The organism is Streptosporangium sp. NPDC001559, from assembly GCF_042893955.1.
Lineage (GTDB): Bacteria > Actinomycetota > Actinomycetes > Streptosporangiales > Streptosporangiaceae > Streptosporangium.
In genome coordinates this window covers 1-55,051 of sequence record NZ_JBIAVG010000014.1, presented here as the reverse complement: position 1 = coordinate 55,051, position 55,051 = coordinate 1, and the positions used below count along the sequence as shown (strand labels likewise).

The 55,051-nt window shown below is 69.3% G+C and carries 55 protein-coding genes; 34 read left to right on the top strand and 21 right to left on the bottom strand.

From position 1 onward, the window contains the following. Positions 1–8: 8 nt before the first annotated feature. The 5 genes from ACFYY8_RS28450 to ACFYY8_RS28430 form a co-directional block, all read right to left on the bottom strand. Positions 9–761 (bottom strand): GntR family transcriptional regulator, encoded by a 753-nt coding sequence (locus tag ACFYY8_RS28450; RefSeq protein WP_390046081.1) that lies wholly within the window; start codon positions 759–761, stop codon positions 9–11. Positions 762–910: 149 nt separating this feature from the next. Continuing rightward, on the bottom strand, positions 911–1,453 hold the full coding sequence (locus ACFYY8_RS28445; RefSeq protein ID WP_390046079.1) for a VanZ family protein: 543 nt from the start codon (positions 1,451–1,453) through the stop codon (positions 911–913). Between the two features lie 51 nt (positions 1,454–1,504). Continuing rightward, complete coding sequence (locus ACFYY8_RS28440; protein WP_390046077.1) at positions 1,505–2,215, bottom strand: dienelactone hydrolase family protein; 711 nt, start codon at positions 2,213–2,215, stop codon at positions 1,505–1,507. A 59-nt stretch (positions 2,216–2,274) separates the two neighbouring features. Continuing rightward, positions 2,275–2,448 (bottom strand): hypothetical protein, encoded by a 174-nt coding sequence (locus tag ACFYY8_RS28435; protein WP_390046075.1) that lies wholly within the window; start codon positions 2,446–2,448, stop codon positions 2,275–2,277. A gap of 160 nt (positions 2,449–2,608) precedes the next feature. After that, positions 2,609–3,367 carry an IclR family transcriptional regulator gene (locus tag ACFYY8_RS28430; protein WP_390046073.1) on the bottom strand — a complete coding sequence of 253 codons (759 nt, stop codon included), beginning with the start codon at positions 3,365–3,367 and terminating at the stop codon, positions 2,609–2,611. 73 nt (positions 3,368–3,440) lie between these two features. Here ACFYY8_RS28430 and ACFYY8_RS28425 point away from each other — a divergent pair, with 73 nt between their 5' ends. From ACFYY8_RS28425 to ACFYY8_RS28390, 8 genes are read left to right on the top strand one after another with little or no spacing between them, the layout of a single operon-like run. After that, positions 3,441–4,895, top strand: coding sequence for a 2-hydroxymuconic semialdehyde dehydrogenase (locus ACFYY8_RS28425; RefSeq protein WP_390046071.1), 1,455 nt, complete (start codon positions 3,441–3,443; stop codon positions 4,893–4,895). Beyond that, positions 4,888–5,685 (top strand): 2-keto-4-pentenoate hydratase, encoded by a 798-nt coding sequence (locus ACFYY8_RS28420; protein ID WP_390046069.1) that lies wholly within the window; start codon positions 4,888–4,890, stop codon positions 5,683–5,685. The genes ACFYY8_RS28425 and ACFYY8_RS28420 overlap by 8 nt, the downstream gene beginning before the upstream one ends. Beyond that, on the top strand, positions 5,682–6,614 hold the full coding sequence (locus ACFYY8_RS28415; protein WP_352014075.1) for an acetaldehyde dehydrogenase (acetylating): 933 nt from the start codon (positions 5,682–5,684) through the stop codon (positions 6,612–6,614). The genes ACFYY8_RS28420 and ACFYY8_RS28415 overlap by 4 nt, the downstream gene beginning before the upstream one ends. Next, on the top strand, positions 6,611–7,624 hold the full coding sequence (gene dmpG, locus ACFYY8_RS28410) for a 4-hydroxy-2-oxovalerate aldolase (protein WP_352014074.1): 1,014 nt from the start codon (positions 6,611–6,613) through the stop codon (positions 7,622–7,624). The genes ACFYY8_RS28415 and dmpG overlap by 4 nt, the downstream gene beginning before the upstream one ends. Continuing rightward, positions 7,621–8,400, top strand: a complete 780-nt coding sequence (locus ACFYY8_RS28405; RefSeq protein ID WP_390046066.1) for a 2-keto-4-pentenoate hydratase — start codon at positions 7,621–7,623, stop codon at positions 8,398–8,400. Before dmpG ends, ACFYY8_RS28405 begins: the two co-directional genes overlap by 4 nt. Beyond that, complete coding sequence (locus ACFYY8_RS28400; protein ID WP_390046064.1) at positions 8,397–8,816, top strand: RidA family protein; 420 nt, start codon at positions 8,397–8,399, stop codon at positions 8,814–8,816. The genes ACFYY8_RS28405 and ACFYY8_RS28400 overlap by 4 nt, the downstream gene beginning before the upstream one ends. After that, positions 8,813–9,328 carry a 3-hydroxyanthranilate 3,4-dioxygenase gene (locus ACFYY8_RS28395; RefSeq protein ID WP_390046062.1) on the top strand — a complete coding sequence of 172 codons (516 nt, stop codon included), beginning with the start codon at positions 8,813–8,815 and terminating at the stop codon, positions 9,326–9,328. Before ACFYY8_RS28400 ends, ACFYY8_RS28395 begins: the two co-directional genes overlap by 4 nt. Positions 9,329–9,331: 3 nt before the next feature. Next, a complete protein-coding gene (locus ACFYY8_RS28390) occupies positions 9,332–10,303 on the top strand; it encodes an amidohydrolase family protein (protein WP_390046060.1) in 972 nt (323 codons plus the stop codon). A gap of 75 nt (positions 10,304–10,378) precedes the next feature. Here the strand turns inward: ACFYY8_RS28390 and ACFYY8_RS28385 are convergent, their stop codons facing one another. Then, positions 10,379–11,092, bottom strand: a complete 714-nt coding sequence (locus ACFYY8_RS28385; protein WP_390046058.1) for a hypothetical protein — start codon at positions 11,090–11,092, stop codon at positions 10,379–10,381. 503 nt (positions 11,093–11,595) lie between these two features. Between ACFYY8_RS28385 and ACFYY8_RS28380 the strand changes: the two genes are divergently transcribed. Continuing rightward, a complete protein-coding gene (locus tag ACFYY8_RS28380; RefSeq protein ID WP_352014068.1) occupies positions 11,596–11,862 on the top strand; it encodes a hypothetical protein in 267 nt (88 codons plus the stop codon). An 8-nt stretch (positions 11,863–11,870) separates the two neighbouring features. Here the strand turns inward: ACFYY8_RS28380 and ACFYY8_RS28375 are convergent, their stop codons facing one another. Genes ACFYY8_RS28375 through ACFYY8_RS28365 form a run of 3 tightly spaced genes read right to left on the bottom strand, consistent with a single transcriptional unit; the run spans position 11,871 to position 15,077 of the window. Continuing rightward, positions 11,871–12,257 carry an MmcQ/YjbR family DNA-binding protein gene (locus tag ACFYY8_RS28375; RefSeq protein ID WP_390046055.1) on the bottom strand — a complete coding sequence of 129 codons (387 nt, stop codon included), beginning with the start codon at positions 12,255–12,257 and terminating at the stop codon, positions 11,871–11,873. Continuing rightward, positions 12,241–13,320 (bottom strand): DUF2293 domain-containing protein, encoded by a 1,080-nt coding sequence (locus ACFYY8_RS28370; protein WP_390046053.1) that lies wholly within the window; start codon positions 13,318–13,320, stop codon positions 12,241–12,243. Before ACFYY8_RS28370 ends, ACFYY8_RS28375 begins: the two co-directional genes overlap by 17 nt. Positions 13,321–13,343: 23 nt before the next feature. Beyond that, a complete protein-coding gene (locus tag ACFYY8_RS28365) occupies positions 13,344–15,077 on the bottom strand; it encodes a pyruvate dehydrogenase (RefSeq protein WP_390046051.1) in 1,734 nt (577 codons plus the stop codon). 88 nt (positions 15,078–15,165) lie between these two features. Between ACFYY8_RS28365 and ACFYY8_RS28360 the strand changes: the two genes are divergently transcribed. The 3 genes from ACFYY8_RS28360 to ACFYY8_RS28350 all read left to right on the top strand — a co-directional run bounded on the left by ACFYY8_RS28360 (position 15,166) and on the right by ACFYY8_RS28350 (position 18,050). After that, on the top strand, positions 15,166–15,870 hold the full coding sequence (locus tag ACFYY8_RS28360; RefSeq protein ID WP_390046049.1) for an NAD-dependent deacetylase: 705 nt from the start codon (positions 15,166–15,168) through the stop codon (positions 15,868–15,870). A 280-nt stretch (positions 15,871–16,150) separates the two neighbouring features. After that, entirely contained in the window at positions 16,151–17,467 is a 1,317-nt protein-coding gene (locus ACFYY8_RS28355; RefSeq protein ID WP_390046047.1) for an ATP/GTP-binding protein, read from the top strand. Then, the gene (locus ACFYY8_RS28350; RefSeq protein ID WP_390046045.1) at positions 17,415–18,050 is read left to right on the top strand and encodes an RloB family protein; all 636 of its coding nucleotides are present in this window, start codon (positions 17,415–17,417) and stop codon (positions 18,048–18,050) included. The genes ACFYY8_RS28355 and ACFYY8_RS28350 overlap by 53 nt, the downstream gene beginning before the upstream one ends. Before the next feature lie 452 nt (positions 18,051–18,502). Here the strand turns inward: ACFYY8_RS28350 and ACFYY8_RS28345 are convergent, their stop codons facing one another. Next, positions 18,503–18,895, bottom strand: a complete 393-nt coding sequence (locus ACFYY8_RS28345; protein WP_390046043.1) for a nuclear transport factor 2 family protein — start codon at positions 18,893–18,895, stop codon at positions 18,503–18,505. 39 nt (positions 18,896–18,934) lie between these two features. After that, positions 18,935–19,714, bottom strand: coding sequence for a MoaF C-terminal domain-containing protein (locus tag ACFYY8_RS28340; RefSeq protein WP_390046041.1), 780 nt, complete (start codon positions 19,712–19,714; stop codon positions 18,935–18,937). Between the two features lie 67 nt (positions 19,715–19,781). On the opposite strand from ACFYY8_RS28340, the gene ACFYY8_RS28335 reads away from it, so the two are divergent. Then, complete coding sequence (locus ACFYY8_RS28335; RefSeq protein ID WP_390046039.1) at positions 19,782–20,570, top strand: SDR family NAD(P)-dependent oxidoreductase; 789 nt, start codon at positions 19,782–19,784, stop codon at positions 20,568–20,570. A gap of 50 nt (positions 20,571–20,620) precedes the next feature. Here the strand turns inward: ACFYY8_RS28335 and ACFYY8_RS28330 are convergent, their stop codons facing one another. Then, a complete protein-coding gene (locus ACFYY8_RS28330) occupies positions 20,621–22,033 on the bottom strand; it encodes an MFS transporter (protein ID WP_390046037.1) in 1,413 nt (470 codons plus the stop codon). Positions 22,034–22,063: 30 nt separating this feature from the next. On the opposite strand from ACFYY8_RS28330, the gene ACFYY8_RS28325 reads away from it, so the two are divergent. Beyond that, positions 22,064–23,056, top strand: coding sequence for a helix-turn-helix transcriptional regulator (locus ACFYY8_RS28325; protein WP_390046035.1), 993 nt, complete (start codon positions 22,064–22,066; stop codon positions 23,054–23,056). Positions 23,057–23,172: 116 nt separating this feature from the next. Here ACFYY8_RS28325 and hpaE read toward each other — a convergent pair whose 3' ends face one another. Genes hpaE through ACFYY8_RS28310 form a run of 3 tightly spaced genes read right to left on the bottom strand, consistent with a single transcriptional unit; the run spans position 23,173 to position 27,020 of the window. Beyond that, positions 23,173–24,639, bottom strand: coding sequence for a 5-carboxymethyl-2-hydroxymuconate semialdehyde dehydrogenase (hpaE, locus tag ACFYY8_RS28320; protein WP_390046033.1), 1,467 nt, complete (start codon positions 24,637–24,639; stop codon positions 23,173–23,175). After that, on the bottom strand, positions 24,639–25,550 hold the full coding sequence (gene dapA / locus ACFYY8_RS28315) for a 4-hydroxy-tetrahydrodipicolinate synthase (RefSeq protein ID WP_390046030.1): 912 nt from the start codon (positions 25,548–25,550) through the stop codon (positions 24,639–24,641). Before dapA ends, hpaE begins: the two co-directional genes overlap by 1 nt. 48 nt (positions 25,551–25,598) lie before the next feature. Next, positions 25,599–27,020, bottom strand: coding sequence for a fumarylacetoacetate hydrolase family protein (locus ACFYY8_RS28310; RefSeq protein ID WP_390046026.1), 1,422 nt, complete (start codon positions 27,018–27,020; stop codon positions 25,599–25,601). 338 nt (positions 27,021–27,358) lie between these two features. Here ACFYY8_RS28310 and ACFYY8_RS28305 point away from each other — a divergent pair, with 338 nt between their 5' ends. From ACFYY8_RS28305 to ACFYY8_RS28265, 9 genes are all read left to right on the top strand, one after another. Next, complete coding sequence (locus ACFYY8_RS28305; RefSeq protein WP_390046024.1) at positions 27,359–27,598, top strand: hypothetical protein; 240 nt, start codon at positions 27,359–27,361, stop codon at positions 27,596–27,598. Beyond that, a complete protein-coding gene (gene hpaD / locus ACFYY8_RS28300; protein ID WP_390046022.1) occupies positions 27,598–28,455 on the top strand; it encodes a 3,4-dihydroxyphenylacetate 2,3-dioxygenase in 858 nt (285 codons plus the stop codon). The genes ACFYY8_RS28305 and hpaD overlap by 1 nt, the downstream gene beginning before the upstream one ends. 93 nt (positions 28,456–28,548) lie before the next feature. Continuing rightward, positions 28,549–29,292, top strand: a complete 744-nt coding sequence (locus tag ACFYY8_RS28295) for an alpha/beta fold hydrolase (protein ID WP_390046020.1) — start codon at positions 28,549–28,551, stop codon at positions 29,290–29,292. Positions 29,293–29,353: 61 nt separating this feature from the next. Further along, positions 29,354–30,031, top strand: a complete 678-nt coding sequence (locus ACFYY8_RS28290; RefSeq protein ID WP_352014052.1) for a GntR family transcriptional regulator — start codon at positions 29,354–29,356, stop codon at positions 30,029–30,031. A 356-nt stretch (positions 30,032–30,387) separates the two neighbouring features. Continuing rightward, positions 30,388–30,951 (top strand): GNAT family N-acetyltransferase, encoded by a 564-nt coding sequence (locus ACFYY8_RS28285; protein ID WP_390046015.1) that lies wholly within the window; start codon positions 30,388–30,390, stop codon positions 30,949–30,951. Positions 30,952–31,419: 468 nt separating this feature from the next. Beyond that, the gene (locus ACFYY8_RS28280; RefSeq protein WP_390046013.1) at positions 31,420–31,767 is read left to right on the top strand and encodes a DoxX family protein; all 348 of its coding nucleotides are present in this window, start codon (positions 31,420–31,422) and stop codon (positions 31,765–31,767) included. Positions 31,768–31,855: 88 nt separating this feature from the next. Beyond that, positions 31,856–32,317: a tetratricopeptide repeat protein gene (locus ACFYY8_RS28275; protein ID WP_390046011.1), complete on the top strand. Its 462-nt coding sequence runs from the start codon at positions 31,856–31,858 to the stop codon at positions 32,315–32,317. A gap of 504 nt (positions 32,318–32,821) precedes the next feature. Further along, on the top strand, positions 32,822–35,647 hold the full coding sequence (locus ACFYY8_RS28270; protein WP_390046009.1) for an ATP-binding cassette domain-containing protein: 2,826 nt from the start codon (positions 32,822–32,824) through the stop codon (positions 35,645–35,647). Continuing rightward, on the top strand, positions 35,644–37,428 hold the full coding sequence (locus tag ACFYY8_RS28265; RefSeq protein WP_390046007.1) for an ABC transporter ATP-binding protein: 1,785 nt from the start codon (positions 35,644–35,646) through the stop codon (positions 37,426–37,428). Before ACFYY8_RS28270 ends, ACFYY8_RS28265 begins: the two co-directional genes overlap by 4 nt. Positions 37,429–37,449: 21 nt before the next feature. Here ACFYY8_RS28265 and ACFYY8_RS28260 read toward each other — a convergent pair whose 3' ends face one another. Continuing rightward, positions 37,450–38,343 carry an NADP-dependent oxidoreductase gene (locus ACFYY8_RS28260; RefSeq protein WP_390046005.1) on the bottom strand — a complete coding sequence of 298 codons (894 nt, stop codon included), beginning with the start codon at positions 38,341–38,343 and terminating at the stop codon, positions 37,450–37,452. A 70-nt stretch (positions 38,344–38,413) separates the two neighbouring features. On the opposite strand from ACFYY8_RS28260, the gene ACFYY8_RS28255 reads away from it, so the two are divergent. Next, on the top strand, positions 38,414–38,989 hold the full coding sequence (locus ACFYY8_RS28255) for a TetR/AcrR family transcriptional regulator (protein WP_390046003.1): 576 nt from the start codon (positions 38,414–38,416) through the stop codon (positions 38,987–38,989). Positions 38,990–39,390: 401 nt separating this feature from the next. On the opposite strand, the gene ACFYY8_RS28250 is transcribed toward ACFYY8_RS28255, so the two are convergent. Together ACFYY8_RS28250 and ACFYY8_RS28245 are read right to left on the bottom strand one after the other, a co-directional pair. Continuing rightward, positions 39,391–40,134 (bottom strand): SDR family NAD(P)-dependent oxidoreductase, encoded by a 744-nt coding sequence (locus ACFYY8_RS28250; protein ID WP_390046001.1) that lies wholly within the window; start codon positions 40,132–40,134, stop codon positions 39,391–39,393. Then, positions 40,131–41,132, bottom strand: coding sequence for a methyltransferase dimerization domain-containing protein (locus ACFYY8_RS28245; protein ID WP_362911222.1), 1,002 nt, complete (start codon positions 41,130–41,132; stop codon positions 40,131–40,133). The genes ACFYY8_RS28250 and ACFYY8_RS28245 overlap by 4 nt, the downstream gene beginning before the upstream one ends. A gap of 94 nt (positions 41,133–41,226) precedes the next feature. Between ACFYY8_RS28245 and ACFYY8_RS28240 the strand changes: the two genes are divergently transcribed. Then, on the top strand, positions 41,227–42,219 hold the full coding sequence (locus ACFYY8_RS28240; RefSeq protein ID WP_390045998.1) for an aldo/keto reductase: 993 nt from the start codon (positions 41,227–41,229) through the stop codon (positions 42,217–42,219). A gap of 247 nt (positions 42,220–42,466) precedes the next feature. On the opposite strand, the gene ACFYY8_RS28235 is transcribed toward ACFYY8_RS28240, so the two are convergent. Continuing rightward, the gene (locus tag ACFYY8_RS28235; RefSeq protein WP_390045996.1) at positions 42,467–43,855 is read right to left on the bottom strand and encodes an amidohydrolase; all 1,389 of its coding nucleotides are present in this window, start codon (positions 43,853–43,855) and stop codon (positions 42,467–42,469) included. A gap of 116 nt (positions 43,856–43,971) precedes the next feature. Between ACFYY8_RS28235 and ACFYY8_RS28230 the strand changes: the two genes are divergently transcribed. From ACFYY8_RS28230 to ACFYY8_RS28200, 7 genes are all read left to right on the top strand, one after another. Then, a complete protein-coding gene (locus ACFYY8_RS28230; RefSeq protein WP_390045994.1) occupies positions 43,972–44,919 on the top strand; it encodes an alpha/beta hydrolase in 948 nt (315 codons plus the stop codon). Beyond that, positions 44,916–45,656: an ABC transporter ATP-binding protein gene (locus ACFYY8_RS28225; RefSeq protein WP_352014039.1), complete on the top strand. Its 741-nt coding sequence runs from the start codon at positions 44,916–44,918 to the stop codon at positions 45,654–45,656. The genes ACFYY8_RS28230 and ACFYY8_RS28225 overlap by 4 nt, the downstream gene beginning before the upstream one ends. Before the next feature lie 2 nt (positions 45,657–45,658). Next, complete coding sequence (locus ACFYY8_RS28220; protein ID WP_390045991.1) at positions 45,659–47,410, top strand: ATP-binding cassette domain-containing protein; 1,752 nt, start codon at positions 45,659–45,661, stop codon at positions 47,408–47,410. A 77-nt stretch (positions 47,411–47,487) separates the two neighbouring features. Next, positions 47,488–48,642, top strand: a complete 1,155-nt coding sequence (locus ACFYY8_RS28215) for an ABC transporter substrate-binding protein (RefSeq protein ID WP_390045989.1) — start codon at positions 47,488–47,490, stop codon at positions 48,640–48,642. 40 nt (positions 48,643–48,682) lie between these two features. Then, complete coding sequence (locus tag ACFYY8_RS28210; RefSeq protein WP_390045987.1) at positions 48,683–49,555, top strand: branched-chain amino acid ABC transporter permease; 873 nt, start codon at positions 48,683–48,685, stop codon at positions 49,553–49,555. A gap of 19 nt (positions 49,556–49,574) precedes the next feature. Continuing rightward, on the top strand, positions 49,575–50,684 hold the full coding sequence (locus tag ACFYY8_RS28205) for a zinc-binding dehydrogenase (protein ID WP_390045985.1): 1,110 nt from the start codon (positions 49,575–49,577) through the stop codon (positions 50,682–50,684). Between the two features lie 172 nt (positions 50,685–50,856). Next, positions 50,857–51,825: an aldo/keto reductase gene (locus ACFYY8_RS28200; protein ID WP_352014034.1), complete on the top strand. Its 969-nt coding sequence runs from the start codon at positions 50,857–50,859 to the stop codon at positions 51,823–51,825. Positions 51,826–52,115: 290 nt separating this feature from the next. Here ACFYY8_RS28200 and ACFYY8_RS28195 read toward each other — a convergent pair whose 3' ends face one another. After that, a complete protein-coding gene (locus tag ACFYY8_RS28195; RefSeq protein ID WP_390045983.1) occupies positions 52,116–52,937 on the bottom strand; it encodes a nitroreductase/quinone reductase family protein in 822 nt (273 codons plus the stop codon). A 323-nt stretch (positions 52,938–53,260) separates the two neighbouring features. Here ACFYY8_RS28195 and ACFYY8_RS28190 point away from each other — a divergent pair, with 323 nt between their 5' ends. Then, positions 53,261–54,007, top strand: a complete 747-nt coding sequence (locus ACFYY8_RS28190) for a phosphotransferase family protein (RefSeq protein ID WP_390045981.1) — start codon at positions 53,261–53,263, stop codon at positions 54,005–54,007. 35 nt (positions 54,008–54,042) lie between these two features. Further along, complete coding sequence (locus ACFYY8_RS28185; RefSeq protein ID WP_390045979.1) at positions 54,043–54,213, top strand: hypothetical protein; 171 nt, start codon at positions 54,043–54,045, stop codon at positions 54,211–54,213. A 21-nt stretch (positions 54,214–54,234) separates the two neighbouring features. Here the strand turns inward: ACFYY8_RS28185 and ACFYY8_RS28180 are convergent, their stop codons facing one another. Further along, positions 54,235–54,945: a hypothetical protein gene (locus ACFYY8_RS28180; protein WP_390045977.1), complete on the bottom strand. Its 711-nt coding sequence runs from the start codon at positions 54,943–54,945 to the stop codon at positions 54,235–54,237. Positions 54,946–55,051 lie beyond the last annotated feature (106 nt).

The window sequence follows — 55,051 nt, the reverse complement described above, 5'->3', positions numbered from 1 at the left end:
GCCTTGATCTATGCGTCGAAGTCGTACTGGAGTACATAGGACGCGGCGTCCAGCACCATCTCGTTGACCTCGACGGCCGTCCCGTCCGCCGTGTAGGCGACACGGCCGATCGCGATGACCGGGGTCCCCGCGGGCAGGTCGAGCTGGACGGTCTCGTGGGGGTGGGGCATGCGGGCCCGTACCTCCTCGGTGAAGTGGGCGGGGGCGTGACCGAGGTCGCCCAGACGCGCGTAGACGCCGCCGGGGCCGGTGTCCCGCAGGGTGATCGGTGTGCCCTCGACGAGAGCCGCGGGGAAGCAGGAGACCGACAACTGCACGGGTCTGCCGTCGACCGAGTAGCGTCTGCGCCGTACCCACACCTCGGAGCTGCCCAGGACACGTGAGACCTCCTCCTCGGCGGTCTCCCTGCCGATCTCCACCTCGTCGACGGCGTAGGGGCGTCCCGAGGTGTCCGAGTCCCAGATCGCCTGGCCCTGCCCCCACTGCCGTTGTGCGAGCCTGCGTGAGCCGTGCCGTCTGATCGGCCGGAACAGCCGCACGTAGACTCCCGAACCGCGTTTCGGTACGGCCAGGCCCTCGTTGATCAACACGGACAGGGCCTGTCTGGCGGTCGCGCGGGCTATGCCGTGCTCGGCCATCAGGGCGTTCTCGCCCGGAAGCCGGTCCCCGTCTCTGAGCGCGCCGGACAGGATCGCTTCGCGAAGCCCGTCGGCGATGCGCCGGTAGATCGGGGGCTCGGGAGGAACCGGGGATTGCTGCACGTTATATCACCCTCTGTCACCAACCGGGTTTGGCGTCTCCAGAGAACTTGCCCCGTCTTGTCCACGATCGCACAGATGCAGACGATGGTCCCGTGCTTCTTTTGAGCGGATCGTACCCGTGTGACGAATGACGGCAATTACCCGGTCCGTTACCGGACACCCGTCTCGGCCGCCGTCCGTGACGTCCACCACCTCCGCGTGACCGTCGCGGCCAGTACGGCGCCCGCCGTGTTGACCAGTACGTCGTCGACGGAACTCACCCGGCCCAGGCGCAGGCCGTACTGGAGGAGTTCGACCGTGCACGACGCGGCGGCGGCCACGGCGGCGACCCCGGGGAGGGAGGCCAGGCGTACGACGCGTGTCGGCAGCAGGGCGCCCAGCGCGGCGAAGACCAGGATATTGCCTCCGACCTGCACGAACACGGTGACGGCCGGGCCGTTGAACAGTTCGGCGAGGTCGCGGAAGGGGACCAGGCTGACGGTGCTCGGGGCCTGTCGCGGGGTGAGGATCATCCAGATCCAGGGGGCGGTCCCGGCCGCCATGGCGACGTCGGCGGCGGCCGTACGGGTGGGGTGGGGGTGGCCGGCGCGGGCGCGGCGGCGGGCCAGGAGGCGGACGGCGAGCAGAACGAGCGGGACCGCCAGGGCGCTCACGACGATGACATTTCCCCATAAAGCCCATACCTGTCGCATGGGGTAATGATGCAGGGGTACAGGAAGATGACCTTCAGGTAAGGTCCGGGCTCAACGCAGGTGGCGGCCGAGGAATCCCAGGGCGAGCGCCCAGACGGCGGGTGCCTCCTGCGGATCGTGGAACTGCGGGGCCTCGTGGTTGAGGAAGGCGTGCCCGGCCCGTTCCGCCACGTGGACCTCCACGTTCGGCCACCCCGCCGCGGCCCGCTCGACCAGGGCGACCCGGTCACGGGGGATGTAGGGGTCGGAGCCGCCGAAGACGAGCAGCAGCGGGCAGGTGATCCGCTCCATCAACCCCGTCACGTCCGGTACGGCGGAGCCGTAGAACGACAGCACCGCGTCCGTCCGCGCGTCCGCCTCCAGGGAGGCGGCCAGCAGGTAGGCGACCGAGCCGCCCAGGCAGAACCCGACGATCCCGGCACGGCCGTCCGCCTCGGGCAGCTCGCGCAGCAGGGACAGCGCCGCCGCCGCGTCCGCGACCCCCTGGGGGACGTCGAACCGGGCGCCGACCTGTATCGACTCCGCGGTCCCGGCCTCGTCGTGGGCGGCGACCCAACCGGGCTGGATCCGCCAGAACAGGTCCGGCGCGCCGACCACGTACCCCAGTCCCGCGAGCTCCTCGGCGACCTCCCTGATGTACGGCCCGACCCCGTAGATCTCCTGGATCAGCAGGACGACCGGGCCGCGACCGCTCTCGGGCACCCACAGATGCAGGTCGAACGACCCGCCCGCCACGGCCACCTTCTCGACACGGGTCTCCACACGATCCTCCTGAGCCGTCCGACACCTCAGCCCAGTGAACCGCATCTCCCCCTGGGGGCTCACGCCAGGAGCGACAGTCCGGGGAAGTCGGTGAAGTGGCGCCGGTTCCCGGTGAGCGGGGGAGCGTCGTGGTACATCTCCAGAGTCATCCGCAGGCCGCCCGCGATGCGGGCGAGCTCTGCCGGCGGCAGCCGTCCGTCCTCGGAGGCGGGTCCACCGATCCGGACGCTCATCGAGAGATCCGGCGAGGCATCGCCATGTCGTGCCGTCATGGTCGCACCGACCCCCTCTCGATCTCACGTAACCCCGCCTTCCCTTCGGCGCCGAGCGGCGTCGCGGGGAGCCGATGACATTTCCTCACTGTCGGTGATCGAAAATATCTGAAAAGTTACCTCAGATGCCCCGGGTGAGGGCTCGGGAGATTCCGAGGGCGGCGGCTTTCACGGCGGGGGCCAGGCGGGTTGGCTGGAAGCGGGCCAGCGGGACGGAGACCGACAGGGCGGCGACCGCCATGCCGTCGCCGAAGACCGGGGCCGCGATGCAGGCGCCGCCGAGCTGGGACTCCTCACGCTCGTAGGCCAGGCCCGCCGCCTGGATCTGGCCGAGTGCCTCCTCAAGCCGCTTGGGGTCCACGATGGAGTGCTGGGTCAGGCGGCGCAGGGGGCGGCCGAGGACCTCCTCGATGAGGCCGGGCCCCGAGTAGGCCAGCAGCGCCTTGCCGATGCCGGTGCAGGTCAGCGGGAGACGGCCGCCGACACGTGAGGGCAGGGCGAAGGACTCCTGACCGCGGATCTTCTCGACGTAGACCACGTCGAGGCCGTCGCGCACCCCCAGGTGCACGGTCTCGTGGGTGGCCTCGTACAGGTCGTGCATGAAGGGCAGCGCGGCGTGTCTCAGGTCGCGTTCGAGGGGCACGATGCTACCGAGTTCGAACAGCCGGCGGCCGAGGTAGTAGCCGTCGTCCCGGCGGGAGACCGCCCCGATCTCGGTCAGCTCGGTGAGCAGCCGGAAGGCGGTGGTCTTGGGGAGATGGCAGCGCGCCGCGACCTCGGTGAGCCGCAGCGGGCCTCCCGTGGGGCGGAACGCGTCGAGCACGAGCCAGGACTTCTCCAGCATCGAGAGCCGGTCGGTGTTCCGTTTCACGGAACTCATTCTTGCTCAACGGAGCCCCCGCGCCTATACCCGTACGTAGTGACCAGGTGTGGTCCTTTCGTGAGGAGAAGACTTGTCTGACCAGGTGACCCACTTCATCGGTGGGGTACAGGTCGCCGAGGGGGCGACGTTCGAGACGCACGACCCCGTGACCGGCGGGGTGGTCCGCCTGGTCCACGAGGCGGACCGGACCGTCGTCGACAAGGCGGTCGCCGCCGCCCGCGCGGCACAGCCCGGCTGGGCGGCGCTGCCGATCGCGGAGCGGGCAGGGTGGATGCGCCGCCTCGCCGACGCGATCGAGGCCAGGTTCGGGGAACTCGTCGCCGCGGAGATCGCGGACACCGGTAAGTCGATCACACAGACCCGCACGCTGGACATTCCGCGTGGCGCGGCCAACTTCCGTTCCTTCGCCGAGATAGCCGCCCAGCGCCCCGACGAGGCCTTCCATCTGAAGGACGTGCTGAGCTACACGGTGCGCAGGCCGCTCGGCGTGGTCGCGGTGATCGTGCCGTGGAACCTGCCGTTCCTGCTGGCCACCTGGAAGATCGGTCCCTCGCTCGTCGCGGGCAACACCATCGTGGTCAAGCCGTCGGAGCACACGCCGGGCTCGATGGCCGTGCTCGCCGACATCGCCGCGGAGGTCGGCCTGCCGCCGGGCGTCCTGAACGTGGTGCACGGCTTCGGCGGCGGCTCGACCGGCCAGTTCCTCGTGGAGCACCCGGGGGTGGACGCGGTCACCTTCACCGGCGAGAGCCGTACCGGGTCGACGATCATGAAGAACGTGGCGGACCGGGTCAAGCCGGTCTCGTTCGAGCTGGGCGGCAAGAACGCCGGGCTGGTCTTCGCGGACGTCGATCTGGACGCGGCCGTCGAGGGCAGTGTGCGTTCGGTGTTCACCAACGGCGGGCAGGTCTGCCTGTGCACCGAGCGGCTCTACGTCGAGCGGCCGATCTTCGAGGAGTTCGTCACGCGCCTGGCCAAGCGGGCCGGGGAGCTGCGGTTCGGGCGTCCCGAGGACGAGGACACCACGATGATGCCGATGATCTCCGCCGAGCACCGGGACAAGGTGCTGTCCTACTACCGGCTCGCCGAGCGGGAGGGCGCGGAGTTCAGGGCGGGCGGCGGCGTGCCGCGCTTCGGCGACGAACGGGACGGGGGGTACTACGTCGAACCGACCGTGCTGACCGGTCTGCCGCCGACCTCCAGGGTGAACCGGGAGGAGATCTTCGGCCCCGTCTGTCACGTCACGCCGTTCGACACCGAGGCCGAGGCGATCGCGCTGGCCAACGACAGCGAGTACGGCCTGGCCGCGACGGTGTGGACCTCGCGGCTCAGCCGGGCGCACCGGGTCGCCCAGTCCCTTGAGGCGGGCCTGGTGTGGGTCAACACCTGGTACCTGCGCGACCTGCGCACCCCGTTCGGCGGGGTGAAGCTGTCGGGCATCGGCAGGGAGGGCGGCACCGACTCCCTGGACTTCTACTCGGAACCCACCACGATCACGATCAAGCTGGAGCCGGAACATGAGTGAGTGGAGCGAGGCGACCGACGCGCTCGCCGAGGCGGCCGACCAGCTGCTCGACGCGGCGCGCCACGGCAAGCCGTGTCCCCCGGTACGGCAGACGCTGCCGAGCGGGACGGCCGAGGTCGGCTACGCCGTACAGGAGATCAACACCAGGAGGGCGCTGCACGAGGGGCGGCGGCTGGTCGGGCGGAAGATCGGCCTGACCTCGGCCGTGGTCCAGCGCCAGCTGGGCGTCGACCAGCCCGACTTCGGGATGCTCTTCGCCGACATGGCCTGCCTGGACGGGCTGCCCGTGCCCGCCTCCCGGTTCCTGCAGCCGAAGGCCGAGGCGGAGATCGCGGTCGTCCTCAAGAGCGACCTGGTCGGCGGGCCGTTCACGGTCGCGGACGTCATCAGGGCGGTCGACTTCGTGCTCCCGGCCATCGAGATCGTGGACAGCCGGATCGCCGGATGGGACATCTCGCTGGTGGACACCATCGCCGACAACGCCTCAAGCGGGGCGTTCGTGCTCGGCAACACCCCGGTCGACCTGCGCGGTCTCGACCTGAGGCTGGCCGGGATGACGATGACGAGGAACGGCCAGGAGGCCTCGACCGGCGCCGGCGCGGCCTGCCTGGGGCACCCGCTCAACGCGGCCGTGTGGCTGGCCGACGCGCTCGGCGGCAAGGACTTCCCGCTGCTGGCGGGGGACGTGGTGTTGACCGGCGCGCTCGGGCCGATGGTGCCCGTAGAGGCCGGGGACGTGTTCGAGGCGCACATCGACGGCGTCGGTTCGGTAAGGGCGGTGTTCTCATGACGACGGTGACCACAGGTGGGCCGGTGAAGATCGCGATCATCGGGTCGGGCAACATCGGCACCGACCTGATGTTCAAGGCGCTGCTGTCCAGGCGGGTGGAGGTCGTCGCGATGGCGGGCATCGACCCCGACTCCGACGGTCTGGCCCGCGCCAGACGGCGCGGGGTGGCCACCACCCACGAGGGTGTCGAGGGCCTGGTCAAGCTGCCCGGCTTCGACGAGGTGGACATCGTCCTGGACGCGACCTCGGCCGGGGCGCACGTGCACAACGACCGGGTGCTGCGCGAGCACGGCAAGCGGGTCATCGACCTGACCCCGGCCGCGATCGGACCGTACGTGGTGCCTCCGGTGAACCTGGACGCCCACCTCGGTGAGCGCAACCTCAACATGGTGACCTGCGGCGGCCAGGCGACGATCCCGATCGTGGCGGCGGTGGCCTCGCGGGTCCCGGTGCGATACGCCGAGATCGTCGCCTCGATCTCCTCCAGGTCGGCCGGTCCCGGCACCCGCGCCAACATCGACGAGTTCACCGAGACGACCTCACGGGCGATCGAGCAGGTCGGCGGGGCCGCGCGGGGCAAGGCGATCATCATCCTCAACCCGGCGGAACCGCCGTTGATCATGCGGGACACGGTCTACTGCCTCGTCGACGACTGTGACGAGGCCGAGGTGGAGCTGGCCGTACGGGAGATGGTCGAGCGGGTCGCCGGGTATGTGCCCGGTTACCGGCTCAAGCAGGACGTGCAGTTCGAGCGCGTCCCGGCGGGTGAGCCGCTGCCGACCGGGGAGCGCTCCGGCGGCGTCAAGGTGAGCGTCTTCCTCGAAGTCGAGGGGGCCGCCCACTACCTTCCCGCGTACGCGGGCAATCTGGACATCATGACCTCGGCCGCGTTGCGCACCGCCGAGCGGCTGGCGGAGGTGGGCGCATGAGGCTCTACGTCCAGGACGTGACGCTGCGGGACGGCATGCACGCCATCAGGCACCGTTACAGCACGGAGCAGGCGGCTCAGATCGCCGCCGCGCTGGACGCCGCGGGCGTCGCGGCCATCGAGGTCGCCCACGGCGACGGCCTCGCCGGGGGCAGCTTCAACTACGGCGCGGGCGCGCACACCGACGACGAGTGGATCGAGGCGGTCGCGGGGGCCGTACGGCAGGCGAAGCTGACGACCCTGCTGCTGCCCGGGATCGGCACCATCCACGACCTCAGGCGGGCCCACGCGCTCGGTGTGACCTCGGTCAGGATCGCCACCCACTGCACCGAGGCCGACATCTCCGCCCAGCACATCGCGACCGCCCGCGAACTGGGCATGGACGTGGCCGGGTTCCTGATGATGTCCCACATGGCGCCGCCGGAGGAACTGGCCAGGCAGGCCAAGCTCATGGAGTCGTACGGCGCGCACTGCGTCTACGTGACCGACTCCGGTGGCGGGCTGACCATGGACGGGGTGCGTGACCGGGTCAGGGCCTACCGCGAGGTGCTCGACGAGGCGACGGAGATCGGCGTCCACGCCCACCACAACCTGGGCCTCGGCGTGGCCAACTCGGTCGTCGCCGTGGAGAACGGCACCTTCCGGGTCGACGCCTCCCTGGCCGGGATGGGCGCGGGCGCGGGCAACTGCCCGATCGAGGTGTTCGTCGCGGTGGCCGACCTGATGGGCTGGGAGCACGGCTGTGACCTCAACGCCCTGATGGACGCGGCCGACGACCTGATCAGGCCGTTGCAGGACCGGCCGGTCCGGGTGGACAGGGAGACGCTGACGCTCGGCTACGCCGGGGTCTACTCCAGCTTCCTGCGTCACGCGGAGGCGGCCTCCGAGCGCTACGGGATCGACACCCGGGCCATCCTGACGGAGGCGGGCAGGCGGCGGATGGTCGGCGGCCAGGAGGACATGATCGTGGACATCGCGCTGGACCTGGCGCGCGCGAAGGAGAACGCGTGACCGACATCCACAAGCTCGCCGCGGTGCTCGACGAGGCCGCCCGTACGGCTCGCGCCGTACGGCAGCCGGAGCAGGACTACGACGTGGCGACCGCCTACCGGGTGCAGGAGGAGCTGCTGCGGCTGCGCCTGGACCGGGGCGACCGGCTGGCCGGGGTGAAGCTGGGCTTCACCAGCGAGGGCAAGCGCCGCCAGATGGGCGTGCACGACGTGATCTTCGGCAGGGTCCCGGAGTCGTCGGCGGTTTTGGACGGCTCACACGCTGATATTTCCGGCTATATCCACCCACGTATCGAGCCGGAGGTCGTCTACCTCGTCGGCAGGCGCATCGCCACCGTCGCCGACGCCCTCGCCCCCGATGCCGTGGTGGCCATGGCGCCCGGCATCGAGATCATCGACTCCCGCTACGAGAACTTCCGCTTCTCGCTGCCGGACGTGATCGCCGACAACACCTCGGCCGCGGGCTACGTCGTCGGCCCGTGGCGGCCGTACGACCCGGCGCTGTGGAACCTCGGCGTGCTGCTGGAGATCGACGGCCGGGTCGTCCAGGCCGGATCGACCGGCGCCATCCTCGGCGACCCGCGCCGGGCCGTGGTCGAGGCCGCGCGGCTGGCCGTACAGGCCGGGGTGGTCATCGAGCCCGGCTGGATCCTGCTGGCGGGCGCCGCGACCCCGGCCGAGCCGCTCCCGGCGGGCGCGCACGTCAGGGTGCAAGCCCAGCACCTGGGGTCGGTCTCCTTCACCGCCGGAGGCGCCGTGAACGGGGAGGCGCCGTGAACGAGGGTGTGGTCGTCGGCGGGAAGGCCACGCCGCGTGGCAGGTTCCCGCACGTCAAGCGGGCCGGTGACCTCATCTACGTGTCCGGGACCAGCTCCCGCAGGCCGGACAACACGATCGCCGGGGCACGGGCCGACGAGTTCGGCACGGTCAGCCTCGACATCGCCGAGCAGACCAGGGCGGTGATCGAGAACATCCGCGACATCCTCCAGGCCGTGGGAGCCGACCTCTCCGACCTGGTCCAGGTGACCGCCTACCTGGTGAACATGAACGACTTCGGCGGTTACAACGCGGTCTACGCGGAGTACTTCGACGAGACCGGACCGACCAGGACGACGGTCGCGGTCCACCAGCTGCCCCACCCACATCTGTTGATCGAGATCCAGGCAGTCGCCTACAAGGAGGAGAGTCAGTGATTCCGCCCATCGACTTCACCAAGTGGATCGACGAGCACGCCCACCTGCTCAAGCCCCCGGTGGGCAACAAGGTGATCTTCGAGGGGGCGAACGACCTCATCGTCATGGTCGTCGGCGGCCCGAACGCGCGGACCGACTTCCACGTCGACCCGTACGAGGAGCTGTTCTACCAGGTCCGCGGCAACATGCACATCAACGTCATGACCGAGGACGGGCCGGAGACCGTGCACGTCAAGGAGGGCCAGATGTGGCTGCTCCCGCCGAACCTGCCGCACTCGCCGCAGCGCCCCGAGGAGGGGTCGGTCGGCTTCCTGGTCGAGCGGATCAGGCCGGAGGGCGTGCTGGAGAAGTTCCGGTGGTACTGCCAGGACTGCGACGCCGTCGTGCACGAGGTCGAGCTCCAGGTGCGTGACATCGTGTCCGACCTGCCGCCGATCTTCCAGGCGTTCTACGACGACGAGAAGGCCCGTACCTGCGGTAACTGCGGGGCCCTCCACCCGGGCAAGGGATAGCCGTTGATCATCGACGTCCACACCCATCACGTCCCCCGGGGCTGGCCCGACCTGGGCTGGCCGGAGGCGCCCAGGCTCAGGGTCGAGTCGGAGCGGGAGGCCATGATCCTGCTCGGCGACCGGGAGTTCCGCAGGATCCAGGACGACTGCTGGAACCCCCGGGTCCGCCTCGACCGGATGGACGCCGACGGGGTCAACGTCCAGGTCGTCTCCCCGACGCCGGTCTTCTTCTCCTACGAGCGTCCGGCGGCGCAGGCGGCCGGGGTGGCGCGGATCCTCAACGACCTGGCCCTGGAGATCTGCGACTCCGAGCGGCTCGTGCCGTTCTGCCAGGTGCCGCTGCAGGACCCCGACCTGGCCTGCGCGGAGCTGGACCGGTGCCTGGCGGCGGGGCACGCGGGCGTCGAGATCGGCAACCACGTCGGTGACCTCGACCTCGACGACGCGGGGATCGTCCAGTTCCTCCAGCACTGCGCGGCCGTCGGCGCGCCCGTCTTCGTCCACCCGTGGGACATGGCCGACAGCCCCCGGTTGCGGCGCTGGATGGCCCAGTGGCTGGTCGGCATGCCCGCGGAGACCCACCTGTCGGTGCTCGCCCTGATCCTGGGCGGCGTCTTCGACAGGGTCCCCGACAGCCTGCGGATCTGCTTCGCGCACGGCGGTGGCTCGTTCGCCTTCTGGCTCGGCCGGTTCGAGAACGCCTGGCACCGCCGCAACGACGTGGTCGGGACCTCGCTGCTGCCGCCCTCGGCCTACCTGGAGCGCTTCAGCGTCGACTCGGTGGTCTTCGACGAGCGGGCGCTGCGGCTGCTGGTGGACACCATGGGGCAGGAGCGGGTCATGCTCGGCTCCGACTTCCCCTACCCGCTGGGGGAGACGCCGGTCGGCTCGCTGATCAGGGGCGCCGGGTTCCTGACCGAGGAGGCGCGGGCGCTGCTGCTCGGCGGCAACGCCGTACGCTTCCTCGGCCGCTGACCCCCTGTCCTGGGCGTACGGCGACGCCCGGGTGACCCGGCACGGTGGTCACCCGGGCGTCGTACGGCCCGTGTCCTACTTCTCGGACAGCTTGCGGCCGTGGTACATCGGGTGGTCGGTCTCCCAGTAGCGCCAGCCCTCGACCCGGGCGGGGACGTTGGCGATGCCGGTGGCGATGTGGTTGACGCTGCAGTCCTCAAGCTGCTTCCAGGTCGACCAGCCGACCCGGTAGCCGAACACGCGGTACCAGAGGTTGCCGTACTTGCCGGGGGTGACGTCCCTGGCGTACAGGTGACCCGCCTCGACGACGTGCTCCTCGGCGAGCAGCGGGTTGACGTTGTTGCGCAGCCTGCGCAGGATCCCCTCATGCAGGGCGTTGCGGTCGATGTCGTGCTTGATCTCGCTCTGCTTCTCGCGCTCGATCTCCACCTCGAAGTACACGCGGTACTGCCGCCTGACGCTCGCCGTGATCGTGCCGCCGGGACCGTCGATGAAGCGGGTCCTGGGGAGGAAGAAGTTGATCGGCTTGAAGTGGTGGAACCTGAAGAAGTTGTGGGGCCTGCACTTGCGGCGGGCCTCTTCCTTGAGCGTGGGGATGGTCGGCGTCGGGTTCGGGACGGCGACCGAGTCACCCTGGCTACCGAGGGCGGCGGGCGCGGTGACGGCCGCGCACACGGAGGCAGCGAGCGCGAGGGAGGCGGACCCGGCCAGAATCGCCGTCGTCAGCCCCCTGGACCTGGTCCTGGCGCGGGCTACGACGGCATCCGTGCGGGGAATGGGCGTGAACATAGGAAGATACCGTTCTCTCCGGAACGCGGCCCGTGGCCGCGACCAACCATCTGACCGAAATACGGCCTGTGCCCGTTACGTTGGTTGACTCAACGTAACGATAAGGATGCTTACAGTTGCCAATGGTTGTCGTGTGACGCCACGCCGTCGCGAAGTCTCTTTAAAAGGGAAAGGCCGGGTGAAAGGCGTCTAGGCAGGTGGTGGCGTCGCTCTTCCGTCAACGGTCGTATTGCTCGCGAAGCGACTGGCGCATTGCGGTTCGCGGACATTCTCCTGACCCGTGGGGCTCGGCGGAATCAGGGGATGAAAGATGATCTGTCGCTAAATGTGTTGGCGTAATCGCTTTTAGTGGCGGAATGGTAATCCGGGGGGCTTGAGGCCTTGGGGTTCTCTGGGGTGCCCTCGGGGCCTCGCCGCCATACCGTGGAAGTCTCCGGTTCGACGCCGTGCCGTCATCTCGGTGGCGGCACGGCGTTCCGTCTGAGATTCACGTGGAGTCATCCATGATGACCAGGATCAGGAACGCTCTCGCGGCCGGTGCGATGGGGGCCTGCGCCCTCGCCGTACCCGCCATGACACCGGCCCAGGCGGCCCAGGTGGACGCGCCGGGCGTCACAGAGAACGTGAAGCCCTGCAAACACGGCAAGTGTCACCGCCACCGCCACCACCGTCAGAACCCCGAGCGCATCCCCGGCGGAATCCTCAACGACGACCTCAGCGACAACAGGACGCCGGGCGGTAGCAGAGGAAGCGGGGGCATCATCAACTGAGGGAGCCTTCAGCTCACGTCATCGGGAGACGAGGTGTCCAGCACGGCGACGAGCCGCTTGGGCGCCACGGCCCGGTAGCTCTCCTCGACCCAGTCGAGCAGCACCTCGGTCTCCGGCAGCGGACCCGTCAACGGGATCGTCACCCACCCCGCCCTGCCGAGGCCGTACCCCGAGGGCTTGGCGCCGTCGAGGGACAGGGCGTGGCCGCTCGACTCGGGGAGCTTGACACCCACGTGCGGGCTCCACCTGTCGGTCGGCTCCTCGACGCCGAGGAAGACGAAGATCTTCTTGTTGACCTTGACGACGCTCTCACCCCAGGGGTGGTCCTCGTACGCCTCGGGAAGGCTCAGCGCGAACCCGCGCATCGTCTCCCGCACCTCACGCCAGCTGTCCATGGCGCCCATTGTGACCAGCGGCACCGACAATCTCGCCCCGCCAGCGGGCGAGCACCCGGTCGATGCCGGCCCTGATGCGCTCTCTGGCCTCGGCCCGGGGGACCCCGGCCATCAGCAGCCGGTCGTAGTCGGTGTCGAGGTGCCGCACCGAGGCGATCACGGCCAGCGTGACGGCGTTCTCGTCGAGGACTCTGGCGGCCGCGGTACGGCCGACCCGGCCGCTGCCCCGCTGACCGGCGTGCCGGGCGATCTCCTCGGCCCGCTCGGGCGGGCAGCCGGGGAACAGCCTGACGATCTCCGCGGCCATCCGCGCCTGGAACTCGACGTCCTCGCCCGCGCGCCGTTCCCGGTCGCGTTCACGGCGGCGCAGCCGCACCTCCTCGTCGGCCAGGCACTGTTCCTCGGCCAGCGCGAGCGCGGACTCCTCGACCAGGATGCCGAGGCGTTCGTACCGTTTGCGCCGTGGGTTGAACCTGACCACCAGGGCGGCCAGCCCGCTCTCCTTCTTCGCCCTGCGGCTCAGCGCCGCGTTCCCCGCCGGCAGCAGGACCAGGTGGTCCAGGTCGGCGCAGGTCAGGCAGTACGGCTCGGCGCCCTCCATGATCAGGTACGGCCCCGTCCCGCCGCAGCCCGCGCACCTCCACTCCCGTTGCGGTTCGACCGCGACCAGGTCGGGGGCCTTGGTCTGCCGTTCGGCCAGCCGCTTCCTCCTGGTCTCGCTCATGTCGGGGGAGACCCAGTGGACACGGAAGACGGACTCCTCGCCCCCGGCCAGGAAACGCAGCTCGCCCCGGTCCCTGCCACTCGACAGGTAGGCGCTCTCGCCCTCGGTCAGCCCCCGTTCGAGCGCCCAGCGCCTGAGCAGGAGGGCCGCCTCGGTCATCCTGGCGCCGTCGACCGCGGTCAGCTCCTCAAGTGTGGGCGCCCTGCCCTGCCGCCAGGTGTCCACCTGACCGGCGCGCAGCCAGCGCAGGCCCGTCAGCACGTCGATCACGGTGACGAACCCACGCTGGGCGAGCGCGGCCTCGGCCGCCTCGTTGATCCGCCGCTGCAGTCTGCTCACCCCGACAGCCTGCCGTACGGGAATCAGGGACGGGGAATGTTGCGCAGGTTCGCCCTCGCCATGTCGATCATGCGCCCGACGCCGCCGCTCAGCACCACCTTGCTCGCGGCCTTGGCGAACCCCTTGACCTGCTCACCGGTGATGCGGGGCGGGATGGACAGCACGTTCGGGTCGGTGACGACGTCCACCAGGTACGGACCGGGGGCCGTCAGGGCGGTGCCGAGCGCCTCGCGGACCTCGGAGGGGCTGCGCACGGTCACGGCCTCGACGCCCATCGCCGTGGCGATCGCCGCGTAGTCGGTGAAGGGGTAGTCGGTGCCGAAGTCGAGAAGGCCGTCGACCAGCATCTCCAGCTTCACCATGCCGAGCGAGGAGTTGTTGAACACCACGATCTTCACCGGAAGGTCGTGATCCCGTACGGTGAGCAGCTCGCCGAGCAGCATGCTGAGCCCGCCGTCGCCGGACAGCGAGACCACCTGCCTGCCGGGGGCCGCGAACTGGGCGCCGATGGCGTGCGGCAGGGCGTTGGCCATGCTTCCGTGCCTGAAGGAGCCGATGACACGCCTGCGGCCGTTCGGCGTCAGGTAGCGGGCGGCCCAGACGTTGCACATCCCGGTGTCCACGGTGAAGACCGTGTCGTCGCCAGCCAGCTCGTCCAGCACGTCGGCGACGTACTCAGGATGGATCGGGACATGGTGCTCGATGTCCCGGGTGTAGGCGTCCACCACGTTGTCCAGGGCCTTCAGGTGCCGTTCGAGCATCCTGTCCAGGTAACGGCGGTCCTGCTTCTGGCGCACGTCGGGCAGTACGGCCCGCAGCGTCTCCCCGACGTCGCCGTGCACGGCCAGTTCGAGCGGCGTCCTGCGGCCCAGGCTGCCCGCGTCGTGGTCCACCTGGACGGTCCGCGCGCCGGGCAGGAACTCGTCGTAGGGGAAGTCCGTGCCCAGCAGCACCAGCAGGTCGGCCTCCCGCGTGGCCTCGTAGCACGCGCCGTACCCGAGCAGGCCGCTCATCCCCACGTCGTAGGGGTTGTCGTACTGGATCCACTCCTTGCCCCGCAGCGCGTGCCCGACCGGGGCGAGCGTGCGGGCGGCCAGCGACATGACCTCCTCGTGCGCGTCGCGCACCCCGGCGCCGCAGAACAGCATCACCTTCTCGGCGGCGTTCAGCGCGACGGCCAGTTCGGAGACCTGGTCGGCCGGAGGGTGGAGCGTGCCCGGCCGGGTGAGGAAGTCGTGCGGCCCCGCCTCCTGGGACACCCGCAGCTGCGCCACGTCGCCGGGCAGGACGACCACGGAGACGCCCGGGCCGCCGATCGCCCGCTGTACGGCCACGCGCAGTACCCTGGGCATCTGTTCCGCCGTGCCGATCACCTCGCAGAAGCCGGCGCACTCGGCGAACAGCCGTTCCGGGTGGGTCTCCTGGAAGAAGTCCGTCCCGATCTGCGGGCTGGGGATCTGCGAGGCCAGCGCGAGCACGGGGGCACGGCTGCGGTGGGCGTCGTACAGGCCCTGCACCAGGTGGGTGTTGCCGGGCCCGCAGCTGCCCGCGCACACCGCGAGCCGCCCGGTGACCTGCGCCTCCGCGGCGGCGGCGAAGGCCCCGGCCTCCTCGTTGCGAACCTGGACCCAGTCGATGCCCCCGGTCTTGCGCACCGCGTCGACCACCGGGTTGAGGCTGTCGCCCACGACCCCGTAGATCCGTTCGACTCCGGCCTGCCGCAACACCTGGACGAACTGCTCGGCGACGGTCCCCATGGCGCTCCCCCTCGTTTCGCGTCATGGGGTACCTCACCGGTTTTTTCCGAATCACTCCGGACCGAGTAGGGCTGACTACGATTGGGCGATGACGGTGACCGTACTGACGGGGGCGGGCATCTCCACCGAATCCGGCATTCCCGACTATCGAGGCCCGAACGGCCTGTGGCGCGCGGACCCGGAGCAGGAGAGGCTCGTCACCTACCACCACTACATGGGCAGCGCCGAGATCAGACGGCGGTCATGGCTGTTCCGCCGCGACAGTCCCGCCTGGGACGCCGAGCCGAACGCCGCCCACCGCGCCCTGGCCACGCTGCCGGACGCCTGGATCATCACGCAGAACGTCGACGGCCTGCACCGGCGCGCCGGATCGCCGCAGGACCGGGTGCTCGAACTGCACGGCAACATGTTCGGCGCGGTATGCACCTCGTGCGGGGCGGACTCGACGACGCTTGAGGCGGTCGAACGGATCATGGCGGGGGAGGACGACCCGGCCTGCCGTGCGTGCGGCGGCATCCTGAAGACCGCGACCGTGATGTTCGGTCAGTCCCTTGACCAGGGCGTCCTGTCCAGGGCGGTCGAGGCGGCCGGGAACTGCGAGGTGTTCGTCGCCGTGGGCACCTCCCTGCAGGTACGGCCCGCGGCCACGCTGGTCTCGATCGCGGCGGAGGCGGGGGCCAGGGTGGTCATCGTCAACGGGGAGCCGACCGCCTACGACCACATGGCCGACGAGGTCATCCACGACCCGATCGGCGTGGCCGTACCCCGGCTGTGCGCCGCGCTCACGGCCTGACGTCCCCGGCGCGCCGACCGTCGATCCGTTGGGCGACTTGTTTGCGCACAATCGTGAGGCTAGGTCGATTCCGTATCTCTGATGGATTCTGCTGTTCCGTGGCGGTGGAATACATGACGGTTTCATAGCTCCTTGACGAGGTTTCCAGGTCCGTGAAGAGTCCGGGCCATGAGATGGACAGCGTTCGCGGTGTCGTCCCCGATACGGTGTTTGAACATGGCCTGTGATCACCTGTGCGGTTGTTCTGCGGCATGTAGGCTGTGAGTCCACCCAGAAGGCGGTGACAGTCGAGATGTTGCTGAGTTTTCGCACGGCCAACCATCGATCGTTGCGCGAGGAACAGCATCTGCTGCTGACGCCCGTCTACGAGAAGCAGGACGCGCCCGACATCGAGTGGCACGCGGTTCCGGTCGCGGCGATCTTCGGACCGAACGCCTCCGGCAAGTCCAACGTGATCGACGCGATCAAATACATGTCCTATCTCGTCAGATGGTCCTTCAGGGAGAATGAGCCTGGAGAGGGGATGCGGCGTAATCCGTTCGCGCTCAACGGTGATGAACCGTCCACCTATGTGGTGGATCTATGGATCGACGGTGTGCGCTACACGTACGGGTTCGCGGTCGATGACGCGGCTGTCGTCGAGGAGTGGCTGTACAGCTACCCGCACAAGAAAGAACGGAAAATCTTCGAACGCGACGCCAACGGTTTCGAGTACGGGGTGGACACCCCCAAGTCCGTGCGAGCTCTGGCGAACCTCGTGGAGCCGAACGTCCTCCTCCTGTCCGTGGGAGCGCGTGCCCGCCAGGAGATTCTGCAACCCGTCTACGGCTGGTTCGCCGCCCAGCGCTTCCGGTCTCCGACGGCCAGCGTGCACAGGGAGATGCTCGCGAACAGGTTGGGACGCATGGGAACACCTGAGCTTCAGGGACGTATCGCGAACCTCATGCGTGCCGCGGACACGGGCATCACCGACTTCAAGATCGTCGAGGAGACCGACGAGGAGATGGCCGTACGGACCGCTCGAACTCGGAGGCTCGGGGATGGTTTCCCGGCGCGTCGTCAGACAAGACTGCTGCTCCGGCACATGTGTGGTGCGGGCGAGTTCACCCTCCCCCTACACGCGGAGTCCGAGGGAACCCAGCAGATGTTCCATCTCGCCGTTTCGATACTCCCTGTTCTGGAAGATGGAGGCGTCCTTCTCGCGGACGAGTTGGACGCCAGTCTGCACACCTACCTCAGCGCGAAACTGATCCAGCTCTTCCAGGATCCGGCCACCAATCCACGCGGCGCGCAACTTATCTTCGCCAGTCATGACTCTGCGCTGCTCGGTCGGGTCCAAGGCCGAGACGTGCTCAAGCGTGACCAGATCTGGTTCACCGAGAAAGGCGAGGACGGCGGCACCCAGCTTTTCCCGCTGACCGACTTTAAGCCACGCAAAGAGGACAACAGGGAGCGTCGTTACCTTACTGGCCGATATGGTGCCGTTCCTAATGTGGACGACGAACTCTTCATGGCGGCGCTCGCCACACGTGTAGATTCTGCGCATGTCTCCCCGGCAGCCCAAGGGCAACAACGTCACCCGTCGGCCGTTGATTGAGAGAAGGTCCTCCCTCGAACGCCGATCATCTGGAACGCGGACCGAGCGGAAGCGTCTTCTCATCCTTTGTGAAGGAGAAACCGAGGAACGTTACTTTCTAGGAATGCGCACGCGCGGCGGGCCGGTGCTTGAAGTGGTCAATCCCAGGGTTGACCACCTCAACGTCGTGGTGGAGGCCCAGCGACGCTGGCGGGTCGATGGCTATGACGACGGTGACGAGGTGTGGTGTGTCCTCGACACGGAACTCGACCGTAGGCTTGCCGAGCAGATGCAGGCGAAGGCGAGGGGAAATGTGCGCCTCGCGCTTTCTACCCCGTGTTTCGACTACTGGCTCCTGCTGCACCACAAGGACCACCGTGCCCCTTTTCAGGCGGCCGGTGAGGTTGAACGGGTGCTGAAAGTCGTACTGCCGGGGTGGAGCAAGGGAAGTACCAGGTTCGCGGATTTCAAGGACGGAGTCGGTGATGCCTGCTGGCGTGCGAAGGCCATTGGCTCCGAAGGAGAGGACCACATGCGAAACCCCTCCACGTCGGTGTGGAGACTTGTGGAGTCAATCACCACAGGGTCCCCCAACACCCGCTGACGGTGGCGACGAGGTTCGAGGCGGCGCGGTGCCGTACACCACCTGGAGCCCGGCGCTCACCGCGTCACCGGGACCGCCGCTCGCCCCCAGGCACCCTCGACACCTTCCGCGCCCTGATCGCCGAGCTGAACCTGTAGTTGATCGCCGTGTCGGAACCGCTCGCGTCGGTTTTCGGCGCGACGACGGTCACCTCGTGGCCCGCGCCGCTGAGCATCTTCGTCTCACGGGAGGTTCTGCGCGCCCTACTGGCCGCGCAGAACCTCCTCGCCCATCCCGAACCGGCTACGGCACCGTGTGGGTGCCGTATCTGGAAGACTCGGGCCGCTCGGACACGTGGCCCTCCTGGGAGGACCGTTCCTGGGAGGGCGAACTGACAGAGATCTCCTACATGCCCGCCGGTACCGACATGACCTTAGGTGTCAACGGAAGCACGCCCCACGGGCCGCACCGTGTCACGGGCGCAGGGCCTCCTGGACCCGCGCGGTGTCGGTGAACTGCTCGAACTTCGTGGCGACGCCGTCCTTGACGTGCCACACGTGCGTGAAGCGAACGTCCATGTACTTGCCGGTGGCGAGGTAGGTGCCCCGGTAGTTGCCGATCACGACGATCGTGTCGCCGCCGTCGACGTACTCCTCGGGAACCGCCTGGTAGTCGTCCCACTCGCCGCCGAGCCTGGCGAAGACCTTGTCGCGCACCTCGTCGGGGCCGATGTAGGTGCCCGCGTACGGGAAACCGGCCATCTCGGTCCACGCGGCGTCGGGGCCGAGCAGGCCCAGGATGCCGTTGATGTCACCCGCCGCCGAAGCCTCGTATGACGCGCGGACCGCGTCGAGGTTCTTGCTCATTGCCTCTCCTTACTTCGCTTCGCTGAACAGCGCTTGTCCTCAGACGGGCTCTCCGCCGTCCGGGTAGGTCACCTGGCCGAGCGGCTGGATGTAGGCGCCGCCGCCGGAGTTCCTGATGTCCCCCTCGCCGGAGACGCCGAGGAAGGAGCCGACCGAGCGCAGCGCGGCCCAGTCGTACAGCCAGGTCGCGGCCACCGGGATGAGGAACTCCCTGAAGGTGAAGACGTAGACGTCCTCGGCGATCTTCCAGGTGCTCGCCATGTCCACGTCACCGTGGCCGCGCTGCTCGCCGACGAGGCACTGCCAGGCGTAGCGTTCGGAACTGAGGTAGACGTGTTCGTAGAGGTGGTTCGGGCTGTAACGGTACAGCGCCCGCCTGCCGATCAGGTCACGAGTGGGTGCGGGCGCCTCGCCCGTGACCTCACGACCGTCGATGGTTCCGGGGGTGAAGGTCTGGGAGACCTGAGGCTCGCCGGGGGTCCGCTCCTCAGCGACGATGGAGACGATGCGCAGGGCGTGTCCGGTCGCGGTGTGCAGGACGACGACGTACGCCTCACGGGGCTGCGAGGCCTGGGTCCAGTGAACGAAGAAGAGATCGTCGCGTACGGCGATCGCCTCGTACCAGTCGGCGGCGCCGCCGTCGACGCTCACGCTGTGCGCGTCCTTGAAGGAAAGGGTGGTCGTGGTCCCGTCGTCGAACGTCAGGCTCACCTCGGTACCGGCGAGGACGTCGGAGACCGGGATTCGGTTGGTGTCGATCCCGGCGGCGAAGTCGTCCATGTTCTTCCAGCCGTCTGGCCGGTCTACTTCGGCGGTCACTACGACTCCTTCCTACGCGAAGTTATCTATGAAATCATATAGCTTCTAGCTGCAAAGGAGTAGGCCGATGAGGCTAAAAGGTAAGGTCGCCCTGGTCACCGGGGCCGGTACGGGAATCGGCGCGGCTGTCACCCGAAGGTACGTGGAAGAGGGCGCCAGAGTCGTTCTGACCGGTCGGAGAGAGGCGCTCCTTACCGAGGTCGCCGCTCCGCTCGGAGACGCGGCCGTGGCCTTCGCCGCCGACGCGACGGACGCCGCCCAGATGCGGGCGGCGGCGGACCTGGCGCGTGAGCGCTTCGGCTCGCTCGACATCGTCGTCGCGAACGCCGGTGGACACGGGGGTTCCGGGGTCGCGGACACCGACGACGAGTCGTGGGGGCTCAGCCTCGACGCCAACCTCAACAGCTGCTTCGTGACCTGCCGGGAGACGCTGCCCGCGCTGATCGAGAGCCAGGGAAGCATCGTGATCGTCTCCTCGATCGCGGGTCTGGCCGCCGGACCAAACGTATGCGGATATGTCACGACCAAGCACGCGCTGGTGGGGCTGACCAAGTCGCTGGCCCGCGACTACGGCCCCAAGGGCGTGCGGGTGAACTGCCTGTGCCCCGGTTGGGTGCGTACCCCGATGGCCGACCACCAGATGGACGAGCTCGCCGCCCGCGACGCCATCAGCCGTGACGAGGCCTACGACCTGGTCACCAAGGACGTCCCGCTGCGCCGCCCGGCCACCTCCGAGGAGATCGCCGACATCTGCCTGTTCCTCGGCTCCGCCGAGTCGGCCATCATGACCGGTTCCGTGATCGTCGCCGACGGCGGCGCCATGGCCGTCGACCTGCCGACCCTGGCGTTCGGCTGATCCTCGACGCCCGTACGGTGCCCGGCGGCTCACGCCGGGCACCGTACGGGTCAGGAGGCCGGTCGCCGCTGAGCGCGTAGGAAGAGGGCGACCACCACCGCCGTGACCAGGCAGAGGACGGCGTTGACGACGATCGCGACGCTCACCCCGCCGAGCACGTTCCTGACGCTCTCCCCACCCTGGGCGTGGACGTAGGCCGCGACGACGGCGCTCATGACCGGGATGCCCATGGTGATCCCGACCTGCTGGCTCATCGTGGCCAGGCCCGTCGCCAGCCCCTGCTCCCCGTCGGGAAGCCCGGAGGTCGCGGTGACCATGAACCCGACGATCGCGACCAGGTTGGCCACCCCACCGGCGAAGGTCGCCACGAGAAGCAGGGCGATCCAGCCGGGCTCCGGCCCGAGCAGGGCGAGCGGAAGGGTCGAGGCCGCCTGGACGACGAGTCCCACGACGACCGCCCTGGCGCTGCCGATCCTGCCGATGACCTTCGGGCCGACGATCCCGCCCAGTACGGTGCCCACACCGAGGACGGCGAAGGCCAGACCGGCGCCCAGCGGGGAGTAGCCGAGGACCTTCTGCAGGTAGAGGGTGAGCAGGAAGACCAGGGAGGTCTCCGTCGCGAAGGCCAGCAGCCCGGCGACGTTGCCCAGGCCGACACTGCGCCGCTTCAGGATCGCGACCGGCACCAGCGGCGCGGCGACACGCTTCTCGATCACCCAGAAGGCGGCCAGGAGCAGCACGCCGGCGCCCAGGGCGCCCAGCACGGCCGGGTCGGTCCAGGAACGCTCGCCCGCCGTGGTGAGTCCGTAGATCAGGGCCAGCAGGCCCGAGGTGACCGCGACGGCCCCCAGCGGGTCGAGTTTGGGCCGCTCGGCGGGCCGGGTCTCGGTGAGCGTGGACGGAGCCAGGACGAGCACGACGACCGCGACCGGCACGTTGACGAAGAACGCCCACCGCCAGCTGAGCAGGTCGGTGAGGACGCCGCCCAGGATCGCCCCGGTGGTGAAGCCCGCGGCCATGAGAGCCCCGTTCAGGCCGAGCGCCCGCTCCCGCAGCGGCCCTTCGGGGAAGGCGGTCGTCAGCAGGGAGAGCGCCGCCGGAGTGACGGCTGCGGTGGCCAGACCCTGGGCGACACGGGCGATCAGCAGCGGTTCGGGAGAGGTCGCCAGGCCACCGGCCAGGGACGCGACGCCGAGCAGCGCCATGCCGGACAGGAAGAGCCTGCGCCGTCCGAAAAGGTCGGCGAAGCGCCCGAACAGCAGGGTGAACCCCGCGGCGCAGAGCGCGAAGGCGGTGGCGATCCACTGCAGGTTCCGCAGGGAGAAACCGACGCTCTCCCCGATCTCCGGCAGGGCGACGTTGAGAATCGAGAAGTCGACCGCGAGGGTGAAGCTCGCGCTCAGCAGCAGGACCAGAGTGAGCCGCTGCTTGGTCGTCATCCTGGGCCGGGTCCGTTGATCCACGCTTGACACGTCGAGGGTCCGTTCTCGCTGGTGGCTTTCCGCTGTCGGTTCACCACCATCGATCGGACCGGGATCGGCAACCAGGCCTCAGGACCTCCTACCCACCGGTTGCCTGGCACCGGCAGGGACAGGCACGACCCGGAGAAACCGGGCACCATGGACTTCATGCAGGACATCACGGCACTCGGGGAGTTTCTCCGCACGAGACGAAGCAGGCTCAAGCCCGAGGACGTGGGCGTCGCCTCCTACGGCAGGCGCCGCGTGCCGGGCCTTCGCCGGGAGGAGCTGGCCCAGCTCGCCGGTGTCAGCGCCACCTACTACACCCGGCTGGAGCAGGGGCAGAGCGCCAACGCCTCGGAGGCCGTCATCGACTCCCTGGCCCGCGCGCTCGACCTGAACGAGGACGAACGCGCCCACCTGCACGACCTCGCCAGGCCCGTCCCCGCGAAACGCCGCAGACCCGCCAAGCCCGCCATGGTACGGCCCGGCACCCGCCAGCTCATCGACGCCATGGGTGAGGTTCCCGCCGTGGTGCTGGGGCGGCGCAACGAGGTGCTCGCCTGGAACAGGCTCGGACACCTGCTTCTCGCCGGGCACCACGCCTTCGACGCCCCCGACCGGATCGCGGACCGGCCGAACCTGGCCCGGATGCTCTTCCTCGACCCGCACCACCGCAATCTCCACGTCCACTGGGAGGAGGAGGCGATCCGCGCGGTGGCCTCGCTCAGGGTCGTGGCCGGCCGCTACCAGGACGACCGCGAACTGGCGGAGCTGATCGGCGAGCTGTCCATGAAGAGCCCGGAGTTCGCCGTCATGTGGTCCCGGCATCCGGTGGCGACCTGCGCCTCCGGCACCAAGAGCTTCCAGCACCCGGAGGTCGGCGACCTCACCCTGGAGTTCGAGGTCCTGCACCTGCCGGACGACTCGGGCCACCGCGTGCTGATGTACAGCGCCAAGCCCGGCGGTTCCTCGGAGGCCGCGCTGAAACTCCTGCGGAGCAGGGTGGGATCCGCCGGTTTCTGACGACGGAACAGGTCGTGGCCCTCCCGGCCGGCAGGAGGCCGGAAGGACCACGACCCGCCGGACCGGGTACGGCCCGGCGGGAACGGTCCGGGCCAGGGGCGCCGGACCGGAGAGGGTCAGGAGGCGCCGAACCGGGGGATCGGCAGGTCCTCGGTCGCCACGTGCACGATGTGCGACTCGGTGTAGACGTCGATGCTGTGCTTGCCGCCCTCACGGCCGAGGCCACTGGCCTTGACGCCGCCGAACGGGGTGCGCAGGTCACGGACGTTCTGGGAGTTGACCCAGAGCATGCCCGACTCGATCTGCTGGGCGAGCCTGTGCGTGCGGCGCAGGTTGTTCGTCCACAGGTAGGCGGCCAGGCCGTACCGGGTGTCGTTGGCCAGCTCCAGCGCCTCCTCCTCGGTGGAGAACGGCGTGACGCACACGACCGGGCCGAAGATCTCCTCCTGGAAGATCCGCATCTTCGGCGAGACGTCCGCGAACACCGTGGCCGACAGGAAGTTGCCGACCGGCAGGCTGTCGGGGCGCGAGCCACCGGCGACCAGACGGGCGCCCTCGTCGATGCCGATCTGGACGTACTCCATGACCCGGGCGTAGTGCTCGGGGTGGACCAGCGCGCCCAGCTCGGTCGCCGGGTCGTCCGGGGCGCCGACCTTCACGCGGGAGGCGCGCTCGGCGAAGCGCTGGACGAACTCCTCGTAGATGGTGTCCTGGACCAGAACGCGGGAGCTGGCCGTGCAGCGCTCGCCGTTCAGGGAGAAGACACCGAAGACGGCGGCGTCGAGCGCGCGGTCGATGTCGGCGTCGTCGAACACGATCAGCGGGGACTTGCCGCCGAGCTCCATCGACAGCGTCTTCAGGTTGTCCGCGGCGTTGCGCATGATGATCTGGCCGGTGGTGGTCTCACCGGTGAAGGAGATGATCGGCACGTCGGGGTGCGCGACCAGGGCGGCGCCCGCCTCCTCACCGATGCCGTGCACGATGTTGAACACACCGGCGGGCACGCCCGCCTCCTCCATGATGGCCGGAAGGAGGCTGGCCGAGAGCGGGGACCACTCGGCGGGCTTCAGGATGACCGGGCAGCCGGCCGCGAGCGCGGGCGCCAGCTTCCAGGTCTCCAGCATGAACGGGGTGTTCCACGGGGTGATCAGGCCCGCGACGCCGATGGGCTTGCGGATCACGTAGTTCAGCTGGGCGGAGGCGACGCGGTAGACGTCCTCACCGAGGGTGGTGATGACGTCGGCGAAGAACCGGAAGTTCTGCGCGGCGCGGTGGGCCTGGCCACGGGCCTGGGTGATCGGCAGACCGGTGTCCCGGCACTCCAGGGAGGCGATCTCGTCGTCCCGCTTCTCGATCGCGTCGGCGATCTTGCGCAGGACGTTGGCACGCTGCTGGGCGGGCATCTTCGGCCACGGGCCCTCGGTGAAGGCCTTGCGGGCCGCGGCGACCGCGGCCTCGATGTCCTCGGCCTGACCGGCGGAGACCGTCAGGTACTCCTCGTTGCTCGCGGGCTCAAGGGCGGTGAACGTCGCGCCGGAGACGCTGGGAACGTGTTCCCCGCCGATGTAGTGCTGCAGGTTCATCAAGCCACTCCCTCACTCTGGGCCAGCAGTTCGTTGATCCGCTTGATCCCCGCGTCGGTGGGCGTGATCAGAGGCGGGCGGACATGACCGGAGGCGATCAGACCGCGTTGTTCCAAGACCCACTTGGCAGGGGCGGGGTTCGTTTCGACGAACAGCAGCTCGACCAGGGGGTGCAGGGCGTAGTGCAGGTCGAGGGCGGTCTTGTGGTCGCCCTCGACATAGGCGGTGTACATCTTCGCGACGGCGGCCGGAGCCAGGTTGGCGACCGCGCTGACGAAGCCGACGCCGCCGATGGCGAGCAGCGGCAGGCAGAGCAGCTCGATGCCCGACCACATCAGGAAGTCACGGCCGCACTTGTGGAGCACCTGGGAGAAGTGCTCGAAGTCCTTGGTGGTCTCCTTGATGCCCACGACGTTGTCGTGGTCGCGGCGGAGCCTGGCCACCGTCTCGGGGGCGATGTCGACCGCGGTCCGCGACGGGACGTTGTAGATGACGATCGGCAGGCTGGGGAACTCCTTGGCGACCGTGGAGTACCAGGTGTAGAGCGCCTCCTGGGTGGGACGCGCGTAGTACGGGGTGATGACGAGGGCGGCGTCGGCGCCGAGACGCTCGGCCTCCGCGGTCAGGCGCAGGGTCTCGTCGAGCTTGGCGGAGCCGGTGCCCGGCAGGAACGGCACGCGGTCGGCGGTCTCCTCGGCGACGGCGGCCATCGCGGCGATCCGCTCGTCGATGCTCTGCGCGCCGGGCTCACCGGTCGAGCCGCCGATCGAGATGCCGTGGGAGCCCTGTTCGAGCTGCCAGCGGACCAGGGCACGCAGCGAGTCGAGGTCGAGCTCGCCCGTCGCGGTGAACGGGGTCACCACGGGGGCGAGGGACCCGCGAATGCTCGCGGGATCCGAACGGAACTTCATGTGATCACTCCTTGTGCAGCTACAGGTCGGTCTTCGCGGGGGTCAGGGTCACTCGGCGCTTGCCTGCTCCTCGTAGACCTGGCGCCAGGCCTTGTTCATCGGGTAGAGACCGTCGACAGAGGCGCCCTCGTCGACTCGCTCGTAGATGAAGCGCTCCTCCTTCTCCTGCTTGACGGAGTCGCGCGCGACCTCGGCGACCAGCCGGGGCGGGATCACGACAACGCCCTCCGCGTCACCGACCAGGACGTCGCCCGGCATGACCAGCACGCCGCCGCAGTCCACCGGGATCTGCGAGTCCATCGGGACGTGCCTGCGCCCGAGCACGGCCGCGTGCGCGACGCCGTAGTAGGAGGGCATGTCCAGGCTGGAGAAGGAGGGGCTGTCCCGCAGACCGCCGTCGGTGATCACGCCGACGGCGCCGCGGCGCAGGGCGCGCAGCGCGAGGATGTCGCCCAGCGTGCCCGCGCCGTGGTTGCCCCTGGCGCTGATGACCAGGACCTCGCCCGGTTGGATCTCCTCGACGGTGCGCTTCTGCGCGTTCATGCCGTTGCCGATCTCGGCGAAGACGTCCTCGCGCAGCGGGAGGTAGCGAAGCGTCCTGGCGATACCCACCATGCGCAGGTCGGGCCTGGCGGGCTTGACGCCCTCGATGAAGTGGTGGTCGATGCCCCGCTTGCGCAGCTGGGAGGAGATCGTCGCGGTGGAGACGGACTTCAGGGCCGCGATGAGGTCCTCGTCGAGGACGCCCGTCTTCTCGGCGCCGGGAACGGGGGTCGAGCCGTACGCGGCGGCCTTGAGCTGGTCGGTGACCTTGGGCTGCACGCCGTAGGAGGGCAGGGGGCCCTCGTCGGCGACGACCTCGTTGCGGAGCCTGCCGGTGTCCTCAAGCTCGACCTCGACCACGTCGCCGGGCTGTACGACGGTCGATCCGGCGGGGGTGCCGGCCAGGATGATGTCGCCGGGTTCGAGCGTCATCAGCCGGGACAGGTCGGCGATCAGCAGGTCGAAGCCGAACAGCAGCTCGTCGGCGCACGCCTCCTGGACCAGGTCCCCGTTGACGTAGGTGCGCAGCCACAGCTTCGACGGGTCGTCCGTCTTGAGGATGGCCGGGCCGATCGGCGTGTAGCCGTCCTGGCCCTTGGCGCGGAGGTTGGAGCCGAGGTCGGCGTGCTTGAAGTCGTAGACCCCGAAGTCGTTGGCGGCGGCGTAACCGGCCACGTGGCCGAGCGCCTCCTCGGGGGAGACCTGGTGGGCCCGGGTGCCGATGATGATGGCGATCTCGCCCTCGAAGGCCATCAGCTCACAGCCCGCGGGCCGGACGACGGGCCGGCCCGACCAGGACAGCGAGGAGGCGGGCTTGAGAAAGTAGGAGGGGACCGCCGGGGTGCGCCCACGCTCGGCCGCTCGGCTGCGGTAGTTGAGATGGACCGCGATGATCTTTCCTGGCGTCAGGCCGAGCGGGTGATCCACGGCCACCTCCCTGAGTTAAATCGTATACGACATCATGCATGATACGCGATGAGGTCACGTCGGGCTATAGACAAAGATATTTGAATTCGTACATGATTTGGAGGTGTTCGGGCTTGTGAGACCCACCGCGGGGGAACACGAGCACCGAACGGACCCGAGGAGATCGACATATGACGGACCTGGCCAGCGGAGACGGGCGCGTTCCCGTGTCCCGCACGGCCGCCGGCGGCCTCTTCGCAGCGGGTACGGCCCGCGTTCGGGCGGTGACGCCCCGGAGGACACACCGGCCGATCGTCCGGATACTGTCTGAGAACGACCCCGGTGCCCCCCACGACATCGTGGATCGTGCCAACACCTCGGAGTACGGCCCCGCGACCTTCGCCACGGCCTTCGTCCGAACCAGGGACCTGTCCACCCCCCACCGCACGACGGCCGGGGACAGGGCCGGAGCCGTCCTCATCGACATGATCCATGTCCCGGATGCCGCGACCAGCGGCCAGGACCGGGGGATGGGACCGTACGCCATCGTCGCCTATACAGAAGTCAAGGGCGTCTGGACACACCTGGGAGGGTCGTGATGGGAGAGCTCGTCATGGCGGCCAAGATCACGCATGTGCCGTCGATCTGGCTGTCGATTCAGCCCGGTAAGCACTTCGGCATCCGGAGGAACGCCGAGCTGGCACTCACGGAGATCGGCAGGCGGGCCCACGAGCGTGGGGCCGACACCTTCCTGGTCTCCGACACCCACTGGCTGAACAGCATCGGCTTCCACCTCAACGGCAAGGAACGCCACCGGGCCACCTACGTCAGCCACGAACTGCCGCACTTCATCCACGACCTGGCCTACGACTACCAGGGCGACCCCGAGCTGGCCGAGCTGGTCCGTGAGGAGATCGTCGCGGGCGGGCAGAAGGCGCGCGTCCACGACTACAACGACCTCGGCCTTGAGTACGCCACCCTCGTGCCGATGTACTTCATGAACAAGGACTCCTCGATCCGGGTGCTGCCGATCGGCTGCAACATGTACTCCACGATCGAGGAGAACCGCAGGATCGGCGAGGCGCTGATGCGGGCCATCCGCCGCAGTGACAGGAAAGTGGCCTTCCTGGCCAGTGGCTCGTTGTCGCACGCCTTCCCGGCCAACGAGATCGCCGAGTCGATGCTCGACGACGTGAGCAGCGAGATCAACCGGCAGGTGGACATCAGCGTCCTCGACATGTGGACGCAGGGCCGTACGGCCGAGTTCCTGGAGATGCTGCCCGACTACAACAAGCGCTGCACGGGAGAGGGTGCCATGGCCGACACGGCCATGCTCTTCGGTCTGCTGGGCTGGGAGAATTACACCGGCAACGGCGAGCAGCTCTGTCCGTACTTCGGCAGCAGCGGCACCGGCCAGGTGGTCGTCGACTTCCCCCTGCCCGCCGAGGTCTCCTGATTCCCAGGGTACGGACGTCTTCCGGCGGAGATCGGGGACGTGCAGTACGATAAGAAATCGTATGTGAAAGACTCTTCGAGGAGTACGCGACCAATGCAGGATCGACAGGGCTTGGCCTCCCGTGTTTTCCCCTCTGACCACCCCGTCGACCTGCCCCCCGTGCTCCTCCTGCACGGCATCGCCTCCGACGGCGAGACCGACTGGGTCACGCCGGGCACCGTCGCCGCGCTGAACGACGCCGGGCGCACCGCCGTCGTGGTCGACCTGCGCGCCCACGGCGCCAGCCCCGCCTCCGACTCCGCCGAGGAGGCGGGCGCCCCGGCGCAGGCGCGCGACATCCTGGCCGTGCTGGACGAGGCGGGCGTCGAGACGTTCGACATCGCGGGCTACTCGCTGGGCGCCAGGCTCAGCTGGGCGGTCGCCGAGGCGGCTCCGGAGCGTGTGCGCCGGGCCGTACTCGGCGGGCTCAGCCCCGTCGAGCCCTTCACCATGGTGGACATCGCCGCCCTCCACAAGGCCGTCGCCGAGGGCGTGCAGCCCGAGGACCCCTTCACCGGGATGATCGCCGGGATGGTCGGCTCCCGTGGCCCCGAGCGGGCGCCGGGCCTCGCGCTCGTCGTCGAAGGCCTGGCCGGGAGCCCGTTCGACCCGAAGGGATGGCCCGGCCAGACCCCGCCGGTCTTCGTCGTCGGCCAAGACGACATGATGACGAACGGAATCGAGCGTATCGTCGGTCTGGTAGACGGAGCGGAGCTGCTCACCGTCCCGGGCGACCACTTCGGCGCGCTCACCGGTGCCGAGTTCCGCGGCATCGTCGTGAGGGCGCTGAGCCGGTGATCACCAACGGGGCGGGCGCCCACCAGGGCAGCGGCCCAGGGTTAAAGATGAGGGGACACCGGTGAGAGTGGTCAAGAAGACCGCCAAGGCCAAGGAGTCGAAGGCGGAGATCAGCTACGGGCTGCTCCGTTCACGAATCCTCGACGGAACGTACGGCCCCGGCTACCGGCTGGTCATGGACCAGCTCGCCAGGGAGACCGGAGTCAGCACGATCCCGCTGCGCGAAGCCGTACGGCGACTGCAGTCGGAAGGACTCGTCGAGGTCGTGCGCAACATCGGCGCACGCGTGGCCGTCTTCGACTCGACCCAGGTCGAGCACACGCTCAACGTCCTGGCCCGGCTTGAGGGATACGCCACGGCGATCTCCGCCCCGCTCATGTCGCCCGAGCAGATCGAGGAGTCGCGGGAGATCAACGCCCGCATGGTCGAGGCCCTTGAGGAGTTCGACCCGACCTCCTTCACGGCCCTCAACCGGCAGTTCCACTTCTCGATCTACCAGTACTGTCCGGACGACCACCTGGCCAACCTGCTTGAGTCGGAGTGGGCCCGGCTGGACCACATGCGGCGTTCGAGCTTCACCTACGTTCCTGGGCGGGCCCGGCGCTCGGTGGTCGAGCACGAGCACATGCTCGACCTGATCTCGATGGGCGCCCCGGCGGAGGAGATCGAACGGGTGGCCTGCGCCCACAAGATCGCCACGGCCGAGGCGTTGCACAACGCCCATGTGACGGCTGTGTGATCTAGCGCCGCCTTCGGCGGCGCGGGGCTGTGTCTCTTTGCGCCGCCTTCGGCGGCGCGGGCTTGGGCGCTTTCGGGTCGGTGTCTTCCCTCGTCTCTCCGTCGCTTCGCTCCTGCGTTCCTCAGTCCAGACACCGACGCGCCCAAGCCGACACTCCTCACGCTTGGCGCCGGTACCCCGAACTCCGGTACCCCGAACTCCTCACGCTTGGCGTCGGGAAAGGGTGAGCCGGTACCTCTCTGGGCTGGCGGCGTCCGAGGGGGGCGAGTAGGGGCGCGGCGGCCTTCTGGGGTGGGCAAGTGCGGAGGCCTTCGGCGGCTCCGGAGGAGGGGTTCGTGTTCTAGGGTCGTGGGCCTATGAGCGAATTGCCTGCGCTTTCCGCCCCGGAGATCTCCTCGGAGCGACTCCTGCTTCGCAGGGCGTTGCACGACGGCGACCGTGAGGGGCTCATCGAGCTCTCGACCGATCCCGAGGTCCAGGCGTACATCGGTGGCCCTCGGCCTCTGGGTGAGGTCGAGCGACACTTCGACGAGGTCATGGCCGCCGGTGCGACGACCAGGCCGGGTAACTATGTCATCGCGGACAACACGACGAACCAGGTCATCGGGACGTTGATGCTCGCCCGCTGGTGGACCGACCACCCGCAGCGGGTCACCGAGGACGGCGAGGAACTGGTTCTCGGCTATGTCCTGCGGCGCGGCGCGTGGGGCGCGGGGTACGCGTTCGAGGCCGCGACGGCCGCGTTGCGCGCGGCGGCCGAGGAGTTCCCCGACCAGCCGGTCGTCCTCGTGACCCAGACCGCGAACGAACGCTCCCTGAAACTCGCCGAACGCCTCGGCTTCCACCTCACCACCACGTTCGAGGAATTCGACGCCGAACAGGCCCTCTGCGTCACACGCCTGTCCACGTTCAAGGCCTGATCACCGCTGTGGGCGCGGGGCTTGCGGACGTGCCTCCGCTGGCCGGGCCGTAAAGGCCGTGACCGGCCTGCTCATCACCCTGAAGGGTTCGCAACCGGGTGAGCACGATCCGGCCCGGGTGGTCTGGGGCGGCGGGTCCCTCATCGCCCTGAAGGGTTCGCGACGTGACCATGGGGGTGCTCCCGCCGTGCCGTGCTGGTCCCCCATCACCTTGAAGGGTTCGCGACGCTAGGCGATCCTGGCCGGCTTGGATACGGTCGGCCGTTCCTCATCGCCCTGAAGGATTCGTGGCGGTGCGAAAGCGTGGGGGCGGGGCGCTCGTTGAGTGAGTTTCGGCTCTTGGGCGGAACGGGGTGTCGCGTGGGCCGGGCCGGTCGGGAGGCTGTGCATCGTCGGCGCATCGCGGAACCATCAACCGGGGCCCACAGGATCGGTGCCACAAGGAAGCACCGAACAGGGAGTGTCCCCATGTCCACCACCGCCACCGTCGTCACCGTCCTGGCCGCCCTCTGGGTGGGTTTCTCCGCCTTCTCCCTCCTGCGCCGCGCCGAATGGGTCGTGAAGCCGCTGGTGGACTACGGTGTCCCCCGCTCGTGGTGGACCTGGCTCGGCGCGGCCAAGGCCGCCGGGGCCGTAGGTCTGTTGGCCGGCCTGTTCGTGCCGGTCGTCGGCGTGGCGGCCGGGATCGGCCTGGTGCTGTACTTCGCCGGGGCCGTCGTCACCGTGCTCAGGGCGCGCTCGTACTCGACCGTGGTCTTCCCCCTGCTGTACATGGGGCCGGTGGTCGCGGCCTTGGCGCTGGGATACCTCCTCTGACAGCGGCACGTGTCCGCTCGGCCCTCACGGGGGTGGTGAGGGTCGAAATAGGCTGACCGCGGTTGTCCGTGATGGCGAAGGAGTAACTGTGACCACAGACCCGACGATGACCCGGATCGGCCAGGGGATGGAGTTGCATCACAAGGGCCAACGTGAAGCCGCTCGCGACATGTTCGCGCGGATCTGGGACGACATCGGCGGTGAACAGGGCGACCCGCTGCATGTCTGCGTCCTCGCCCATTCGATGGCCGACGTCCAGGACGACGTGCGGCAGGAGCTGACGTGGGATCTGCAGGCGCTCGCCGCCGCCGATCTCCTCACCGACGAGCGGGTGGCCCAGGCCGGGTCGCCCCTTTCGGCGGCCGGTCTGTATCCGTCGTTGCATCTGAACCTGAGCGAGTGCTACCGCAAGCTAGGAGATTTCGACCGCGCTCGTGAGCATCTCCAGCAGGGGCGGGCGGGGGTCGGAGCACTCGACGACGACGGGTACGGGCGGCTCATCAGAGGGGGCCTGGAGCGGTTGGCCGAACAGTTGGGCGAGACCACCTGACCGTGCGGCTGAAGCCGAGATTCGAGAGAGCACCTTGTTGCCGGCGCCGCCGGTGGCGAGGTGCCCTCCGTGCTGGTGCGTGTGTCACGCCGTCACTTTCGACTTATGGCGGGATTGGCAGGAAAGGTAGATGTAAGTGGTGGATTCTCCGTTTTGGGGGTGGTTGGGAGGTCTTGCTGCTGTTAGGTTATGCCCCTAACGAAGGTTAGCCTTACCTTAGGGGGCGCGGTGGTGTCGCAACGGCGAGTTGTCGGGCGTCCCGGGCGGACCACCGTGCGCGACATCGAGAGGACCGGGGCCGGAGGGGGATCACCTCGCCGCCGCGCCGGGGATGCGAGCCGGACATGACGGCGGTGGTCCACGGAACGGTCACCGAGAACACGGCGAGACCGACGGCCACGGCGAACCTGATGTCTCCGGCCCCGAAGGCCATGACGGCCCCGAAGCCATGACGGCCACGGAGGGGGCGCGGTGATGGCCGCGCGAGGGTTCCAGGGAGCCGTCATGCGCGGCTTCGGGGCTCGTGACCATGTGGCGACCGTGGTGCGGACTTCCATGGTCACACCGCATATGGTGCGGATCCGCATGTCGGCGCCGACCCTGTTCGAGAACGTCACCGTCGGCCCCACCGCGTGGCTGCGGTTCTGGTTCCCCGACCCCACCGGGTCCGACAGGGAACACCAGCGCGCCTACACCCTCGTCTCGTGCGAGCCGGAGACCGGTGAGTTCGCCGTGGACGTGGTGCTGCACGAGCCCGCGGGGCCGGCGACCGTGTGGGCGGGGAAGGCCGAGCCCGGCGACGAGGTCCAGGTGATGTCGTTCGGCTCCTCGCGCTTCGCCGTACCGGACGAGCCGCCTGCGGGGTATCTGCTGGTCGGTGACCCCGCGTCGGTGCCCGCGATCAACGGCATCGTCGCCGCGCTGCCCGACGACGCCGAGATCGCGCTCTACCTGGAGAGACAGCACGAGGAGGACGAGCTGATCCCGCTCGCCTCCCACCCGGGGCTGCGGGTGCGGTGGGTGCCCAGGGACGGCGAGACCTCGCTGGCCGCCGCGATCGACGAGCGTGACTGGTCCAACTGGTACGCCTGGGCGGCGACCGAGGCGGGCTCCCTCAAACACCTGCGCAAGACCCTGCGTGACAGGTTCGGCTTCCCCAAGGCCGACACCTACGCCCAGGCCTACTGGACGTACGGCAGGGCCATGGGTTCGCTGCGCCGTACCGGCGAGGAGAAGGCCACCGAGCAGGCACCCGCCGAACGGGAAGTCACGGCGTCGGCCGTACGGCCTGCTGAGGAGAAGGCCGCCGGGCGGGAGGCGGCCGTACGACCTGCCGAGAAGGAGGATGCCGGGCCGACGTCGGCCGTGCGCTCCGATGAGCAGGAGGCCGCCGGGCAGCGGCCTGATGGGCGGGAGGCCGTACGGTCTGGTGGGGTGGCTTCCGCGGTGCGGGATGTGCGAACCGGGCAGCGACTCGCCGGGCAGGCGTCGGCCGTAAGGCCTGATGAGCAGGAGGGCGCCGGGTCGGCGTCGGGCGTGAAGCCTGGTGGGGCGGTTTCCGCCGCGCGGGCCGCTCGGGAGAGGCAGGGGCGGTGGCGGTCGCAGGCGGCCAAGGAGCTGCTCGCGCCGGTGAAGACCGCGATGATCGTCGCCGGGGTGGTGCAGGGGGTCGTCACGCTGGTGCAGCTCGCGCCGTTCGTGCTGCTGGCCGAGCTGGCGCGGCTGCTGCTCGCGGGGGCCGACGGGGACCGGCTGCGCGGTACCGCCGTGGCCTTCCTGGTCGTCTTCGGCGCCGGAGCGCTGCTGGGCAGCGCGCTGATGGTGTGGCTGCACGTCCTGGACGCGCGGTTCGGCGCGCGGGTCCGCCACCGGCTGCTCGGCAAGCTCGTACGGCTGCCGCTCGGCTGGTTCACCCGGCGTGGCTCCGGGGCGGTCAAGAAGCTCGTGCAGGACGACACGCTGGAGCTGCACGGTCTGGTCACGCACGCCGTCCCCGACGGGGTCGCGGCCGTCGTCGCCCCGGTCGCGGTGCTGGTCTACCTGTTCGCGACCGACTGGAGGCTGGCGCTCGTCCTGTTCGTCCCGATCATCGTGTATCTCTTCGCCTTCGCCGCGATGATGTTCCAGAGCGGCCCGAAGATCGCCGAGGCGTCCCGGTGGGCGGAGCGGATGGGCAACGAGTCGGCCGCCTTCTTCGCGGGACAACCGGTGATCCGGATGTTCGGCGGCGTCGCGGCCTCCTCCTTCCGGCGTGAGCTTGAGTCCTACATCGGCTTCCTGGACGGCTGGCAGCGGCCGTTCATCGGCAAGAAGACGTTCATCGACCTGGTCACCCGCCCGATGACCTTCCTGTGGTTGATCATGGTCGTCGGCACGCCCATGGTCGTCTCCGGGGCCATGGAGGCGGCGACGCTGCTGCCGTTCCTGCTGCTCGGCACCACCTTCGGCGCGCGGCTGCTGGGCATCGGCCTCGGGATGGGCGGCGTCCGCGCGGGCGTCCTGGCGGCCCGCCGTATCGCCGTCGTCCTCGGTGAGAAGGAGCTGACCACCCGTCCTGAGACGGTGGAACCGGAGGGGGAGCGGGGGGTCGTCCGCTTCGAGCGGGTGAGCTTCGGCTACCGGCCCGGCAAACCCGTCATCCACGACGTCTCGCTGGCCCTGCGGCCGGGTACGGTCACCGCGCTCGTCGGCCCCTCGGGGTCGGGCAAGTCGACGCTCGCCGGACTGCTGGCCCGCTTCCACGACGTGGACTCCGGCGCCGTCACCGTCGGGGGACGCGACATCCGCGCGATGTCCGGTGACGAGCTCTACACCCGTGTCGGGTTCGTCTTCCAGGACGCGCAGCTCGTGCACGGAACCGTACGGGAGAACATCGCCCTGGCCAGGCCGGAGGCGACCACGGCCGAGATCGAGACGGCGGCGCGGGACGCGCGGATCCACGAGCGGATCCTGCGGTTGCCCGACGGCTACGAGACCGTGCTGGACGGCGACGGCGGACTCTCCGGCGGGGAACGGCAGCGCCTCACCATCGCGCGTGCCCTGCTCGCCGACACCCCGGTGCTGGTCCTCGACGAGGCGACGGCGTTCGCCGATCCCGAGTCCGAACACCTCGTACAGCAGGCCCTGACCCGGCTCACCCGAGGCCGTACGGTGCTCGTCGTCGCGCATCGCCTGCACACCGTCGTCGACGCCGACCGGATCGTCGTCCTCGACCACGGCCGCGTCGCGGAGACCGGCACCCACACCGAGCTGATCGCGTCCGGCGGCCGTTACCGCAGGCTGTGGGACAGCCGGGGAAGCGTACCCGCCAAGGCGGAGGTGTCCCGATGATCCGTACCCTCGTCCGGCTCGTCCCCGCGGCCGACCGGGGCAAGGTGGTCGGGTACGCCCTGCTCACCGTGGTCTCCGCGATCCTGCGGGGAGTCGGCTGCCTACTGCTCGCCCTCCTGCTCGGCGCGTTGTTCTCCACGGTTCCGGCCGACGCGCTGCCGTGGCTGGGCGCGCTCACCGTGAGCGTCGTGCTCGTGTGGGCCGTGGACACGGTTGTCTCCCGCATCGGCTTCGACATCGGGTTCACGCTGCTCGGCACCGTGCAGCGCGACCTCACCGACCGGCTCACCCGTATCCCGCTCGGCTGGTTCACCGCCGAACGCACCGCGACCGCCAGGCAGGCCGTCGCCGCCTGCGGCCCTGAGCTGGTCGGGCTCGTCGCCAACCTGCTCACCCCGTTGCTGAGCGCCGTCCTGCTGCCCGTCGTGATCGCGATCGGCCTGACGGGCTTCGCCTGGCAGCTCGGGGCCGCCGCCTGGGTCGCCGTCGTGGGACTGCTGGTCGCGCTGTGGGCGACCACCGGGATCACCCGCGCGGCCGACGCCGCCGACACGGCCGCGCACAGCGCGCTGACCGAGCGCGTCCTGGAGTTCGCCCGCACCCAGCAGGCACTGCGCGCCGCCCGCAGGGTCGAACCGGCCCGCAACGGAGCGGGTGCCGCCGCCGTCGCGCAGCGCGGTACGGCGCTGCGCCTGGTGCTGCTGCAGATCCCGGGACAACTGCTGTTCGGCCTGGCCGGTCAGGTGGCGCTGGTCGCGCTCGCCGGAGCCGTCACCCTGCTCCACCTCGAAGGAGGTCTCGGAGCGCCGCAGGCCGTGGCGCTCGTCGTGGTGGCCGTACGGTTCCTCGAACCCTTCACCGTGATCAGCGAGCTGGCACCCGCGATCGAGTCCGTCCGGGGCACCCTCGACACCCTGCGCGCCATCCTCGACGCCCCGGCTCCCCCTGTTTCAGCCGCTGCCTCGGCCACCGCCCCGGCCCCCGGCCGGGACGCGCCGCGCGTCGAGTTCCAGGGGGTGGGCTTCGGCTACGGTGACGACGAGGTGCTCAAGGACCTGTCCTTCACCCTCGAACCGGGGACGACCACGGCCGTCGTCGGCCCTTCCGGCTCGGGGAAGAGCACGATCCTGTCGCTCGTCGCGGGCTTCCACGAGGCCGCGCGGGGACGCGTCCTCATCGACGGCCAGGACGTCTCCGGGCTGGACCCGGCCACCAGGCAGCGGCTGTCCAGCATGGTCTTCCAGCATCCGTACCTGTTCGGCGGCACCATCCGCGACAACGTCCTCGCGGGTGACCCGGACGCGGAACCGGCACAGGTCGCGGAAGTCATGCGGCTCGCCCAGATGGACGAGATCGTCGGGCGGCTGCCCGACGGGGAGCGTACGGATGTCGGCGAGGCCGGGGCCGCCCTCTCCGGCGGTGAGCGGCAGCGCGTCAGCATCGCCCGCGCCCTGCTCAAACCGGCGCCGATCCTGCTGATCGACGAGGCGACCAGCGCCCTGGACACCGAGAACGAGGCCGCCGTGGCCCAGGCCCTGAGCAAGGACGTACGGCGACGCACCCGCGTCATCGTCGCCCACCGCCTGGGCGGCATCCATCACGCGGACCGGGTGCTCTTCGTCGAGGACGGCGCGATCGTCGAACAGGGAACCCCGGCGGAACTACGCGCGGCCGGCGGCCGCTTCGCCGAGTTCTGCCGCCATCAGGAGCAAGGAGAGGACTGGCGCCTGCGCTCGGCCGCCCCCGACCACGACCTGGTCCTCTCCACAGACCAGGACTGAACCGACTCCCGGGGAGAGGGTTCAGACGACGATGACCCGGCGGCCTCGGGTGTGACCGGCCTGGCTGTCGGTGTGCGCCGCCGCCGCTTCGGCGAGGGTGTACGACTTCTCGACGGGGATGTGGAGTCGCCCCCGAGAGATGAGGTCGGCGGCCTCGGCGAGCGCGTCCGGCACGCTTCCGGCCACGCCGGAGAACCGGACACCGAACTCCGGAGCGCCGAGATCGGCGATGGAGATCACCTTCCGCGGATCCCCGGTCAGTTCGACGAGTTCGCGGATCACGCCGGAGCCTGCCAGGTCGAGGGCCGCGTCGACACGGCCGAGCCGTCGCACCCGCTCGACCCAGCCCTCGCCGTACGTCGTGGCGACGGCGCCCAGGCCGCGTAGGTAGTCCTGGTTCGCGGGCCCGGCCGTGCCGATCACCGTGATGCCGCGGTCGCGGGCGATCTGCAGCACCGCCGATCCGACTCCGCCGGAGGCGCCGCTGACCAGCAGCGTCTGACCGGGCCGTACACCGACCTGGTCGATGACGCGCAGCGCGGTCTCCACCACGGAGGGGTATCCGGCCGCCTCCTCGAACGTCAGCCCCTCGGGCATCAGGGCCCAGGCCGACAGCACGGCGAACTCGGCGTAGGTGCTCGAACCCTCGCCGAACACGTGGTCGCCGACCTTGACCCCTTCGACGCCCGCGCCGACCTCGTCCACCACCCCGGAGGCGTCCAGCCCGACCCCGGCGGGCAACTCGATCGGACGGGCCTTCTGGAACTGGCCTTCGCGGATCCTCCAGTCGACGGGGTTCACCCCCGCCGCCCGTACGGCGATGCGTATCTTCCCGGGTCCCGCGTGGGGCTCCTCGGCGTCCACGAGTCGCAGGACGTCCGGGCCGCCGAACGCGGCGAAGCTCACTTTCCTCATGCCGCCGACCGTAGCACTAACGGTTAGTGTTTCGAAACCGTTGTGTTTTCATATCTGATAGCATCACGGCATGACCGTGCCGTCCGGGCGCCGGGAGCGCAAGAAGGCCGCGACCCGCCAGAAGATCGCCGAAACCGCCCTGCGTCTCTTCCTGGAGCGCGGCTACGACGCGGTGGGCATCCGGGACGTGGCGGCCGAGGCCGACGTGGCCGTCACCACGGTCTTCTCGCACTTCGCCTCGAAAGAGGCCCTGGTGTTCGGGCAGGACGAGGACTTCGAGCGGCGTCTCAGGCAGGCGGTCACCGACCGGGCGCCGCAGGAGCCGCTCATCCCCGCGCTGCGCCGCGAGATCCGGGCCATGGTGCGCCACTGCGTGTCGGGCGGCGGCACCCCGATCTGGGACATGATCGACAAGACCCCCGCCCTGCGGGAGTACGAGGAATCGATGAGACTGCGCCACGCGGAGTCACTGGCGACGGCCATCGCCGCCGATCCCGACCTGTCGCGGACCACGACGGCCTGCCGGACGATCGCGAGATTCGTGGTCGACGCCCACTCCCTGGCCCGCGAGTCCCCCGACCCGGAGGCCGCAGTCGACGAGATCTTCCAAATGATCGAAGCCGCCTGGTCAGCGACCGAGGGGTAAGGCACCTGACTCTCGGTCTGGATCCCGCCGCCCCGGCCTGTCCACCCCCGGCTCCACGGACGAAAGGTCTCAGCTCAGGCGCCGACGCCGTACACGAGAAGTTTCGGCCCGCGCCTTACCAACCCCCACGCGCAAGAAGTTTCGGTCCATACGCGCCAACCCCAAACGCGAAGAGCTCGGGTACCGGCGCCATGCGTGAGGAGTTTGGCCTTACCGGCGCCAGGTGTGGAGAGTGTCCGGCTTGGGCGCGTCGGTGCTTGGACTGAGGAACGCAGGAGCGCAGCGACGGAGTGACGAGGGAAAGCACCGACTCAGGGCGCCCAAGCCCGCGACGCCGAAGGCGGAGCAAAGAAACACAGCCCGGCGCCCCCCCACGGTGCGCCGGGCTGTGTTGTTCTGGGTCACACCAGGAGCTGGCCGCCGTCCACCTGGACCACGGTGCCGGTGATGTGACCGGCGTTCGCGGAGGCCAGGAACAGCACCAGCGGTGTGATGTCCTCGGTGGTCGCGATCTTGCGGAGCGGGATGCGCGACTCCCATGCCTCCCGGGCCTCCGCGTTCTCCATCAGACCGGCGGTCATCGGGGTGTGCACGGGACCGGGGGCCACGCCGTTGACGCGGATGCCGTGACCGGCCAGCTCGACGGCGCCGGTGCGGGTCAGCGCGTCCACGGCGGCCTTGGTGGCCTCGTAGTGACCCATGCCGGGGGTCGGCTGGCGGGCGCCGATGGAGCTGATGTTGACGATGCAGCCGCCCTTGCCCGCCTTGATCATCTGCGCGGCGACCGTCTTGGTGACGGTGAAGGTGCCGCGGAAGTTGACCGAGACGACCGTGTCGAAGACCTCGAAGGGGAGGTCGACGAGGAAGCCGCCACCGGCGACGAGGCCGGCGTTGTTGACGAGGACGTCGACGGTGCCGAGCTTCTCGGCGACCTCCTCGACGGCCGCGTTGACGCTCTCGGGGTCGGTGACGTCGAGGGTGACGGCGTGGCCGCCGATCTCGGCGGCGACCTCGTCGGCGCCCGCACGGTTGACGTCGGCGACGACGACACGGTCACCGGCGGCGGCGAACGCCTCCGCCACGGCCCTGCCGATGCCGCTCGCGGCGCCCGTGACGAGGACGACGCGTCCTTCGGCGCCGCTCACCGGGCTTCCGCGACGATCACGCGGGGGCTGCCGGGCAGTGCGAGGGTCTCGACGGGGGTCCAGCCGGCCTCGGTCAGCCAGCCGTGGACCTGGTCCTCGGGGTAGACGATGGTGCCGTCGATGGTGAGGTACTCACCGGCGTGCAGCGCGTCGATGCTGCGCTGCTTGTCGTCGTTGTCGAGGAAGAAGTCGAGCAGGAGGAGCTTGGCGCCGGGGACGGCCGCCTCGCGGGCGCGCTTGACGATGGCCCTGTTCTGCTCGTCGTCGTAGCGGTGCGCGACGTGCTCAAGGAAGACCAGGTCGAAGCCGGTGGGGATGTCGCCCTGCAGCGGGTCGCCCTCGACGATCTCGACGCGCTCGTTCAGGCCGGCCTCGGCCAGCACGCCCCTGGCGGCCTCGACGAGGGGGCCGCCGGAGAAGAAGGTGCCGTTGAGCGCGGAGTTGGCGGTCAGGGCCTCGACGAGGAAGGAGACGGACAGGCCGCCGTAGTCGAGGACCTTGGTGTAGGGGGAGAAGTCGAAGTTGTCGGCGAGCATCTTGGCGTGCAGCGCGTTGTAGGTCATGACGCCGCCCATGAAGATGTCCATGCGGTCGCCGGACATGTCCAGGTCGCCGGGCTTGCCGGTGCGGACGGTGTTGATGAAGCCGAGCCAGTGGCCGTAGCTGACGGCGTCGAGGAAGGCGAGGAACTTACGCAGGTCGAGGTCGCCGGCGGAGCCCGCGAGGTACCGCGCGGTGGCGGGGGTGTTGGCGTACACCCCGTCGGTGCGGGTGAGGAGGTCGAGGCTCGACATCGCGTCGGCGAGAATCCTGGCGACGTTCGCGGGGATCCCGGCGCGCTCGGCGATTTCGGCGGCGGTCGCGGGACCGTCGGCCAGCGCCGCGAACACTCCGGCCTCACTGGCGGCGAAGAGCTGCTTGGCGGCCATGTAGCCGATGGCCACGTCCACGATCTTCGAGGGGCTCGCGGACGAGGTGCTGTCGGGGAGAGACGACATGCGATGCGCTCCTTTGATTCCAAACAATATTGGGAATACTATACGATTCACCAGGCAGCGACCAGGGGTCGCACATCGACATCGGAGGTTCTCGGTGGAGTACTCAGGTCAGGTCCCCCGGCGTCGGCTCGGTGAGCGTGGTCCCCTGGTTCCGGTGTTCGGTCTCGGCTCCTGGAACACCTGGGACAGGATGGAGCGGGACGACGCCGTCGCCCTGATCCGTTACGCCGTCGACCGTGGCGTGAACCTCTTCGACGTCGCCCACTACAACTTCGGTCCGCACGCCGAGAACGCGGTCACCGACATCATCTTCGGTGAGGCCGTCGTCGAGGCCGGGGTGGCCAGGGACGACTACCTCCTGTGCGGCAAGCTCTGGCTGTGGGAGTACCCCAAGTCCTCCTTCGCCGAGCAGATCGACACCTCGCTGTCCCGGATCGGGACCGACAGGGCCGACTCCGTCGTGGTCGGCGACTTCTTCGGCGACCTGGACATCCGCGCCGTGGTCACCGACGTGGCCGAGCTGGTGCGGGCCGGGCGCTTCCAGACCTGGGGCGTGAACAACTGGTCGGCCGACGACCTGTGGTTCGCGCGTGACTTCGCCATCGCCGAGGGCATGGAGCCGCCGTCCTTCGCGCAGCTCAAGTACAGCCTCGCCCGCCGCTCGGTGCCGGACGGCACGCCGTACGGCAGGCTGTTCGCCGAGGGCGGCCTGGGGCTGCAGGCCTCGGACGTCTTCGAGGGCGGCATCCTGGCGGGCAAGCTGAACCCGCAGCGCAAGATCGGCGCGGACCCGGGCGGCATCCGCGACCGGATCCGTGACTCCTACCCCGAGGTCAAGCGGATCGCCGAGGGCTTCGGCGCGACCCCGGCCCAGCTGGCCATCGCCTTCACCCTGACCCACCCGGCCGCGGCGAACGTGCTCTTCGGCGCCAGCAGCAGGACGCAGCTCGACGAGAACCTGGGAGCTCTCGAACTGCTCGAACGGCACGGCGACGAGCTGCGTTCCGCGGTCGGGTCGCTGTGGATCGACAAGGGCGTGGTCGCCCCCGACGCCTCCTGGGGCACCGACGCCCCGAACAAGGCCTGACGACTCCGTTCCGCGTCCCGGCCGCCCTTTCCCGGCGGCGCCGGGACGCGTTCGGCTCGTGCCCGTGCCGTACGGCGGGGCAACGTCCGGAACAAGGCCCGGAACCGGGCCGGAAAACGCGGCCGGGTCCGTAACCGGGTTTCGGGCGGGACCATACGGCAGGGTGACGTGACGAGGGACCGGCTCGCGTGTTCGCGGGCCGGTCCCTCGTGGCTTTTCCGTGCGACTGGGCGTGGTGTCCTCCGGATCAGCTCTCGTGGACGACGCGGCCGTCCACCATGGTCAGGCTCACCGGGACCTGGGGCAGGGCCTCGGGCTCGACCTCAAGCAGGTCGCCGTCCAGCACGCACAGGTCGGCGACCTTGCCGGCCTCCAGCGAACCCTTCCACGACTCCGCCCCGTCCTGCCAGGCGGGGGTGATGGTGTAGGCCCGCAGGGCCTCGGTGACCGCGAGCCGCTGGGCGGCGCCACGCACGGCGCCGTCAAGACCACGCCGGGTGACCGCGGCGGCGATCCCGACCCGCCAGTCGGGAGTGAGGACCGGGGCGTCGGAGCTGAGGCAGAGCTTCACCCCGATGTCCAGTGCGTCACGGGTCGGCCACGTCTGGGGGAGGATGTCCTCGCCCAGGGCTCCAAGCACCATATGCTCAGTCGCCACGGGTATTCCCACCTGGGTGTTCAGTCCGATGCCTGCGGCCGCCATCGTGGCCAGGGTCCTGGAGGAGATCACGTCGCCATGGATGATGTAGTGCCTCGCGTCGCGGCCGTCCCTGGAGGCCGCCGCGGCGAAGGCGTCCGTCACCGTCCTGGTGGTCCTGCTTCCGGTCGCGTGCACGGCGACCTGGTGTCCCGCCGCGTGCGCCGCGTCGATCATCGCGATGAGTACGGCCTCACGCTCGGCCTCGGAAGCCCCCTCGACCAGCAGCCCGCCGTACGTGCCGTCGGTGTAGGGCTCGTCCATCCAGGCGTTGCGCATCGGCGGGATGCCGTCACCGAAGATCTTCACGCCCGCGACGCGGAACCAGCCGGGCACGTCGGCGGGGGGCGTGAAGTCACGCAGTCCGTCGAGCACCCCGGCCAGCGAGCTCGCGCCGTCCAGCTCGCCGAACAGCATGAGGGCGGTCACCCGGGAGGTGAGCCTGCCCTCCGCCGCGAGGTCGGCGTAGTCGCGCAGGGCCGCGGAGCCGAAGCAGCCGCTCGCCCCGTTGTCCTCCCCTGGGCCGAGGCCCGGTTCGGTGTAGCTCGTGACCCCGAGTGACGCGAGCAGTTCGGCGGTGCGCAGGATCGCGCCACGCCGGTCCTGTGAGGTCTCCAGCCGCGCAGGCGGCTCGCCTCCGTGGTGCCCGGCCGCCATCTGGTCCATGAGGAGGGCGGGCCACATCTGGCCGAGCCAGACGCCGTGGAGGTGGGAGTCGTTGATCCCCGGAAGGACCGATCTTCCCCGCAATGGGATGACGCGGGTGTCGGGACCGATCAGAGATGAAATTTCATCTTCTGATCCCACTCGAGTGATGCGGCCGCCGGTGATCGCGATCGACTCCGCGACAGTGTCGGCGGCGTCGACGGTGTGCACCTTACCGCCGGTCATGACCACATCCGCCGAGGCGGCGTCGTACCTCGAATCGTTAGGCAACATTTCACCATCACACTAGACACGTCATTTGGACCCGCATAACGTACATGGAATCGGATACGATTTGCGAGTGCCTGAACCTTTGGGAAGGCACTCGGGCCGCCCCCGGAGGTAACCCCATGCCCCTGCATCCCGAGGCGCAGCGAATAATCGACCGCACCGGCGTTCAGGACCAGGGCGAGGCCCCCCAGCTTGACGCGGCGGCGATGCGCGAGGGATTCCGTCTTGCCTGGACCATGCCGGACGACCTTCAGCCGGTCGGCGGTGTGGTCGATACCGTGTTCCCCGGTCCTGCGGGTGAGGTACCGGTTCGTGTATACACCCCCGAGGGGGACGGGCCGTTCCCGGCGCTGGTCTGGTTCCACGGCGGCGGGTGGACCATCGGCTCTCTCGACGAGAACGAGGTCGCCTGCCGGGCGGTCTGCGCAGGGGCGGGCGCCGTCGTCGTCTCCGTCGACTACCGGCTCGCACCGGAGAACCCCTTCCCGGCCGCGGCGGACGACTCCTACGCCGCGCTCCTGTGGGTCCACGAGAACGCCGAGGCGCTCTCGGTCGACGCCTCGCGCCTCGCCGTCGCCGGTGAGAGCGCGGGCGGGAACCTCGCCGCCGTCGTCGCGCTCAAGGCCCGCGACCTGAACGGTCCCCGGCTCTCCCTGCAGGTGCTCGTCTCGCCGATTCTGGGCCACCCCGACGACGGGCGCGCCTCCTACCGGGACTGCTCCGAGGGCTACTTCCTCTCGAAGGAAGGCATGGACTGGTTCTTCACCCAGTACCCCCGTAACGCCAGTGATCTCGACGACCCCTATCTCCTGCCGCTCCGCTCGAAGGACCTGTCGGGCCTGGCGCCCGCGCTGGTCGTCGAGGCCGAGTACGACGTCCTCCGCGACGAGGGCGTCGAGTACGCCGAGGCGCTCAAGGCCGCCGGCAACCAGGTTGAGCTGGCCGTGTTCGACGGCATGATCCACGGCTTCTTCGGACTGCTCACGCTTGAGCTGGCCGAGGTCAGCGGTGTCACTGCCCACGTCGTCGAGGCACTGCGATCCGCCTATGTGAAAGGCGCCCAATGAGCGGCGAAGTCCTCTCCCTTAAGGACGTCAGTATCAACCGGGGTGACACCCCGATCGTCCACGACGTCTCCCTGACCGTCGCACCCGGAACCGTCACGGTCGTCCTGGGCGCCAACGGCGCCGGAAAGACGACGCTGATGGACGGAATCGCGGGGCTGGCCCCCGTGACCTCAGGAACGATCCAGCTCGACGGCGCGCCGATCGAGAAGCTTCCCATCTACAAGCGCTCCCAGGCCGGTCTGGGTTACGTCGAGCAGGCCCGTACGGTCTTCAGGACGCTGACCGTCGAGCAGAACCTGCTCGTCTCCCGTTCCGGCAAGGGCGACGCCGAGAAGGTCTACGAGCTCTTCCCCGAGTTGCAGAAGCGCCGTACGCTCCAGGCCGGTCACCTGTCCGGCGGTGAACAGCAGATGCTCGTCCTGGGACGCGCGCTGATCTCCGACCCCAAGATCATACTCATTGACGAGATGTCCCTCGGCCTCGCGCCCGTGGTCGTCCGTCGCCTCATGCACGCCGTCAAGGACCTGGTCGGCCTGGGCATCGCCGTCCTGCTCATCGAGCAGTTCGCGAACCTGGCCCTGGAGATCGGGGCCAACGCCTACGTCCTCCGCAAGGGCCGCGTCGTCTTCGACGGCCCGTGTGACGAGATCAGGGGCGACTCCGAGCGCCTGCATGAGTTCTATTTCGGCGCCATGCCCACGGACGCCGTCGTCGAAGCTGGGGGCGAGAACCCGTGAACATGATCGACAAGCGTTCGTGGGGGATCGCCCTGGCCGTCGCCGCGGCGGCCTGCGTGATCGTGCCCAACGTGCTGCCGCCGTACTGGGTGTATCTCGCGATCACCGCGGTCGTCAGCTCGGTGATCATGCAGAGCTACGGTGTGATCGTCGGCAGGGCCGGCGTCATGTCCCTGTGTCAGATGTCCTTCGCCGCCATCGGCGCCTGGGTCGTGCTCCGGCTGAACCTGGCCGACGCCCCCGGCGGCTTCATCGTCTGGCTGGTCATCGGCGGTCTGGCGGCCGTCCCCGTCGGCGTCGCCATCGGCCTGCCCGCCCTGCGCATCCGTGGCGTGAACCTCGCGGTCGTCACCTTCGGCTTCGCCGTCGCCGCGGACATCGTGCTCAACGCCAACCAGTTCCCCGGCACCACCGAACTGAAGACGCTGCAGCGCCCCGGCCTGTTCCACACCAACGGCGGCTACTTCGTCCTGGCCGTGATCGTCTTCATGGCGCTCAGCATCGGGCTGGCGCTGTTCAACCGGACCAGGCTCGGCATGTCCTGGCTGGAGATCCGCTACTCGGAGCGGGCCGCCGCCGCGCACGGCATCTCGGTCGCGCGCAGCAAGCTCGCCGCGTTCGCCCTCAGCGCCTTCATCGCCGGCATCGGCGGTGGCCTGATGGCCGGTCAGCTCGGTCTGGTCGTCTCCAGCAACTTCGCCATGGGACAGTCGCTCGCGCTCTTCGCGGTGGCGATCCTCATCGGCCCGCACAACCCCGAGGGCGCCCTCATGGGCGGCATCTTCGGCGCGGTGATGGCGACGATCCTGGAGAAGCTCAGGCTGCCCCAGGACCTGGGCGGCATCCTCTTCGGCCTCTCGGCGATCTTCGCCCTGCGCAGCGGCGTCAGCCAGACCGACTTCACCCGGGCCCGCAAGAGGGAGGCCGCCGCGCGCAAGCTGCTGGAGAGCCTCCCGGACAAGCCCAAGGAGGAGCCCAAGGCGGCTGTCCCGGCCACCGAGTCGACCTCCCTGGTCCCGCCGCCCGCCCCCGCGGGCGACCAGCCGGCCCTCGACGTGCGCGGCCTGACCGTCAGGTACGGCGAGGTCCTCGCGCTCGACAGCATCGACCTCACCGTCCCCAGCGGTGGCGTCGTCGGTCTGATCGGCCCCAACGGCGCGGGCAAGTCCACCTTCATCGCCGCGGTCAGCGGGTTCCTCCACGCCTACGAGGGCACGGTCGAGCTTGAGGGCAGGTCCCTGGACAAGCTCAGCCCGAGCTCCCGCGCGAGCAACGGCCTGCGCCGTACGTTCCAGACGACGGTGATCGCGCCCGAGCTGACCCAGTACGAGTACCTCTCGATCGGCGCCAACAGGAAGCTGTCCAAGCAGGAGGCCGACGAGCTGCTCGACTTCTTCGGCTGCCCGCCCGGAGAGGTCCCGGTGTCCATCGTGGACGTCGGCAGCCGCCGTCTGCTCGACGTGGCCGCCGCCATCGCGGCCAGGCCCAAGGTCGCGCTGCTCGACGAGCCCGCCGCCGGTCAGTCGGCCGCCGAGTCGCTCAAGCTGGGCCAGAGGCTCGCCGAGGTGCCCTCCCGCTTCGGTGTCTCCATCCTCCTCGTCGAACACGACATGGAGCTGGTCCGCGCGGCGTGCGCGCAGGTGACCGTTCTCGACTTCGGACACGTCATCGCGTCCGGAACCACGCAGGAAGTGCTCGACGATCCGGCGGTCATGGCCGCCTACCTCGGTACTGCCGACGTGCCCCTCGTATAACCCTCGTATAGCCCTCCCGAACCCAACCCCTACCCCCACCCCCCCTCTTCCCCCAGCCCCAAGGAAGTAGTGCAGTGATGAAGCGTTCCCTCACCAGCGTCGCGGTGGTCGCCGCCCTGGCCATGGCCAGCGCGGCCTGTTCGAGCAGCGACTCCGGCACCGGCGGCCCGATCAAGGTCGGCTCGATCAACGGTGTCACCGGCCTGTTCCAGACGCCCGAGGTTCCCCAGGCCGTCAAGGCCGTCTTCGACGAGGTCAACAAGCAGGGCGGCATCAACGGCCGTCAGATCGAGCTCGTCAGCAAGGACGACGCGATGAACCCGCAGCGTGCCACCGAGGCGGCCCTTGAGCTGCTGGAGTCGGAGAACGTCGTGGCCCTCGTCGGCTCCTCCAGCGCGGTCGACTGTGGCCTGAACCGCGCCACCTACACCAACGCCGGGATCATCTCCATGCCGGCCGTCGGCGTCGACCCCGCCTGCTTCACCAGCCCGAACATCGCCCCGGTCAACCCGGGTCCGTTCAAGCTGATCACGGCGATGCTCTACTACGCCTCCGAGACGCTCAAGCGCGACAAGGTGTGCATGTACTACACCGTGCTGCCGGGCAGCGGTGGCGGCATCGACGCCGCCATCAAGGAGTGGACCGACCTCACCGGCAAGCAGCTGGCCGTCAAGGACACCTCGGTCGGCCAGGGCGACCCGACGCCGTACCTCGTCAAGGCCAAGGCCGCCGGCTGCCAGGCGATCCTGTACAACGCCACCGTCGGCCCGTGGTTCGCCCAGGCCAAGACCCAGGGCATGCAGGACGTCGACTTCATCGTGGCCGCCAACAGCTACACCGACGCCAACGCCCAGGCGATCCCGGACGGCCTCAACGTCTACGCCGGCACCGAGTGGCAGCCGTACACCGACGAGACCCTCCCCGGCAACGAGCGCTGGGCGAAGGTCATCGACGAGAACAAGATCCAGAAGACCGCCTTCAGCCAGGGCGCCGTCATGGCCGCCGACCTGTTCGTCCAGGTCCTGAAGACCGTCAAGGGCGACATCACCCGCGAGTCGGTCACCGAGGCCTTCAAGAACATGAAGCCGATCGACTACCCGATGGTCGGTACCCCGTGGATCTTCGGTCCCGGTGAGGCCCACAGCCCGATCGAGGGCAGCCGCTTCGTGAAGGTCGAGGCCGGCAAGTGGAAGGTCCTTCCCGAGGGCTTCATCGTCCCCGGCAAGAACTGATCTTTCAGGTCTTTCAGGAGCCCCAGGAGGTGGGTGTCCGATGTTGAATTCCTTGGTCGCGGGCCTGACCAGCGGTGGCGTCTACGCCCTGCTCGGCCTGTGCGTCGTGCTGACCTACCGGCTCGTCGCCGTGGTCAACTTCGCCATGGCGGGTGTGGGCACGATGGGTGCCTTCATCATGGTGTCGCTGATGGACCTGGGGCTGCCCTGGCCCGTCGCGCTCGTCATCGGAGTCGTGGCGGGGTCGCTGCTGTCGGCCCTGATCGGCTCCGGGCTCGTCCGCTGGTTCGGTGAGCACGACGAGCGCACCAAGGCCGCCGTCACCGTGGCCCTCTTCGTGGCCATCGGGGCGATCGGTCTGCGCCTGTTCGGCAGCACGTCGACGGGGGCCAGGAGGTTCCCGACCGTGTTCGACTCACCCGCCTTCACCCTGGGCGACGTCGTGGTACCCCAGTCGGTGCTGGTCTCGCTCGCCTTCGCGGCGCTCATCACCTTCGGGGTCGGCCTGATGCTGTCCCGGACGTCCGTCGGCCTGCGGCTGCAGGCGCTGTCGGAGCGTCCGGGCACCGCCCAGGTGGTGGGCATCCCGGCCCCCAAGCTCGCCATCGCCGTCTGGGCCGCCATCGGCGGTGTCAGCACGCTGGTGATCCTGCTGGTCGCGCCGCGTCTCGGTGGGGACTTCTCCACCCTGAGCGGACTTGTCACCACGGCCCTGGCCGTGGCGATGGTCGGTTCCTTCAAGAGCCTGCCCCTGACACTTCTGGGTGGTGTGCTCATGGGCCTGCTCGAAGGTTTCGCCGCGTCGCTCGACGAGATCCAGAAGTACCGGGGCGTCGTCCCCTTCCTCGTGATCCTGGTGCTGCTGTGGTGGCGCAGCCGTAACGAGGTCTGGGACACAGCCCACAGCAGATAGCGAATTCGGAGATCATCGCATGACAGTCCCTACGTCCACGCGGGCCGCCGTACTGCGCGCCCACGGGGAGCCTCTGGTCATCGAGGAGCTGCCGCTCCCCGCCGAGTGCGAGCCGGGTGGCGCGATCGTCAAGGTCGACTGCGCCACGCTGTGCGCGACGGACGTGCACATCTGGAGCGGCGGCATGTCGTTCCCGGGCATGCTCCCGATGGTGCTCGGCCACGAGATGATCGGAACGGTCGTGGCCGTCGGGTCGGGCACCGTCGACGCCCTCGGTCGTCCCGTCGAGGTCGGCGCCAAGATCGGCTGGTCGGAGTCCACCTGCGGCTACTGCTACGGCTGTACGGTGATCCGCAACCCCGTGGCCTGCTCCAAGCGGGGCTACGGGTTCCTGCAGCGCTCCGACGTGTGGCCGCACTCGACCGCCGGACTCGCCGAGTACGACTACGTCACGCCGACCGCCCAGAAGTACATCCTCCCCGAGGACGTCAAGGACACCTGGGCGGCCAGCGCGGGCTGCGCCGTCAAGACCGTCCTGCACGCCTTCGACCGCGCCGGGGGCGCCAAGCTCGGCTCGAACGTCCTCGTCCAGGGGGCGGGCGCGCTGGGCATCGTCGCCACCGCGGTCGCCAGCGCCTCGGGTGCGGGCAAGGTCATCACCGTCGGCGGCCCCGACTCCAGGCTCGAACTGGCCAAGCGCTTCGGCGCCGACGTCACCATCGGCCTGGACGGTGACGCCGACAGCCGTCGCGCCGCCATCATGGAGGCGACCGACGGCCAGGGCGCGCACCTGGTGATCGACGTGGCCGGAGCGCCCGGTGTCGGCGCGGAGGCCATCGACGCCGCCGCCTGGGGCGGCACGTTCGTCATCGTCGGCACCACGGGCCCGCGCCCCGACCCGATCTCCCTCGGGACGATCATGGGCAAGGAGCTCAACGTGCTGGGGTCGCTCAACGGCGACGTCGGCGACTACTACAACTCGATCGAGTTCCTGCGTTCGACCCAGACGCGGTTCCCCTGGGACGAGCTGTTCAGCGAGCCCGTCGGACTCGGCGGGGCCTCGGCAGCGCTTGAGTCCATGTCGCGCCTTGAGCAGGTCAAGGCCGTCGTCCACCCGTGGCTTCCCTGAGAACCTGCTTCCGGACCCTCGCCTGATCCTCCGAAGGTCCCCGCGGAGACGCTCCGCGGGGACCCGAGGGCCGTTTCCGCGGGTCTTCCACGGACCTTTCCCGGGGCTTGGCAGGCGAGAAGCTCCACCGAACAGAGCCTGACGGCCATCCATATATTTTTCGAGGAGTCCGATGTCCACGCCCAAGAAGGTGGTTCCCCTCCGCAGGGTCGGAACCCACGGTCCCGACGTCTCCGTCCTGTCGCTGGGGTCCTGGCACACCTACGACCGCATGGCCTTCGAGGACGCGGTGGCCATGGTCCGCCACGCCGTGGACCTGGGCATCAACCTGTTCGACGTCGGCGTGTACGGCTTCCCGGGTCACCCGCCGGTCTTCACCGACGTGCTGTTCTCCGCCATCGTCAGGGCGGCGGGCATCTCCAGGGACGAGTACCTGCTGTCGGCCAAGCTGTGGCTGGAGCCGTACCCGGAGATGTCGCTGCGTGAGCAGCTGGAGAAGGCCCTGTTCAGGGTCGGGACCGACCGGGCCGACCTGGTGATCCTCGGTGACATCCGCCGCGACGACCTCGACCTGAACCAGCTCGCGGTCGACCTCGCGGAGCTGGAGGTCGACGGGATCATCGGCTGCTGGGGTGTGAACAACTGGTCGGCCACCGCGGTCAGGACGATCCGCGACCACGCCATCCAGGCGGGTTCGCCCGGTCCGCAGATCGCGCAGCTGAAGTACAGCCCCTGCCGCAGGTCGATCCCGGACGGCGCGCCGTTCGCCCAGGTCTTCGCCGAGGGCATCACCATGCAGGCGTCGGACATCCTCGAAGGCGGCATCCTCGCGGGCAACAAGAAGCCCGGACGTGAGATCGGCCGCGACCCGGGCGGCGTCCGCGAGCGCATCATCGAGGCCGCCGACGGCCTCGCGGCGGTCGCGGCCGAGCTGGAGGTCACTCCCGCCCAGCTGTGCGTGGCGTTCACCCTCACGCACCCCTCGGTCAGCACCGTGCTGTTCGGGGCGACCAAGATGCAGCAGCTCGTCGACAACGTCAACGCGATCGAACTGGTCGAGCGGGTCGGCGCCGAGCGGCTGCGCGAACTGGTCGCCCCCTTCTGGGTCGACGCCGACGTGGTGAACCCGGAAGGCCCGTGATCCTCACCCGGAGGCCGGTGAGGTGAGTCACCGGCCCCGGGCGCTTTGCCAGGCCCGGTTCCCCGGTGGGCGGGGAACCGTGTGCCCGTGAACCGCCCGTCCTGTTCCTCCTTCTCTCGCGGTGCGGCGCGAAAAGGCGGAACAGGGCGGGTTTTCCCGTTCTCAACCGTGTTATCGGTACGGCGGGCCGTATCGGTGCGGCTTGGTACGGCGGGCCCTGTTCGTACAGCGGGCCCTACGGGTGCAACGAGCCTTGCTGGTACGGCGGGCCTTGTTGGTACGGCGGGCCTTCAGCCGAGGTCGAGGACCGGGATCAGCTGCTCCTCCTCGTAGGTCAGGTGCGCTTCGAGTTCGTCGACGAGCCGTTCGATCTCGGCCCGCACCTTCAGCGGATCGTCCCCGGAGAGGGTCTGCTTCAGCTCCTCCACGAGTACGGCGACGCGCTCGTGCTCCCTGGCCAGCCGTTCGAGGACCGGGGCGAGCGAAGGGTGCTGTTCGGCCAGGACGGGGAACATCATGGTGTCCTCGCCCAGGTGGTGATGGTGCAGGCCCTGGCAGACGGTCAGGCAGTTGATCCTGAGCTGCACACCGAGGCCGGGCCGTCCCGAGTCGGACAGCTCCTTGCGGATCAGCGCCAGTTCGCGGCGGAAGCCGTCGTGCACCAGCTTGAGGTAGGCCCCGCCCGACGGCGCGTCGCTCCGGGGCGGCCCGGCGATGCGAAGCGCGACGACCGGGATGACGCGGGTCGTCTTGGCCTGGTACTCGGCCCAGCCGGGGTCGCCCTCCACGGCGCGGGCGAACGCCGCGTCACGCTCGTCGCCCTCCAGGACCTCCGCCACGACGTCGAAGTCGAGGACCCCGGTCTCGACGGTGGCACGCGGGTTGGCCTTCAGGTTGTGGTACCAGGCCGGGTGTTTGGGGGACCCTCCGGCGGAGGCGATGACCAGCATGCGGTCGCCGCCGTCGGGCAGGTAGCCGAGGGGGGTGGTGTGCGGCCTGCCCGAGCGGGCGCCGACGGTCGTGAGCAGGAGCAGTCTCGCTCCCTCGAAATAGCCACCGACCTGGCCGTTGTTGGCGCGGAACTCGTCGATGACCTGCTTGTTGAAATCCATTCTTCTCCATTGGTAGATCCTGCTTCGCCGTACTGAATGGAGAAGAATGCGGCGGGCCCCTGGCCCGCCCGGCGATCAAGCGTCAGCCGGGCTGCTCTCTGGTGCGTGGCCCAAGGCCGACCCGGCAGTCACCTGACTTACGCTACTTCATCGAGATTTCTCCCGCAAAAGCGGCACTCCAGGTGCCGGTGATTTCCCGAGGTGGCCTGACGAAGTGGTGGCCCTGACCTGGGCGGCGGCCGGTGCCGCGCGAGGGCGCCTGGTGGCCGGGCACGTGACAAACCCGGTGACGTCGACGATCGCCCTCGGGAGACTGGTCGTCCATGGATGAGGTCGAAGTGGTCGTCGCCCATTCCGAGCGCGCGACCCTGCGCGTCGGCGACGTGTTCCTGAAGGTGGACGCCGATCGGGCACGCGCCGACGTCGAGGTCGAGGCGATGACCCTGGCGCCCGTCCCGACTCCGAAGGTCCTGTGGCACAGGCCGCCGGTGCTCGCGATCGCCGCGGTCCCGGGGACGGCGCTCGGCCGCCTCGGCGAGCCGTCGACCGCGTCCCCGGCGGCGTGGGCCGCGGCGGGCGCCGCCATCCGGAGGTTGCACGACGCGCCGTCGCCGCCCAGGCTCGGCCGGGCAGGCCGGGGCGTCGACGATCTGTCGGCGGAACTCGACGGCGAGTGCGAGTGGCTCGTGACGAACGGCGTCCTGCCCGCCGACCTGGTCACCCGCAACCGTCAGGTCGCCGAGGCCGCGTTCCGGCCCTGGAGTCCGGTGTTCACCCACGGCGACCTGCAGATCGCTCACGTGTTCGTCGACGGCGACGAGATCACGGGCATCATCGACTGGTCCGAGGCGGGCCAGGGTGACGCCCTGTTCGACCTCGCCGTCCTGACGCTCGGACACGAGGAGCATCTCGACGACGTCGTCGTCGGCTACGGCACCGACGTCGACCTCGACGTGATCCGCGGGTGGTGGTCGTTGCGCAGCCTGCTGGGGGTCCGCTGGCTGGTCGAGCACGGCTTCGACCCGTTCGCACCGGGCTGTGAGGTCGACGTGCTGAGATCCCGGCTGTGAGGCTTCACGGGTCCGACCGCCATGAGGAACGATCAGTGGATGAGACGTCGCCGGCAGACGATGGCGAGGGTCATGAAGACTTTGTGGATGTCGTCGTGAATCCTCCAGCGGATGCGCAGGCGACGGAGCCAATCCAACAGGGCCATCGTTTGCTCGATCATCCAGCGATTTCGATTCAGCCGTTTCAAGAACGGCTGTCGGCCTGACTCCACTCTCCGGCTGTCGGCTCAGCCCAGCCAGAAAGCGGCGAGCGACCATGTCTGGGAGCCGCTTGTGGAGCCGTCGTGCGGCACGAGCTCAGTTGGCGCGATGTATCCCTGACCAGGCTCCAAACGGATGCGCAAGCACCGCAGGGGATGCCCGGCGGCGATGTATTGACGCACGTCGTCGGTGTGCGGACAGTGCTGCTCTTGATCTTGACCTAGCGCACGACAGATTTCCATGATGTCCCGGTCGCCGACCAGGAGGTAGCGGGTGCCAGGCCCCAGGTTGAGGCAGAGGCGTCGACGACTGAGGTGTCGGTCAGGGTAGTTCCGCCGGTCGAAGTTGTCGATGTGCAGTCCGATCCGACGCTCAGTTGAGGGGTCTTCGGTGCTGGTGAGCCGTCCTGGCTGACTGGCCGTACAGGCGAGGCGCCTACGCGGCCAGATGCCTTTCAACGGGTTGAGAGCGGCTGCGGTGTCCAGACGGCCCTGTAGGTCATTGGAGGTGAATACAGGCAGGACTTGGGCTACCAGCTCGATCACCATGCTGTTAGGGATGCTCCTGTCGGGCCGAAGATGCTCGGCGTCAATCTCGCTGAGGGCCGTCCAGTTCTCTTGGGGGACGACAGCCATGTCGCTGTCATAGCCTGGCGTGTCGCCCGCTTGTCTGACGTCCCCGATGACGACGCGTTCCTGGATGTCGCTGAATCGGTCGAACAACAGTCGCACGCTCATGCGTTCGCCTTAGAACTCCTAGCAAAATGGGTTCAGCGGGTGAGGCGTCGCCAGCAGATGATCACAAGCGCGAGGGTCATGAAGGCTTCATGGATGTCGTCGCGGA

Excerpts from the sequence above, each read along its gene's own strand:
- ACFYY8_RS28445 (WP_390046079.1), bottom strand. The coding sequence starts at position 1,453 with ATGCGACAGGTATGGGCTTTATGGGGAAATGTCATCGTCGTGAGCGCC.
- ACFYY8_RS28435 (WP_390046075.1), bottom strand. The coding sequence starts at position 2,448 with ATGAGCGTCCGGATCGGTGGACCCGCCTCCGAGGACGGACGGCTGCCG.
- ACFYY8_RS28430 (WP_390046073.1), bottom strand. The coding sequence starts at position 3,367 with ATGAGTTCCGTGAAACGGAACACCGACCGGCTCTCGATGCTGGAGAAG.
- ACFYY8_RS28420 (WP_390046069.1), top strand. The coding sequence starts at position 4,888 with ATGAGTGAGTGGAGCGAGGCGACCGACGCGCTCGCCGAGGCGGCCGAC.
- ACFYY8_RS28415 (WP_352014075.1), top strand. The coding sequence starts at position 5,682 with ATGACGACGGTGACCACAGGTGGGCCGGTGAAGATCGCGATCATCGGG.
- dmpG (WP_352014074.1), top strand. The coding sequence starts at position 6,611 with ATGAGGCTCTACGTCCAGGACGTGACGCTGCGGGACGGCATGCACGCC.
- ACFYY8_RS28385 (WP_390046058.1), bottom strand. The coding sequence starts at position 11,092 with ATGTTCACGCCCATTCCCCGCACGGATGCCGTCGTAGCCCGCGCCAGG.
- ACFYY8_RS28380 (WP_352014068.1), top strand. The coding sequence starts at position 11,596 with ATGATGACCAGGATCAGGAACGCTCTCGCGGCCGGTGCGATGGGGGCC.
- ACFYY8_RS28375 (WP_390046055.1), bottom strand. The coding sequence starts at position 12,257 with ATGGACAGCTGGCGTGAGGTGCGGGAGACGATGCGCGGGTTCGCGCTG.
- ACFYY8_RS28365 (WP_390046051.1), bottom strand. The coding sequence starts at position 15,077 with ATGGGGACCGTCGCCGAGCAGTTCGTCCAGGTGTTGCGGCAGGCCGGA.
- ACFYY8_RS28360 (WP_390046049.1), top strand. The coding sequence starts at position 15,166 with ATGACGGTGACCGTACTGACGGGGGCGGGCATCTCCACCGAATCCGGC.
- ACFYY8_RS28350 (WP_390046045.1), top strand. The coding sequence starts at position 17,415 with ATGTCTCCCCGGCAGCCCAAGGGCAACAACGTCACCCGTCGGCCGTTG.
- ACFYY8_RS28345 (WP_390046043.1), bottom strand. The coding sequence starts at position 18,895 with ATGAGCAAGAACCTCGACGCGGTCCGCGCGTCATACGAGGCTTCGGCG.
- ACFYY8_RS28335 (WP_390046039.1), top strand. The coding sequence starts at position 19,782 with ATGAGGCTAAAAGGTAAGGTCGCCCTGGTCACCGGGGCCGGTACGGGA.
- hpaE (WP_390046033.1), bottom strand. The coding sequence starts at position 24,639 with ATGAACCTGCAGCACTACATCGGCGGGGAACACGTTCCCAGCGTCTCC.
- dapA (WP_390046030.1), bottom strand. The coding sequence starts at position 25,550 with ATGAAGTTCCGTTCGGATCCCGCGAGCATTCGCGGGTCCCTCGCCCCC.
- hpaD (WP_390046022.1), top strand. The coding sequence starts at position 27,598 with ATGGGAGAGCTCGTCATGGCGGCCAAGATCACGCATGTGCCGTCGATC.
- ACFYY8_RS28295 (WP_390046020.1), top strand. The coding sequence starts at position 28,549 with ATGCAGGATCGACAGGGCTTGGCCTCCCGTGTTTTCCCCTCTGACCAC.
- ACFYY8_RS28285 (WP_390046015.1), top strand. The coding sequence starts at position 30,388 with ATGAGCGAATTGCCTGCGCTTTCCGCCCCGGAGATCTCCTCGGAGCGA.
- ACFYY8_RS28280 (WP_390046013.1), top strand. The coding sequence starts at position 31,420 with ATGTCCACCACCGCCACCGTCGTCACCGTCCTGGCCGCCCTCTGGGTG.
- ACFYY8_RS28270 (WP_390046009.1), top strand. The coding sequence starts at position 32,822 with ATGCGCGGCTTCGGGGCTCGTGACCATGTGGCGACCGTGGTGCGGACT.
- ACFYY8_RS28265 (WP_390046007.1), top strand. The coding sequence starts at position 35,644 with ATGATCCGTACCCTCGTCCGGCTCGTCCCCGCGGCCGACCGGGGCAAG.
- ACFYY8_RS28260 (WP_390046005.1), bottom strand. The coding sequence starts at position 38,343 with ATGAGGAAAGTGAGCTTCGCCGCGTTCGGCGGCCCGGACGTCCTGCGA.
- ACFYY8_RS28255 (WP_390046003.1), top strand. The coding sequence starts at position 38,414 with ATGACCGTGCCGTCCGGGCGCCGGGAGCGCAAGAAGGCCGCGACCCGC.
- ACFYY8_RS28245 (WP_362911222.1), bottom strand. The coding sequence starts at position 41,132 with ATGTCGTCTCTCCCCGACAGCACCTCGTCCGCGAGCCCCTCGAAGATC.
- ACFYY8_RS28235 (WP_390045996.1), bottom strand. The coding sequence starts at position 43,855 with ATGTTGCCTAACGATTCGAGGTACGACGCCGCCTCGGCGGATGTGGTC.
- ACFYY8_RS28230 (WP_390045994.1), top strand. The coding sequence starts at position 43,972 with ATGCCCCTGCATCCCGAGGCGCAGCGAATAATCGACCGCACCGGCGTT.
- ACFYY8_RS28225 (WP_352014039.1), top strand. The coding sequence starts at position 44,916 with ATGAGCGGCGAAGTCCTCTCCCTTAAGGACGTCAGTATCAACCGGGGT.
- ACFYY8_RS28220 (WP_390045991.1), top strand. The coding sequence starts at position 45,659 with ATGATCGACAAGCGTTCGTGGGGGATCGCCCTGGCCGTCGCCGCGGCG.
- ACFYY8_RS28215 (WP_390045989.1), top strand. The coding sequence starts at position 47,488 with ATGAAGCGTTCCCTCACCAGCGTCGCGGTGGTCGCCGCCCTGGCCATG.
- ACFYY8_RS28210 (WP_390045987.1), top strand. The coding sequence starts at position 48,683 with ATGTTGAATTCCTTGGTCGCGGGCCTGACCAGCGGTGGCGTCTACGCC.
- ACFYY8_RS28205 (WP_390045985.1), top strand. The coding sequence starts at position 49,575 with ATGACAGTCCCTACGTCCACGCGGGCCGCCGTACTGCGCGCCCACGGG.
- ACFYY8_RS28200 (WP_352014034.1), top strand. The coding sequence starts at position 50,857 with ATGTCCACGCCCAAGAAGGTGGTTCCCCTCCGCAGGGTCGGAACCCAC.
- ACFYY8_RS28195 (WP_390045983.1), bottom strand. The coding sequence starts at position 52,937 with ATGGATTTCAACAAGCAGGTCATCGACGAGTTCCGCGCCAACAACGGC.
- ACFYY8_RS28190 (WP_390045981.1), top strand. The coding sequence starts at position 53,261 with ATGGATGAGGTCGAAGTGGTCGTCGCCCATTCCGAGCGCGCGACCCTG.
- ACFYY8_RS28180 (WP_390045977.1), bottom strand. The coding sequence starts at position 54,945 with ATGAGCGTGCGACTGTTGTTCGACCGATTCAGCGACATCCAGGAACGC.